Source organism: Pseudomonas sp. Z2-11 (genome assembly GCF_054161305.1).
Window position 1 is genome coordinate 1,930,343 of record NZ_CP096395.1, and the last position, 55,819, is coordinate 1,986,161.

50 protein-coding genes, 8 tRNA genes and 2 pseudogenes (1 of these 60 only partly in view) are annotated in these 55,819 nt (G+C 60.3%); 49 read left to right on the forward strand and 11 right to left on the reverse strand.

The genetic code is table 11. From position 1 onward, the window contains the following. Positions 1–52: 52 nt before the first annotated feature. From uvrB to M1E16_RS08720, 11 genes are all read left to right on the forward strand, one after another. Positions 53–2,068 carry an excinuclease ABC subunit UvrB gene (uvrB, locus tag M1E16_RS08670; RefSeq protein WP_434569222.1) on the forward strand — a complete coding sequence of 672 codons (2,016 nt, stop codon included), beginning with the start codon at positions 53–55 and terminating at the stop codon, positions 2,066–2,068. A 230-nt stretch (positions 2,069–2,298) separates the two neighbouring features. After that, a complete protein-coding gene (gene gltX / locus M1E16_RS08675; RefSeq protein WP_458129653.1) occupies positions 2,299–3,780 on the forward strand; it encodes a glutamate--tRNA ligase in 1,482 nt (493 codons plus the stop codon). A 146-nt stretch (positions 3,781–3,926) separates the two neighbouring features. After that, positions 3,927–4,002, forward strand: a tRNA-Ala gene (locus tag M1E16_RS08680). A 78-nt stretch (positions 4,003–4,080) separates the two neighbouring features. Then, positions 4,081–4,156 (forward strand) — tRNA-Glu (locus M1E16_RS08685). 56 nt (positions 4,157–4,212) lie between these two features. Further along, positions 4,213–4,288: transfer RNA gene (locus M1E16_RS08690), tRNA-Ala, on the forward strand. A gap of 76 nt (positions 4,289–4,364) precedes the next feature. Then, a tRNA-Glu gene (locus M1E16_RS08695) sits at positions 4,365–4,440 on the forward strand. A gap of 179 nt (positions 4,441–4,619) precedes the next feature. Beyond that, positions 4,620–5,159, forward strand: a complete 540-nt coding sequence (locus tag M1E16_RS08700) for a TetR/AcrR family transcriptional regulator (protein WP_305495839.1) — start codon at positions 4,620–4,622, stop codon at positions 5,157–5,159. A gap of 27 nt (positions 5,160–5,186) precedes the next feature. Continuing rightward, on the forward strand, positions 5,187–6,020 hold the full coding sequence (locus tag M1E16_RS08705; protein ID WP_458129654.1) for an alpha/beta fold hydrolase: 834 nt from the start codon (positions 5,187–5,189) through the stop codon (positions 6,018–6,020). Positions 6,021–6,065: 45 nt separating this feature from the next. After that, positions 6,066–6,551: an acyl-CoA thioesterase gene (locus M1E16_RS08710; RefSeq protein WP_434624934.1), complete on the forward strand. Its 486-nt coding sequence runs from the start codon at positions 6,066–6,068 to the stop codon at positions 6,549–6,551. 147 nt (positions 6,552–6,698) lie between these two features. Continuing rightward, a complete protein-coding gene (locus tag M1E16_RS08715) occupies positions 6,699–7,658 on the forward strand; it encodes a tRNA dihydrouridine synthase (protein ID WP_458129655.1) in 960 nt (319 codons plus the stop codon). A 118-nt stretch (positions 7,659–7,776) separates the two neighbouring features. Next, a complete protein-coding gene (locus M1E16_RS08720) occupies positions 7,777–8,229 on the forward strand; it encodes an Hsp20 family protein (RefSeq protein WP_434569217.1) in 453 nt (150 codons plus the stop codon). A 212-nt stretch (positions 8,230–8,441) separates the two neighbouring features. On the opposite strand, the gene M1E16_RS08725 is transcribed toward M1E16_RS08720, so the two are convergent. Both M1E16_RS08725 and M1E16_RS08730 read right to left on the reverse strand, forming a co-directional pair. Further along, complete coding sequence (locus M1E16_RS08725; RefSeq protein ID WP_434695296.1) at positions 8,442–11,720, reverse strand: EAL domain-containing protein; 3,279 nt, start codon at positions 11,718–11,720, stop codon at positions 8,442–8,444. A gap of 67 nt (positions 11,721–11,787) precedes the next feature. After that, positions 11,788–12,678 carry a LysR family transcriptional regulator gene (locus M1E16_RS08730; RefSeq protein ID WP_458129656.1) on the reverse strand — a complete coding sequence of 297 codons (891 nt, stop codon included), beginning with the start codon at positions 12,676–12,678 and terminating at the stop codon, positions 11,788–11,790. A 157-nt stretch (positions 12,679–12,835) separates the two neighbouring features. On the opposite strand from M1E16_RS08730, the pseudogene leuC reads away from it, so the two are divergent. The 19 genes and pseudogenes from leuC to M1E16_RS08825 all read left to right on the forward strand — a co-directional run bounded on the left by leuC (position 12,836) and on the right by M1E16_RS08825 (position 31,921). Continuing rightward, positions 12,836–14,255 (forward strand): annotated as a pseudogene (leuC, locus tag M1E16_RS08735) (3-isopropylmalate dehydratase large subunit). 11 nt (positions 14,256–14,266) lie between these two features. Beyond that, a complete protein-coding gene (leuD, locus tag M1E16_RS08740) occupies positions 14,267–14,911 on the forward strand; it encodes a 3-isopropylmalate dehydratase small subunit (protein WP_434624928.1) in 645 nt (214 codons plus the stop codon). Between the two features lie 157 nt (positions 14,912–15,068). Continuing rightward, entirely contained in the window at positions 15,069–15,833 is a 765-nt protein-coding gene (locus M1E16_RS08745; RefSeq protein ID WP_458129657.1) for a class I SAM-dependent methyltransferase, read from the forward strand. Between the two features lie 47 nt (positions 15,834–15,880). After that, positions 15,881–16,963, forward strand: coding sequence for a 3-isopropylmalate dehydrogenase (gene leuB / locus M1E16_RS08750; protein ID WP_458129658.1), 1,083 nt, complete (start codon positions 15,881–15,883; stop codon positions 16,961–16,963). Positions 16,964–17,017: 54 nt separating this feature from the next. Continuing rightward, complete coding sequence (gene asd, locus M1E16_RS08755; RefSeq protein WP_434569212.1) at positions 17,018–18,130, forward strand: aspartate-semialdehyde dehydrogenase; 1,113 nt, start codon at positions 17,018–17,020, stop codon at positions 18,128–18,130. Positions 18,131–18,376: 246 nt separating this feature from the next. Next, positions 18,377–19,387: an aspartate-semialdehyde dehydrogenase gene (locus M1E16_RS08760; protein ID WP_458129659.1), complete on the forward strand. Its 1,011-nt coding sequence runs from the start codon at positions 18,377–18,379 to the stop codon at positions 19,385–19,387. Between the two features lie 208 nt (positions 19,388–19,595). Further along, on the forward strand, positions 19,596–22,178 hold the full coding sequence (locus M1E16_RS08765; RefSeq protein ID WP_458129660.1) for a FimV/HubP family polar landmark protein: 2,583 nt from the start codon (positions 19,596–19,598) through the stop codon (positions 22,176–22,178). Between the two features lie 311 nt (positions 22,179–22,489). Then, positions 22,490–23,314: a tRNA pseudouridine(38-40) synthase TruA gene (gene truA / locus M1E16_RS08770; protein WP_458130297.1), complete on the forward strand. Its 825-nt coding sequence runs from the start codon at positions 22,490–22,492 to the stop codon at positions 23,312–23,314. Positions 23,315–23,377: 63 nt separating this feature from the next. Next, on the forward strand, positions 23,378–24,001 hold the full coding sequence (locus tag M1E16_RS08775; RefSeq protein ID WP_458129661.1) for a phosphoribosylanthranilate isomerase: 624 nt from the start codon (positions 23,378–23,380) through the stop codon (positions 23,999–24,001). 265 nt (positions 24,002–24,266) lie between these two features. Beyond that, positions 24,267–25,187 carry an acetyl-CoA carboxylase, carboxyltransferase subunit beta gene (accD, locus tag M1E16_RS08780; RefSeq protein WP_305495819.1) on the forward strand — a complete coding sequence of 307 codons (921 nt, stop codon included), beginning with the start codon at positions 24,267–24,269 and terminating at the stop codon, positions 25,185–25,187. Continuing rightward, positions 25,184–26,491: a bifunctional tetrahydrofolate synthase/dihydrofolate synthase gene (gene folC, locus M1E16_RS08785; protein ID WP_458129662.1), complete on the forward strand. Its 1,308-nt coding sequence runs from the start codon at positions 25,184–25,186 to the stop codon at positions 26,489–26,491. The genes accD and folC overlap by 4 nt, the downstream gene beginning before the upstream one ends. Further along, positions 26,475–27,143 (forward strand): SPOR domain-containing protein, encoded by a 669-nt coding sequence (locus M1E16_RS08790; protein ID WP_458129663.1) that lies wholly within the window; start codon positions 26,475–26,477, stop codon positions 27,141–27,143. Before folC ends, M1E16_RS08790 begins: the two co-directional genes overlap by 17 nt. A gap of 89 nt (positions 27,144–27,232) precedes the next feature. Next, positions 27,233–27,793 carry a CvpA family protein gene (locus M1E16_RS08795; RefSeq protein WP_039593931.1) on the forward strand — a complete coding sequence of 187 codons (561 nt, stop codon included), beginning with the start codon at positions 27,233–27,235 and terminating at the stop codon, positions 27,791–27,793. Positions 27,794–27,834: 41 nt separating this feature from the next. Continuing rightward, positions 27,835–29,340, forward strand: a complete 1,506-nt coding sequence (purF, locus tag M1E16_RS08800) for an amidophosphoribosyltransferase (RefSeq protein WP_434569205.1) — start codon at positions 27,835–27,837, stop codon at positions 29,338–29,340. Between the two features lie 56 nt (positions 29,341–29,396). Next, the gene (locus tag M1E16_RS08805; RefSeq protein ID WP_458129664.1) at positions 29,397–30,608 is read left to right on the forward strand and encodes an O-succinylhomoserine sulfhydrylase; all 1,212 of its coding nucleotides are present in this window, start codon (positions 29,397–29,399) and stop codon (positions 30,606–30,608) included. Then, the gene (locus tag M1E16_RS08810; protein WP_305495812.1) at positions 30,605–31,378 is read left to right on the forward strand and encodes an SDR family oxidoreductase; all 774 of its coding nucleotides are present in this window, start codon (positions 30,605–30,607) and stop codon (positions 31,376–31,378) included. Before M1E16_RS08805 ends, M1E16_RS08810 begins: the two co-directional genes overlap by 4 nt. Before the next feature lie 166 nt (positions 31,379–31,544). Further along, positions 31,545–31,620, forward strand: a tRNA-Val gene (locus tag M1E16_RS08815). Positions 31,621–31,678: 58 nt separating this feature from the next. Further along, positions 31,679–31,755: transfer RNA gene (locus tag M1E16_RS08820), tRNA-Asp, on the forward strand. Between the two features lie 89 nt (positions 31,756–31,844). Next, positions 31,845–31,921 (forward strand) — tRNA-Asp (locus M1E16_RS08825). Between the two features lie 196 nt (positions 31,922–32,117). Here M1E16_RS08825 and M1E16_RS08830 read toward each other — a convergent pair. Beyond that, entirely contained in the window at positions 32,118–33,401 is a 1,284-nt protein-coding gene (locus tag M1E16_RS08830) for an NAD(P)/FAD-dependent oxidoreductase (RefSeq protein WP_458129665.1), read from the reverse strand. A 183-nt stretch (positions 33,402–33,584) separates the two neighbouring features. Here M1E16_RS08830 and M1E16_RS08835 point away from each other — a divergent pair. The 5 genes and pseudogenes from M1E16_RS08835 to M1E16_RS08855 all read left to right on the forward strand — a co-directional run bounded on the left by M1E16_RS08835 (position 33,585) and on the right by M1E16_RS08855 (position 36,356). Next, positions 33,585–33,661, forward strand: a tRNA-Val gene (locus M1E16_RS08835). 253 nt (positions 33,662–33,914) lie between these two features. Continuing rightward, positions 33,915–34,217: a hypothetical protein gene (locus tag M1E16_RS08840; RefSeq protein ID WP_434624908.1), complete on the forward strand. Its 303-nt coding sequence runs from the start codon at positions 33,915–33,917 to the stop codon at positions 34,215–34,217. Between the two features lie 600 nt (positions 34,218–34,817). Beyond that, a pseudogene (locus M1E16_RS08845) lies at positions 34,818–34,918 on the forward strand (chemotaxis protein); the annotation flags it as partial. Positions 34,919–35,084: 166 nt separating this feature from the next. Continuing rightward, positions 35,085–35,606: a hypothetical protein gene (locus M1E16_RS08850; RefSeq protein WP_434695286.1), complete on the forward strand. Its 522-nt coding sequence runs from the start codon at positions 35,085–35,087 to the stop codon at positions 35,604–35,606. Positions 35,607–35,840: 234 nt separating this feature from the next. Then, positions 35,841–36,356 (forward strand): hypothetical protein, encoded by a 516-nt coding sequence (locus tag M1E16_RS08855; RefSeq protein ID WP_434695285.1) that lies wholly within the window; start codon positions 35,841–35,843, stop codon positions 36,354–36,356. A gap of 98 nt (positions 36,357–36,454) precedes the next feature. Here the strand turns inward: M1E16_RS08855 and M1E16_RS08860 are convergent, their stop codons facing one another. Then, a complete protein-coding gene (locus M1E16_RS08860) occupies positions 36,455–37,033 on the reverse strand; it encodes a hypothetical protein (RefSeq protein WP_458129666.1) in 579 nt (192 codons plus the stop codon). Positions 37,034–37,100: 67 nt separating this feature from the next. After that, entirely contained in the window at positions 37,101–37,352 is a 252-nt protein-coding gene (locus M1E16_RS08865) for a hypothetical protein (RefSeq protein ID WP_434695283.1), read from the reverse strand. A 393-nt stretch (positions 37,353–37,745) separates the two neighbouring features. Here M1E16_RS08865 and M1E16_RS08870 point away from each other — a divergent pair, with 393 nt between their 5' ends. From M1E16_RS08870 to M1E16_RS08890, 5 genes are all read left to right on the forward strand, one after another. Further along, positions 37,746–37,958 (forward strand): hypothetical protein, encoded by a 213-nt coding sequence (locus M1E16_RS08870; RefSeq protein ID WP_305495793.1) that lies wholly within the window; start codon positions 37,746–37,748, stop codon positions 37,956–37,958. Between the two features lie 216 nt (positions 37,959–38,174). Then, positions 38,175–38,723, forward strand: coding sequence for a DUF2867 domain-containing protein (locus M1E16_RS08875; RefSeq protein WP_458129667.1), 549 nt, complete (start codon positions 38,175–38,177; stop codon positions 38,721–38,723). Between the two features lie 135 nt (positions 38,724–38,858). Further along, entirely contained in the window at positions 38,859–39,605 is a 747-nt protein-coding gene (locus M1E16_RS08880; RefSeq protein WP_458129668.1) for a hypothetical protein, read from the forward strand. 428 nt (positions 39,606–40,033) lie between these two features. Continuing rightward, complete coding sequence (locus tag M1E16_RS08885) at positions 40,034–40,264, forward strand: hypothetical protein (protein WP_458129669.1); 231 nt, start codon at positions 40,034–40,036, stop codon at positions 40,262–40,264. A gap of 61 nt (positions 40,265–40,325) precedes the next feature. Further along, the gene (locus M1E16_RS08890; RefSeq protein WP_434569141.1) at positions 40,326–40,529 is read left to right on the forward strand and encodes a hypothetical protein; all 204 of its coding nucleotides are present in this window, start codon (positions 40,326–40,328) and stop codon (positions 40,527–40,529) included. Between the two features lie 45 nt (positions 40,530–40,574). Here M1E16_RS08890 and pip read toward each other — a convergent pair whose 3' ends face one another. Beyond that, positions 40,575–41,555: a prolyl aminopeptidase gene (pip, locus tag M1E16_RS08895; protein WP_458129670.1), complete on the reverse strand. Its 981-nt coding sequence runs from the start codon at positions 41,553–41,555 to the stop codon at positions 40,575–40,577. Positions 41,556–41,773: 218 nt separating this feature from the next. Here pip and M1E16_RS08900 point away from each other — a divergent pair, with 218 nt between their 5' ends. After that, a complete protein-coding gene (locus M1E16_RS08900) occupies positions 41,774–42,778 on the forward strand; it encodes an NAD(P)/FAD-dependent oxidoreductase (RefSeq protein ID WP_458129671.1) in 1,005 nt (334 codons plus the stop codon). 898 nt (positions 42,779–43,676) lie between these two features. Here the strand turns inward: M1E16_RS08900 and M1E16_RS08905 are convergent. From M1E16_RS08905 to M1E16_RS08915, 3 genes are all read right to left on the reverse strand, one after another. Next, positions 43,677–43,853 carry a DUF3606 domain-containing protein gene (locus M1E16_RS08905; RefSeq protein WP_458129672.1) on the reverse strand — a complete coding sequence of 59 codons (177 nt, stop codon included), beginning with the start codon at positions 43,851–43,853 and terminating at the stop codon, positions 43,677–43,679. 105 nt (positions 43,854–43,958) lie between these two features. Continuing rightward, the gene (locus tag M1E16_RS08910) at positions 43,959–44,387 is read right to left on the reverse strand and encodes a DUF2628 domain-containing protein (RefSeq protein WP_434624884.1); all 429 of its coding nucleotides are present in this window, start codon (positions 44,385–44,387) and stop codon (positions 43,959–43,961) included. Positions 44,388–44,677: 290 nt separating this feature from the next. Beyond that, entirely contained in the window at positions 44,678–44,875 is a 198-nt protein-coding gene (locus tag M1E16_RS08915) for a hypothetical protein (RefSeq protein WP_434603512.1), read from the reverse strand. A gap of 331 nt (positions 44,876–45,206) precedes the next feature. Here M1E16_RS08915 and M1E16_RS08920 point away from each other — a divergent pair, with 331 nt between their 5' ends. Next, positions 45,207–45,740: an anti-virulence regulator CigR family protein gene (locus tag M1E16_RS08920; RefSeq protein WP_458129673.1), complete on the forward strand. Its 534-nt coding sequence runs from the start codon at positions 45,207–45,209 to the stop codon at positions 45,738–45,740. Between the two features lie 485 nt (positions 45,741–46,225). Here M1E16_RS08920 and M1E16_RS08925 read toward each other — a convergent pair whose 3' ends face one another. Then, on the reverse strand, positions 46,226–48,076 hold the full coding sequence (locus M1E16_RS08925) for a sigma-54-dependent Fis family transcriptional regulator (protein WP_434624880.1): 1,851 nt from the start codon (positions 48,074–48,076) through the stop codon (positions 46,226–46,228). A 361-nt stretch (positions 48,077–48,437) separates the two neighbouring features. On the opposite strand from M1E16_RS08925, the gene M1E16_RS08930 reads away from it, so the two are divergent. Genes M1E16_RS08930 through M1E16_RS08955 form a run of 6 tightly spaced genes read left to right on the forward strand, consistent with a single transcriptional unit; the run spans position 48,438 to position 54,407 of the window. After that, complete coding sequence (locus tag M1E16_RS08930; RefSeq protein ID WP_305495775.1) at positions 48,438–49,532, forward strand: ABC transporter ATP-binding protein; 1,095 nt, start codon at positions 48,438–48,440, stop codon at positions 49,530–49,532. Then, positions 49,532–50,641 (forward strand): ABC transporter ATP-binding protein, encoded by a 1,110-nt coding sequence (locus M1E16_RS08935; RefSeq protein WP_434569134.1) that lies wholly within the window; start codon positions 49,532–49,534, stop codon positions 50,639–50,641. Before M1E16_RS08930 ends, M1E16_RS08935 begins: the two co-directional genes overlap by 1 nt. Then, the gene (locus tag M1E16_RS08940; protein WP_305495771.1) at positions 50,638–51,504 is read left to right on the forward strand and encodes a carbohydrate ABC transporter permease; all 867 of its coding nucleotides are present in this window, start codon (positions 50,638–50,640) and stop codon (positions 51,502–51,504) included. The genes M1E16_RS08935 and M1E16_RS08940 overlap by 4 nt, the downstream gene beginning before the upstream one ends. 31 nt (positions 51,505–51,535) lie before the next feature. Continuing rightward, positions 51,536–52,330, forward strand: a complete 795-nt coding sequence (locus M1E16_RS08945; RefSeq protein ID WP_458130298.1) for a carbohydrate ABC transporter permease — start codon at positions 51,536–51,538, stop codon at positions 52,328–52,330. A gap of 10 nt (positions 52,331–52,340) precedes the next feature. Beyond that, a complete protein-coding gene (locus M1E16_RS08950) occupies positions 52,341–52,613 on the forward strand; it encodes a DUF2160 domain-containing protein (RefSeq protein WP_305495766.1) in 273 nt (90 codons plus the stop codon). 51 nt (positions 52,614–52,664) lie between these two features. After that, positions 52,665–54,407, forward strand: coding sequence for an ABC transporter substrate-binding protein (locus tag M1E16_RS08955; protein WP_305495764.1), 1,743 nt, complete (start codon positions 52,665–52,667; stop codon positions 54,405–54,407). Between the two features lie 177 nt (positions 54,408–54,584). Here the strand turns inward: M1E16_RS08955 and M1E16_RS08960 are convergent, their stop codons facing one another. Next, a complete protein-coding gene (locus tag M1E16_RS08960; protein WP_458129674.1) occupies positions 54,585–55,526 on the reverse strand; it encodes an alpha/beta hydrolase in 942 nt (313 codons plus the stop codon). A gap of 270 nt (positions 55,527–55,796) precedes the next feature. Between M1E16_RS08960 and M1E16_RS08965 the strand changes: the two genes are divergently transcribed. After that, positions 55,797–55,819 carry the 5' portion of a hypothetical protein gene (locus M1E16_RS08965; RefSeq protein ID WP_434603518.1) on the forward strand. It continues 205 nt past the right edge of the window, so 23 of the gene's 228 nt are visible here — the first part of the coding sequence; it begins with the start codon at positions 55,797–55,799; the stop codon falls past the right edge of the window.

Consider the following 55,819-nt stretch of genomic DNA (forward strand, 5'->3'; position numbering starts at 1 on the left):
TCTTTCTCGTTCCTGTCGCCTGGCCGACGGGAGTGAACCCAGGGGTTATGTCATGTCTGAATTCCAGCTAGTCACTCGCTTCCAGCCCGCCGGCGACCAGCCGGAAGCCATCCGCCTGATGGTGGAAGGCATCGAGGCCGGGCTGGCGCACCAGACCTTGCTCGGTGTGACCGGCTCGGGCAAGACGTTCAGTATCGCCAACGTGATCGCCCAGGTGCAGCGGCCGACCCTGGTGCTGGCGCCGAACAAGACCCTGGCGGCGCAGTTGTATGGCGAGTTCAAGGCGTTTTTCCCGAACAACGCGGTCGAGTATTTCGTCTCCTACTACGACTACTACCAGCCCGAGGCTTATGTGCCTTCGTCGGACACCTTCATCGAGAAGGACGCCTCGATCAACGACCACATCGAACAGATGCGGCTGTCGGCGACCAAAGCGTTGCTTGAGCGCAAGGACGCCATCATCGTCACCACGGTGTCGTGCATCTACGGTCTGGGCAGCCCGGAAACCTATCTGAAAATGGTCCTGCACGTGGATCGTGGCGACAAACTCGACCAGCGCGCCTTGCTCCGGCGCCTGGCGGACTTGCAATACACCCGCAACGACATGGACTTCGCCCGGGCCACGTTTCGGGTGCGCGGCGATGTGATCGACATCTATCCGGCCGAATCGGACCTGGAAGCGATTCGTATCGAGCTGTTCGATGACGAGGTGGAGAGCATCTCGGCGTTCGATCCGCTGACCGGCGAGGTGATCCGCAAACTGCCACGCTTCACGTTCTACCCCAAGAGCCACTACGTGACGCCGCGGGAAACCCTGTTGGGCGCCATCGAGGGCATCAAGGCCGAGTTGCAGGAACGCCTGGAATACCTGCGTTCGAACAACAAACTGGTGGAAGCCCAGCGTCTGGAGCAGCGGACCCGGTTCGACCTGGAAATGATCCTGGAGCTGGGCTACTGCAACGGCATCGAGAACTACTCGCGCTACCTGTCGGGTCGTCCGGCGGGTGCGCCGCCGCCCACGTTGTATGACTATTTGCCGGCCGATGCCCTGCTGGTGATCGACGAATCCCACGTCAGCGTGCCTCAGGTCGGGGCCATGTACAAAGGCGACCGTTCGCGCAAGGAAACCCTGGTGGAATATGGCTTCCGCCTGCCCTCGGCGCTGGATAACCGGCCGATGCGCTTCGACGAATGGGAAGGCGTGAGCCCGCAGACGATTTTCGTCTCGGCCACGCCCGGCAACTACGAAGCCGAGCACGCCGGACGGGTGGTCGAGCAAGTGGTGCGGCCGACCGGGCTGGTGGACCCGCAGGTCGAGGTGCGCCCGGCGCTGACTCAGGTCGATGACCTGCTCTCGGAGATCACCAAGCGCGTGGCGGTGGAGGAGCGGGTGCTGGTGACCACGCTGACCAAGCGCATGGCCGAAGACCTCACCGACTACCTCGCCGACCACGGCGTGCGGGTGCGTTACCTGCACTCGGATATCGATACGGTGGAGCGGGTCGAGATCATCCGCGACCTGCGCCTGGGCACCTTCGATGTGCTGGTGGGGATCAACCTGCTGCGCGAAGGCCTGGACATGCCCGAGGTGTCGCTGGTGGCGATTCTCGACGCGGACAAGGAAGGTTTCCTGCGCTCCGAGCGCTCGTTGATCCAGACCATCGGTCGCGCGGCGCGTAACCTCAACGGCCGGGCGATCCTGTATGCCGATCGCATCACCGGCTCGATGGAGCGCGCCATCGGCGAGACCGAACGCCGTCGCGACAAGCAGATCGCTTTCAACCTGGCCAATGGCATCACGCCCAAGGGCGTGTTCAAGGATGTCGCCGACATCATGGAAGGCGCCACCGTGCCCGGTTCGCGCAGCAAGAAGCGCAAGGGCATGGCCAAGGCCGCCGAAGAGAGCGCCCGCTACGAAGCCGAACTGCGCTCGCCGAGCGAAATCACCAAGCGTATCCGGCAGTTGGAAGAGAAGATGTACCAGCTCGCCCGGGACCTGGAGTTCGAAGCAGCGGCGCAGTTGCGTGACGAGATCGGCAAGTTGCGTGAGCGGTTGCTGACTGTCTGAGGTTTTGTGGCGATGCCTAGGACCTCATCGCGAGCAAGCTCGCTCCCACATTGGACCGTGTCCAGCCCGGACAACCTGGTTCCCTGTGGGAGCGAGCTTGCTCGCGATGGCCGCGACTCGGTCTGACGACTGCCACACAAATCCTGCGCTCACTGGAGCCCCCCCACCATCGCCTGTTACCATTCGCCCCCTGTTTCATCTTCGCTTTTATATTCTTTCCGAGACATGCCATGACCACCGTCCGTACCCGCATCGCGCCTTCGCCTACTGGCGATCCCCATGTCGGCACCGCTTACATCGCCTTGTTCAACTATTGCTTTGCCAAGCAGCACGGCGGTGAGTTCATCCTGCGGATCGAGGACACCGATCAGTTGCGTTCGACCCGCGAGTCGGAACAGCAGATATTCGACGCCCTGCGCTGGCTCGGCATCGACTGGAGCGAAGGTCCGGACGTCGGCGGGCCGCACGGTCCGTACCGCCAGAGCGAGCGTGGCGAGATCTACAAGCAGTACTGCCAGCAGCTGGTGGACATGGGCCACGCGTTTCCTTGCTTCTGCACCGCCGAAGAATTGGACCAGATGCGCGCCGAGCAAATCGCCCGGGGCGAGACCCCGCGCTACGACGGCCGTGCGCTGCTGCTGTCGAAAGAAGAAGTCGACCGTCGCCTGGCCGCGGGCGAGCCTCATGTGATCCGCATGAAGGTGCCGAGCGAGGGCGTCTGCGTGGTGCCGGACATGTTGCGTGGCGATGTCGAGATCCCATGGGACCGCATGGACATGCAAGTGCTGATGAAGACCGACGGCCTGCCGACGTACTTCCTGGCCAACGTGGTCGACGACCATCTGATGGGCATCACCCATGTGCTGCGCGGCGAAGAATGGCTGCCCTCGGCACCGAAACTGATCCTGCTCTATGAGTACTTCGGCTGGGAGCAACCGCAGTTGTGCTACATGCCGCTGCTGCGTAACCCGGACAAGAGCAAGCTGTCCAAGCGCAAGAATCCGACCTCGGTGACCTTCTACGAGCGCATGGGCTTCATGCCCGAGGCGATGCTCAACTACCTGGGCCGCATGGGCTGGTCGATGCCGGACGAGCGGGAAAAGTTCTCGCTGGAGGAGATGGTCGAGCACTTCGACCTGTCCCGCGTCTCCCTGGGCGGGCCGATCTTCGACGTCGAGAAGCTGTCCTGGCTCAACGGCCAGTGGCTGCGCGACCTGCCGGTGGAAGAGTTTGCCGCGCGGGTGCAGAAGTGGGCGTTCAACCCCGAGTACATGATGAAGATCGCCCCGCACGTGCAGGGCAGGGTAGAGACCTTCAGCCAGATCGCGCCATTGGCCGGGTTCTTTTTTGCCGGCGGCGTGACCCCGGATGTGAAGCTGTTCGAATCGAAGAAGCTCTCCGGCGATCAGGTGCGGCAGTTGATGCAGTTGATCCTGTGGAAGCTGGAAAGCCTGCGCCAGTGGGAAAAGGACAGCATCACCGCGACCATCCAGGCGGTGGTTGAACACCTGGAGCTGAAATTGCGCGATGCGATGCCGCTGATGTTTGCCGCGATCACCGGCCAGGCGAGCTCGGTGTCGGTGCTCGATGCGATGGAAATCCTCGGGCCGGACCTGACCCGTTTCCGTCTGCGCCAGGCCATTGATCTGCTCGGTGGCGTGTCGAAGAAGGAGAACAAGGAGTGGGAAAAACTGCTGGGCGCGATTGCCTGAGCGGTCGATGGAACAAGGCATACCCCGGTTTTCCGGGGTTTGTCGGTAAGTGATTGTTATCCCGGCAAAAAATTTTCAATTTTGTTGAAAATAAATTTGACAGCCCTCGGATACGCCCTTAAGATTCGCCCCGTCCTCAGCGATGAGGGGCTATAGCTCAGCTGGGAGAGCGCTTGCATGGCATGCAAGAGGTCGACGGTTCGATCCCGTCTAGCTCCACCAATTTACACTTCAAGGCCTGGCCACACTGGTCTTGAAGCGATCAACACTCAGCGTTGATCAGATGTTAGAAGGGTTTGCGTCCCCTTCGTCTAGTGGCCTAGGACACCGCCCTTTCACGGCGGTAACAGGGGTTCGAGTCCCCTAGGGGACGCCAGTTTTACAGAAGCGATGTTGCAGCAGGATGTCGCTCCGCCGCGAGGCGAAAAATCCGGGGCTATAGCTCAGCTGGGAGAGCGCTTGCATGGCATGCAAGAGGTCGACGGTTCGATCCCGTCTAGCTCCACCAATTTACACTTCGAGGTCTGGCCACACCGGCCTTGAAGCGATCAGTTCTCAGCGCTGATCATGTTCAGAAGGTTTGTGTCCCCTTCGTCTAGTGGCCTAGGACACCGCCCTTTCACGGCGGTAACAGGGGTTCGAGTCCCCTAGGGGACGCCACGATTACCCGCTCTGCGGGATTTTATAAGGGTCATTCAATTCTTGAATGGCCCTTTTGTTTGTCTGGCGTTCAGCCAATTCCCTTATCCTCGATGAATCCTTCCGACCAGCGGTGAAAATTTCGCTTGCGGAAAATTATTATGAGAATAATATTTCAATCGTAATATTCGGAGGCAACGATGAGCGATAAAAAAGCACAAACCCGTGAACGCATTCTCAAGGCCGCCAGCGATGCGCTGATCCAGCGCGGGCCGGCCGAGCCGAGCGTGGGCGAGGTGATGGGCGCGGCAGGGCTGACGGTGGGCGGTTTTTATGCCCACTTCGAAAGCAAGGACGCCTTGATGCTGGAGGCGTTCAAGCAACTGCTCAATCGCCGCCGTGGCCTGATCGCCGACATGGATGCCGAGCTGACAGGCGAAGAGCGGCGCGCGTTGGTCGCGGCGTTCTACCTGTCGCGCAAACATCGTGATTCCACCGAGCAGGCGTGCCCGATCCCGGCCTCGGTCGGCGAGCTCGGGCGACTGCCGGACGCGTTTCGTGAGGTTCTCAGTGAGCATATCGAGCTGATGGTCGCGCAGTTGGCCGCCAGCCCCGAGGATGCGGATAAAGCCCTGGCCGACATTGCCTTGATGGTCGGCGGCCTGGCCCTGGCCCGGGCGTTGGGCCCGGGCGAGTTATCGGATCGTTTGCTGCGCGCCGCCAAGTCGGCGGTGCGCTGAGCTAAGGCGCAAGCCCTGGAGATGAGCATGGACAGGTTGAGCTGGACTCGTGGTGTCAATGGCACGCTTGGCCGGATAGCCCCGCGCCTGGTAGCGAAACAAATGCGCAGGGTGTTCATGAGTCCTCGGGCCCTGCCGCCGCGGGACTGGGAGCTGCCATTGCTGGCCTCGTCCGAGCGCATCACCTTGCGCTTCGGCCTGTCTGCGTTGCGCTGGGGCAAAGGCCCGGCGGTGCTGCTGATGCACGGCTGGGAAGGGCGCCCGACGCAGTTCGCGGCACTGATCAACGCGCTGGTGGAGGCCGGTTATACGGTGGTGGCGCTGGATGGGCCGGCCCATGGTCGCTCGCCGGGTCGCGAGGCCAATGTGCTGCTGTTCGCCAGGGCGATGCTTGAAGCCGCAGCCGAGTTGCCGCCGTTGCAAGCGGTGATCGGCCACTCCATGGGCGGCGCCAGTGCCATGCTGGCGGTTCAGCTTGGGTTGCGGACCGAGACACTGGTCAGCATCGCCGCGCCGGCGCGTATCCTCGGCGTCCTGCGTGGCTTCGCCCGGATGATGGGGCTGCCGCCCAGGGCGCGTTCGGCCTTTATTCGCCAGGTGGAGCAGGACGTCGGCATGCAGGCTTCGAAGATGGATGTCGCGCAATATCAGCTGGATATTCCGGGCTTGATTGTCCACGCCGAGGACGATACGTCGGTATCGGTCAAGGAATCACAACTGATCCACGAAGCCTGGTTCGACAGCCGCTTGCTGCGCCTGGGCCAGGGCGGGCATCAACGGGTACTGGCCGATCCCCGGGTCATTGATGGTGTGTTATCACTGCTGGCCGGACGCAGCCTGCAGGCGCGGCAGTCGGCCTGAGCTTCCGGTACACTGCGCCGATCCAAATTCGACCGGGAGACGGGCATGGGCTGGGATCGGGCAACGCCGTTCATCATTGATCTTCAAGTGAATGCCGAAGACATCGACGGGCTGGGTCACGCCAATAATGCGGTGTACGTTACCTGGCTGGAGCGCTGCGCGTGGCGCCATTCCCAGCGCCTGGGCCTGGACCTGGTGGAGTACCGCCGGCTTGACCGGGCCATGGCGGTGGTGCGGCATGAGATCGATTACCTGGCGGCGGCTTATGAAGGCGACGAGTTGCAGTTGGCGACCTGGATCGTCGACTGGGATCAGCGGCTGAAAATGACCCGACACTTTCAATTGGTTCGCCCCAGTGATAACGCCACATTGCTGCGCGCCCAGACCACATTTGTCTGCATCGAACTGTCCACCGGCAGGCCCAAGCGCATGCCGCCGGAGTTTATCGAGGGCTACGCAGTGGCGCTGAACCCCTGTGGGAGCGAGCCTGCTCGCGAAGGCGGCGAAACATCCAACAGCTTTGCAAGCTGACCCACCGCTTTCGCGAGCAGGCTCGCTCCCACAGTGAAAAGTGGTGAGCTCAAGTTTTTGGGCACCTCACAGGTTTTGTGGTGAATGCCGGATAGGCGAGCAAAATCCGCTAAACTGCCGCACGTTTTTTCGTTGAGTGTGTTTTCCATGCAAATTGCCCTGGCGCCCATGGAGGGGTTGGTCGACAACATCCTGCGGGACGTCCTGACCCGTGTTGGCGGTATCGACTGGTGTGTCACCGAGTTCATCCGCGTCAACGACCGTCTGCTCACGCCGGCCTATTTCCATAAGCTCGGCCCTGAACTGCTGACCGGTGCCAGGACGGCTGCCGGCGTGCCGTTGCGGGTGCAATTGCTGGGTTCCGATCCGGTGTGCCTGGCGGAAAACGCCGCGTTGGCCTGTGAGCTGGGCTCGGAAGTCATCGACCTGAATTTCGGTTGCCCGGCCAAGACGGTGAACAAATCCCGGGGCGGGGCGGTGTTGCTCAAGGAACCGGAGCTGCTCAACCAGATCGTCGAGCATGTCCGCCGCGCGGTGCCGAAACACATCCCCGTCACCGCCAAGATGCGCCTGGGCTTCGACAGCCCGGACGGTGCGCTGGTCTGCGCCACGGCCCTGGCCGAGGGCGGCGCGGCGCACATCGTCGTGCATGCGCGGACCAAGGTTGATGGCTACAAGCCGCCGGCCCACTGGGAATGGATTCCGCGGGTCCAGGACGTGGTCAAGGTGCCGGTGTTTGCCAATGGCGATATCTGGAGCGTAGAGGACTGGCGTCGTTGCCGGGAAATCAGCGGCGTCGAAGACATCATGCTCGGCCGCGGCCTGGTTTCCCGCCCTGACCTGGCCCGGCAGATCGCCGCCGCCCGGGCCGGCGAGGAGGTGGTCGAGATGTCCTGGGCTGAACTGCAGCCGATGCTCCAGGACTTCTGGATGCAAGTGGTCGAGCAACTGACGCCACGCCAGGCACCCGGTCGGTTGAAGCAATGGCTGGCGATGCTGACCCGTAATTACCCCGAGGCGGTCGAGCTGTTCAGTGCCCTGCGCCGGGAAACCGACCTGGACGCAGTGGGTCGTTTGCTGGGTGTGCAGCGCACGGAAGCGGCCTGAAAAAATTTCCGAAAAAGCTCTTGAAAAGTATTTGGTGGTCCCTAGATAGGGAGTACGCGATGCCGAATTCGGGTCGCGGAGACAAAAAACCTTGCTGAACTTTCAGGAGATTTGAATCATGAGTACTGCATTTTCGCTGGCCCCTCTGTTCCGTTCCTCGGTGGGCTTCGACCGTTTCAACGACCTGTTCGAAACCGCGCTGCGTAACGAACCGGGCAGCAGCTATCCACCCTATAACGTGGAAAAACATGGCGATGACGAATACCGCATCGTAGTCGCCGCCGCCGGTTTCCGCGAAGAGGACCTGGACCTGCAAGTGGAAAAAGGTGTGCTGACCATCAGCGGCGGCAAGCGCGAGGCCAGCAACGACAGCGTCACCTTCCTGCACCAGGGCATCGCCCAGCGTGCGTTCAAGCTGTCCTTCCGGTTGGCGGATCATATCGAGATCAAATCCGCCGGCCTGAGCAACGGTCTGTTGAGCATTGACCTGTTGCGTGTGGTGCCGGAAGAGGCGAAAGCCAAGCGCATCCCGATCAACGGTGCGCAACAGCAAGCCGCGCTGGAAAATTGATGCATCGCAGTTGAAGAAGGGCGCCGAATGGCGCCCTTTTTTGTCTTGGCAAGCAGTGAAGGATAAATTGTGGCGAGGGAGCTTGCTCCCGCTGGGCCGCGAAGCGGCCCCAAATGGTACGACTCAAACCGACCTGATACACCGAGGTGGCAGGTTTCAGGGCTGCTGCGCACCCCAGCGGGAGCAAGCTCCCTCGCCACAAAAGCTCCTAGCTAAGGCAACAACCGCTCGAACGCCTCCAGCGGCAATGGCCGGCTGTGCAGGTAACCCTGGTACAAATGACAATCGAGCCCCTGCAGGAACTTCAATTGCTCCAGCGTCTCGACGCCTTCGGCAATCATTTCCAGGTTCAGGCTGCGGGCCATGGCGACGATGGCGCGGATGATCTCGGCGTCGTTGGGGTCACTGGTGGCGTCACGTACGAACGACTGGTCGATTTTCAGCGTGTCCACCGGCAGGCGCTTGAGGTAAGTCAGCGATGAATAACCGGTGCCGAAGTCGTCCATGGCAAAGCTCACCCCCAATTTCTTCAGGCGGCGCATCTTGCCGATGGTGTCGTCCAGGTTGTGGATCACGATGCCTTCGGTGATTTCCAGCTTCAGCAGGGAATAGGGCAGGCCATGGCTGGCGAGGCTGGTTTCGATGCGCTCGACGAAGTCGCTCTGGCGGAACTGCCGGGGGCTGATATTCACGCACAGTTTGAACCGTCGGGGGTCGACCTTGCCCTTGGCGATCAGTTGTTTGAAGCCGTCGCAGGCTTCGTCGAGGATCCAGGTGCCGACTTCCAGGATCAGGCCGCTGTCCTCCAGCACCTTGATGAACTCATTGGGTGATTGCGCGCCCAGGTCCGGATGATGCCAGCGCACCAGCGCTTCGGCGCCGACGATGCGGTTGTCCCGGGCATCGACCTGTGGCTGGAAATGCACGCTGAACTCGTTGCGAGCCAGGGCCTGGCGCAGGTCGGTTTCCATGCGCAGCCGTTCGCTGGCGGCTTTTTGCATGGTGGCGTGGAACATCTGCGAGGTATTGCGTCCCGAATCCTTGGCGCGGTACAGGGCGATATCGGCGCGCTTGAGCAGGTCAGTGGGCGTGGAGCCGTGGTCCGGTATCAGCGCCATGCCGATGCTGGGGGTGACTTGCAGTCGTTGCCCATCGAGAAACATCGGCTCGGAGAGCAGTTCGCGAAGGGTGTCGGCCAGGGTCTGCACCTGCTGGCTGACCGCGCTACGCGTGCCTTCCAGGCCGCTGAGGAGCACGACGAATTCATCGCCGCCCAGGCGCGCCACGGTGTCTTCGAGGCGCACGCTGGCTTCGAGGCGCGCGGTGATGATCTTCAGCACCGTGTCGCCAACCGGATGGCCGAGCGAATCATTGATGTGCTTGAAATGGTCGAGGTCGAGGAACAGCAACGCCCCGCGCAGGTTATGGCGCTTGAGCAGGGCGATCTGCTGGCTGAGCCGGTCCAGCAGCAGCGCGCGGTTGGGCAGGTTGGTCAGCGGGTCGTGATAGGCGAGGTGACGAATCTGCGCCTCGGCGTTGCGCAGCAGGCTCACGTCACGGGCGGTCAGCAGCAGGCATGCGGTTTCGTTGAGCGTGATGGGCTCGACCGATACTTCCACCGTGAGGATTTCCCCGCGCTTGTTGCGCCCGAGCATTTCCTGGTGGAGAACGCGGCCCTTGAGCTGCAATTCGGCGAGCAGCGCCGTCCGTTGCTTTTCTTCGGCCCAGATGCCGACCTCGTAGACGGTATGGCCGATGACTTCGTCGGCGCGGTAACCGGTCAGGCGACAGAAGCCATCGTTGACCTCAAGGTAGCGGCCGCTTTCGCATTCGGTAATGGTGATCGCGTCGGGGCTGGAGTGGAATGCCTTGGCGAATTTTTCCTCGCTGGCTTTCAGTGCCGCTTCGGAGCGTTGTTGCTGGGTGATGTCCCGCAGGGTGGTGACGATGCAGGGCTGGTTGCCGACACTGATCTGCCGGCTGGAGATCACGCAGGTCAGCGGCTGGCCGTTCTTGTGGTGGACGACGATGGCGACATTGCTCAGCGACTGCTCGCGGATGACCCGTTCGATGCGCTGCAGGCTGCTGCCCGAAGCTTCCCACAGGCCGATCTCGTCGGCGCTGCGGCCCAGCACATCATTGGCCGCCCAGCCGAATGTCTGGGTAAAACTGGAGTTTATTTCCAGGAACGTGCCGTCGTCCTGGTGGGTAAGGCAAATCGGATCGGGGCTGACCTGGAACAACGTGGCGAATTTTTCTTCCGAAGCCGCCAGGCTCTGTTCGCGCTCCACCTGGTCGGTGATGTCGAGCAAGGTGCCGGCCATGCGCAGCGGGCTGCCGTCGTCGTTGCGGTAGAGACGGGCGCGACTTTCCAGGTAACGCGAGCTGCCGTCCGGCAGTTGTACGCGGTAGGTCAGCTGGTAATTGCCCGCCGGGCCTTCACGCAGGCTGCGGTAGGCGTTGCGCATGTTGTTGCGTTCTTCGGTAGGCACGCCCTCGAAAAACGCATCGAACGATTCGTGGAACGCCTGGGGCTCCAGGCCATGGAGCTGCGCGGCCCGGGCCGAGCCGTAGAGCATGCCGCTGGGGATGTGCCAGTCCCAGGTACCCAGTTGCGCCGAGTCGAGGGCCAGGTCCAGGCGCTCCTGGCTGTCCTTGAGGGCCTGTTCGGCAAGTTTGCGTTCGGTGGTGTCGAGGAAGGTGCTCAGTAAATAAGGCTGGCCTTCGAGTTCGACTTTCTGGGCGCTGAGGATACCGTTGTGGACCTGGCCGTTACTGGCGCGGAATTGCACTTCCATGCTCACCAGCTCGCCCTTGGCCTTGGTGGCCTCTACCAGTTTGGCGCGCTGCGTGGGGTCGACCCACAGGCCCAGTTCCAGGGTGGTGCGGCCGATCACATTGTGGACCGGCCAGCCGAAGAGGCTTTCGAAATACTGGTTGGCTTCGCTGATCAGCCCATCTTCCTGGCGGGTCAGCAGGACCATGTTCGGGCACAGGTGGAACAGTGTCGCGAAGCGTTTCTCCGAGCTGCGCAGCGCCTGTTCCCGTTCGCGCTGGTGGGTGATTTCGCGGATTACCCCGATCATGCGCGGGCGACCATGCTTGTCGGGCAGTACGCTGCCACTGATTTCCAGCCAGTGCAGGCTGCCATCGGGCCAGACGATGCGGTGGTGCATCGCCTGTTCCAGCGGCACGCCGGACACGGCTGCATGGAAGGCCCGCACGGCCCTGGCCCGATCCTCGGGCAGCAGCAGGTCGAGGTAGTCGACGTCCGCCGGCAATGGCTGGCGCGGGTCGAAGCCGAACAACGCCTGGGTGCCTCGGGACCAGCTGATCTGGCCGGTATCGATGTCCCACGACCAGGCCCCCAGCCGCGCTCCGTTCAGGGCGGCGAGCAACTGTGGCGCGCTTTCCCAGCTTTGCTCCGACCGTTTCGGGTCGAGCGCCTGGATACGCGGCAGGGGCGGAGTATGGTCGGCGGGTTTGGGCATTCTCTAGCGGGCCTTGGGCGGTTGAGTGTTAGGCGCAGGCGTAATGGCCCTGTAGGAGTAGCACAACTTATGCCCTTGTCCCTGGCAGATCGATTTGTGCGTCCAATAGAGCCATGAAAGCCCGTGCAGCGTTCGACAGCGTCCTTTCGGTGTGCAGGATATAGCCTAGCTGGCGACTGAGCTGTATGCCCGGCAAAGGCACACGCGCTACTTGATCATCAAGCATCGTGCGCGGCAAAACGCTCCAGGCCAGGCCGATGGAGACCATCATCTTTATGGTTTCCAGATAATTCGTGCTCATTGCGATGTTCGGCGTCAGGCCCTGGGCTTCGAACAGCCGCTGCACGATGTGGTGGGTAAACGTGTTGCCTCCCGGGAAAACCGCCGGATGAAGGGCAATGTCCGCCAGGCTGACGGCGCTGTTTTCCAGCAGGGCGTGTTCCGGCGCCACCACAAAATCCAGCGGGTCGTCCCACACGGGCGTGGCCCGTACCAGCGTGTGGGGTTCGGGGGCCAGGGTGATGACCGCCAGTTCCGCCCGGCCGTGGAGAATTTCCTCGTAGGCCACTTCCGAATCCAGGAACTGAATATCCAGTGCCACCTGGGGGTAGCGTCGGGTGAACTCCCGCAATAGCGGTGGCAGGCGGTGCAAGCCGATGTGGTGGCTGGTGGCGAGGGTCAGGCGCCCGGTCACTTCGCCGGTCAGGTTGGTCAGGGCGCGGCGGGTGTCGTCCAGCACGTTGAGGATCTGATAGGCCCGTGGCAGCAGGGCCCGACCGGCTTCGGTCAGGCTCACTTCCCGGCCCAGACGGTCGAACAGGCGCACGTTGAGCTGCTGCTCGAGGCCGGCGATACGCTTGCTGATGGCCGGTTGCGTCAGGTGCAGGCGTTCACCGGCACCGGAAAAACTGCCGGTTTCAGCAATGGCAATAAAGGCATTGAGTTTGGCGAGGTCCATGGCGTTTCTGGTCGGATTCCAGTTGGTTATGCAAAGCATGAAAAATATGAATTTGAGTTATTTAATGTAGCCTCTTACCATCAGCCTCACAAGCCAAGGGGTTATTGATCCGCTCAGGACCCAGGGCATAGAAACAAGCTGATGAGGAAACCGTCTGATGGCCGGCAAAACGCTCTACGACAAGCTCTGGGATTCGCATTTGGTCAAGCAGCGCGACGATGGCTCGGCGCTGATCTACATCGACCGTCACATCATTCACGAAGTGACCTCGCCGCAAGCCTTCGAAGGTCTGCGTCTGGCCGGGCGCAAGCCTTGGCGCATCGATGCCAACATCGCGACCCCGGACCACAACGTGCCGACCACGCCGGAGCGCAAGGGTGGCATCGAAGCCATCGCCGACCAGGTTTCGCGCCTGCAAGTCCAGACCCTTGACGACAACTGTGATGAATACGGCATCGTCGAATTCAAGATGAATGACGTCCGCCAGGGCATCGTCCACGTGATCGGCCCGGAGCAGGGCGCGACCTTGCCGGGCATGACCGTGGTCTGTGGTGACTCGCATACTTCGACCCACGGCGCCTTCGGTGCGCTGGCTCACGGTATCGGCACCTCCGAGGTCGAGCACGTGCTCGCTACCCAGTGCCTGGTCGCCAAGAAAATGAAAAACATGCTGGTGCGCGTCGAGGGCAAGCTGCCTTTCGGCGTGACCGCCAAGGACATCGTCCTGGCCGTGATCGGCAAGATCGGCACCGCCGGCGGTAACGGCCACGCCATCGAATTCGCCGGTAGCGCGATCCGCGATTTGTCCGTCGAAGGCCGCATGACCATCTGCAACATGTCCATCGAAGCCGGCGCGCGCGTCGGGTTGGTGGCTGCCGATGAAAAAAACCGTGGAATACGTCAAGGGCCGGCCGTTCTCCCCGAAAGGCGCCGAATGGGACATGGCGGTCGAAGCCTGGAAAGACCTGGTCTCCGACCCGGACGCCAGGTTCGACACCGTGGTCGAGCTCGACGCGACGCAGATCAAGCCGCAAGTCAGCTGGGGCACGTCGCCGGAAATGGTCCTGGCCGTGGACCAGAACGTGCCGGATCCGGCCAAGGAAATGGACCTGGTCAAGCGTGACTCCATCGTCCGCGCCTTGAAATACATGGGCCTGAGCGCCAACCAGGCGATCACCGACATTCAGCTCGACCGTGTGTTCATCGGTTCCTGCACCAACTCGCGGATCGAAGACTTGCGCGCCGCAGCCGTGATCGCCAAGGGCCGCAAGGTTGCCTCGACGATCAAGCAGGCGATCGTGGTGCCGGGCTCGGGGCTGGTGAAAGCCCAGGCCGAAGCGGAAGGGCTGGACAAGATTTTCCTCGAGGCCGGTTTCGAATGGCGCGAGCCAGGCTGCTCGATGTGCCTGGCGATGAACCCGGATCGCCTGGAGTCGGGCGAGCACTGCGCCTCGACGTCCAACCGAAACTTCGAAGGCCGCCAGGGCGCCGGTGGGCGTACGCACCTGGTGAGCCCGGCGATGGCCGCCGCCGCTGCCGTCAACGGCCGTTTTGTCGATGTCCGCGAATTGATCTGAAGGAGCGCAGCATGAAAGCTTTCACCCAGCACACCGGTCTTGTCGCGCCTTTGGATCGTGCCAACGTCGACACCGACCAGATCATCCCCAAGCAATTCCTGAAGTCCATCAAACGCACCGGCTTCGGCCCGAACCTGTTTGACGAATGGCGTTACCTGGATGTGGGCCAGCCGTACCAGGACAACTCCAAGCGGCCGTTGAACAAGGACTTCGTGCTCAATGCCGCGCGTTACCAAGGCGCCAGCGTATTGCTGGCCCGCGAGAACTTCGGTTGCGGCTCGAGCCGCGAGCACGCGCCATGGGCCCTGGAAGAGTACGGTTTTCGCAGCATCATCGCGCCGAGCTACGCCGACATCTTCTTCAACAACAGCTTCAAGAACGGCCTGCTGCCGATCATTCTCAGCGATGCCGAAGTGGACGAGCTGTTCCAGCAGGTCGAGGCCAACCCTGGCTATCAACTGCAGATCGACCTGGCGGCCCAGACCGTGACCCGTCCCGACGGCAAGGTGCTGGGTTTTGAAATCGACGCGTTCCGCAAGCACTGCCTGCTCAACGGCCTGGACGACATCGGCCTGACCCTGCAGGACGGCGAGGCGATTGCCGCGTTCGAAGCCAAGCACCGGGCGAGCCAGCCTTGGTTGTTTCGTGATGCTTGATTGATGTGAGATTGATGTAGTCAGTGCTGGCCTCTTCGCGAGCAGGCTCGCTCCCACATTGGATTTGCGGCGTTCACAAAACCTCTGTGGGAGCGAGCCTGCTCGCGAAGACGGCAAGACTGACACCACAAGGCTCCAATCCCAAAAGGAAGTACCCATGACCAGCACCGCCCACAGCCAAGTCGTACAAAAGCAATTCGGCGAACAGGCCTCGGCCTACCTGAGCAGCGCCGTGCACGCCCAGGGCGCCGAATTCGCGCTGCTACTGGCCGAGCTGGCCGGTCACGCCAATGCCCGTGTGCTGGACCTGGGCTGTGGCGCCGGGCATGTGAGCTTCCATGTGGCGCCGCTGGCCGGCGAGGTGGTGGCCTACGACCTGTCCCAGCAGATGCTCGACGTGGTTGCCGCGGCGGCGGCCGAGCGTGGCCTGGGCAATATCGGCACGGTACGTGGCGCCGCCGAGCGGCTGCCGTTCGCCGACGGCGAGTTCGACTTCGTGTTCAGCCGCTATTCGGCGCATCATTGGAGTGACCTGGGCCTGGCTTTGCGGGAGGTGCGCCGGGTGCTCAAGCCGGGCGGCGTAGCGGCGTTCATTGATATCCTGTCGCCGGGCATGCCGCTGCTCGATACCTACCTGCAAAGCGTCGAAGTGCTGCGGGACACCAGCCATGTGCGCGACTATTCGGCTGCCGAGTGGTTGCAGCAGGTCAGCGACGCGGGACTGCACACCCGTAGCACCTCGCGCCAGCGTCTGCGCCTGGAATACCGTTCGTGGGTCGAGCGCATGCGTACTCCGGAGGTAATGCGGGCGGCGATTCTCGAGCTGCAGCGCTCGATGGGCGATGAAGTGCGTGAATATTTTCAGATTGAGGCCGATGGATCGTTCAGTACGGATGTACTGGTGCTGTGGGCCGAGCGATAGCATTTTTCCCGGCTAGCCCAAGGGCGCCGACAGTTAATGAGGAAAGCATGAGCAAGCAGATTCTGATTCTCCCAGGTGATGGCATCGGCCCGGAAATCATGGCCGAGGCGGTCAAGGTCCTGGAGCTGGCGAACGCCAAGTACGGCCTGGGCTTCGAACTCAGCCACGACGTGATCGGTGGCGCCGCCATCGACAAGCACGGCGTGCCGCTGGCAGATGAAACCCTGGACCGTGCCCGTGCCGCCGGTGCCGTGCTGCTGGGCGCCGTGGGCGGGCCGAAATGGGACAAGATCGAACGCGACATCCGCCCCGAGCGCGGGCTGCTGAAGATCCGCGCGCAACTGGGCCTGTTCGGCAACCTGCGTCCGGCGATCCTTTATCCGCAACTGGCCGATGCATCGAGCCTGAAGCCGGAAATCGTCTCCGGCCTGGACATCCTCATCGTGCGTGAGCTGACCGGCGGTATCTACTTCGGTGCCCCGCGCGGTACCCGTGAGCTGGAAAACGGCGAGCGCCAGGCCTACGACACCCTGCCGTACAGCGAAAGCGAAATCCGCCGTATCGCCCGGGTCGGCTTCGACATGGCCCGCGTGCGTGGCAAGAAGCTGTGCTCGGTGGACAAGGCCAACGTGCTGGCGTCCAGCCAACTGTGGCGCGAAGTGGTCGAGCAGGTGGCCAAGGATTATCCGGACATCGAGCTGAGCCACATGTACGTCGACAACGCCGCGATGCAACTGGTGCGCGCGCCGAAGCAGTTCGATGTGATCGTCACCGACAACATGTTCGGCGACATCCTGTCCGACGAAGCGTCGATGCTCACCGGTTCCATCGGCATGCTGCCGTCGGCCTCCCTGGATGCCAACAACAAAGGCATGTACGAGCCGTGCCACGGTTCGGCGCCGGACATTGCCGGGCAGGGCATTGCCAACCCGTTGGCGACCATCCTGTCGGTGTCGATGATGCTGCGCTACAGCTTCAACTTGAACGATGCCGCCGACGCGATTGAAAAAGCCGTCAGCGTGGTCCTGGACCAGGGCTTGCGCACCGGCGACATCTGGTCACAAGGTTGCACCAAGGTCGGTACGCAGCAAATGGGCGATGCAGTAGTCGCGGCGCTGCGGAATCTGTAATCTTTCGGGCCCACCGCTTCGACGGTGGCCCACTTTTGTATAGGTGTAGTTGCGATGAAACGTGTAGGTCTGATCGGTTGGCGCGGCATGGTCGGTTCCGTGCTCATGCAGCGAATGCTGGAAGAGCAGGATTTCGATCTCATTGAGCCGGTGTTTTTCACCACCTCCAACGTCGGTGGCCAGGGCCCGTCCGTGGGCAAGGACACCGGTGTGCTTAAGGATGCCTACAGCATCGAAGAGCTCAAGACCCTCGACGTGATCCTGACCTGCCAGGGCGGCGACTACACCAGCGAAGTGTTTCCCAAGCTGCGTGAAGCCGGCTGGCAGGGTTACTGGATCGACGCCGCTTCCAGCCTGCGCATGCAGGATGACGCGGTGATCATCCTCGACCCGGTCAACCGCAAGGTCATCGACCAGCAACTGGACGCAGGCACCAAGAACTACATCGGCGGCAACTGCACCGTCAGCCTGATGCTGATGGGCCTGGGTGGCCTGTTCGAGGCTGGCCTGGTGGAATGGATGAGCGCCATGACCTATCAGGCGGCTTCCGGTGCCGGCGCGCAGAACATGCGCGAACTGATCAAGCAGATGGGCGCGACCCACGCCGCTGTCGCCGATGACCTGGCCAACCCGGCCAGCGCCATCCTCGACATCGACCGCAAGGTCGCCGAGGCGATGCGCAGCGATGCCTACCCGACCGAGAACTTCGGCGTGCCGCTGGCTGGCAGCCTGATCCCGTGGATCGACAAGGAACTGCCTAACGGCCAGAGCCGTGAAGAGTGGAAGGCCCAGGCCGAAACCAACAAGATTCTCGGTCGCTTCAAGAGCCCGATCCCGGTGGACGGCATCTGTGTGCGCATCGGCGCCATGCGCTGCCACAGCCAGGCGCTGACCATCAAGCTGAACAAGGACGTGCCGATCGCCGACATCGAAGGGTTGATCAGCCAGCACAACCCTTGGGTCAAGCTGGTGCCGAACAACCGCGAAACCAGCATTCAAGAGCTGAGCCCGACCAAGGTCACCGGCACCCTGAACGTGCCGGTGGGCCGCCTGCGCAAACTGAACATGGGCTCGCAGTTCGTCGGTGCGTTCACCGTCGGCGACCAGCTGCTGTGGGGCGCGGCCGAGCCGCTGCGGCGCATGCTGCGGATCCTGCTCGAGCGTTGATCGGTTGCTGCTGTTGAAGAACCCGTGCCTTGCGAGAGGCACGGGTTTTTTTATATTGGTTTGGTGAAATCCCCGTGGCGAGGGAGCTTGCTCCCGCTGGGCTGCGCAGCAGCCCCAAAATTCTGGCGGTTGCTACGCAACCGAGCGGGAGCAAGCTCCCTCGCCACGAGTTCTCTTGTGTCCAATTGCTTGCCCGCCAACCACCCGGTAAAGTGCCGCTCCCCACGTTTTACCTGAGGTAGACCCATGAGCCAGTCCTTTGATATTGCCGTGATCGGCGCCACCGGTACTGTCGGCGAAACCCTGGTGCAGATCCTCGAAGAGCGGGATTTTCCGATCGGCACCCTGCACCTGCTGGCGAGCAGCGAATCGGCGGGAAGCTCGGTGCTGTTTCGCGGCAAGAACGTGCGGGTGCGCGAGGTCGATGAATTCGATTTCGGCAAGGTCCAACTGGTGTTCTTCGCCGCCGGCCCGGCGGTCACCCTGAGTTTTGCCCCGCGCGCCACGGCCGCCGGTTGTGCGCTGATCGACCTCTCCGGCGCGCTGCCGCCGGAGCAGGCGCCGCAGATCGTGCCAGAGGCCAACGCCCGGTTGCTGGCCGGCCTGAGCAAACCGTTCCAGGTCAGCAGCCCCAGCGCCTCGGCCACTGCGCTCGCCGTGGTGCTGGCGCCGCTGCGCGATTGCCTGGACCTGCAACGCATCAGCCTGACCGCCAGTCTCGCCGTCTCCGCCCAGGGGCGCGCAGCGGTGAGCGAGTTGGCGCGCCAGACCGCCGAGTTGCTCAATGCCCGTCCGCTGGAGCCGAAATTCTTCGATCGGCAGATGGCGTTCAACCTGCTGGCCCAGGTCGGTGTCCCGGATGAGCAGGGTCATACGCTGCTGGAGAAGCGCCTGGTCCACGAGCTGCGCCAAGTGCTTGCGCAACCTTTGTTAAAGATTTCCGTCACTTGCATTCAAGCGCCGGTGTTTTTCGGCGATAGCTTTAGCGTGACCGTACAGTCCGCGAGCGCCGTTGACCTGGCGAAGGTCAACGCAGCCCTGGAGGCGGCGCCCGGAATTGAGCTGGTGGAGGCGGGTGACTACCCGACGCCGGTGGGCGATGCGGTCGGCCAAGATGTGGTTTATGTCGGGCGTGTGCGCGGTGGCGTGGACGATCCGGCGGAACTGAATCTGTGGCTGACGGCGGATAACGTGCGCAAGGGCGCGGCGCTCAATGCCGTGCAGGTGGCTGAGTTGTTGATAAAAGACTTGCTGTAAAAGATACTTGGCAACAATTTGTCGAATGAGTCTAGCTGGGCGCTATGCTTGGCCAGAGTGCTGAAGGCGAACCTCCTCCCCGGGGCGTCCTCGGGCATGAGTGAAACGATCGCGCGCGCCGTCGCTTCGGGGCTGCGCGCAATGCCTTACGGCAGCGGCATCAACACCTTCTCGCTGGCCGAGGAATGTTCAAACAAAGGAAGAGGCTATGGTTCAAGTTCGCAAACTGGTGTTAGCAATAGCGGCCGCCTCGGCGCTGTCCTCCGGTATGGCGCAAGCGCTCGGGCTCGGGGAGTTGACCCTGAAGTCGCCGCCGAACCAGCCTTTGGTCGCCGAGATCGAGCTGCTCGATGTCCAGCAACTGACCGCCGCCGAAGTCGTGCCGAGCCTGGCTCCTCCCGAAGAGTTCGCCAAGGCGGGCATTGACCGCCAAGCCTTCCTCAATGACCTGAGCTTCACCCCGGTGATCAACGCCAACGGCCGCAGTGTCCTGCGGGTGACGTCCAGCCGGCCGCTGTCCGAGCCGATGGTCAAGTTCCTGGTGCAGGTGATGTGGCCCAACGGCCGCTTGCTGCGCGACTACAGCGTGCTGCTCGATCCGTCCAAATTCTCGCCGCAGGCCGCCGATGCTGCGCGGGCGAAGCCGTCCCAAGCGGTTTCCACACCGGTCACCGGGGCCACCAAGCCGTCCCAATACACCACCACGCCGCGCGACACCCTGTGGGAAATCGCCGCCAAGGTGCGCAACGGCGGTTCGGTGCAACAGACCATGCTGGCGATTCAGGCGCTGAACCCGAATGCCTTCATCAATGGCAATATCAACCTGCTCAAGACCGGTCAGGTGTTGCGCCTGCCGGATCCGGTGCAGAGCACGGCGCTGCCGCAACCCCAGGCCATCGCCGAAGTGGCTGCACAGAACGCCGCCTGGCGCCAGGGGCGTCGGGGTGTGGCGGGTAACGGCCGGCAACAGTTGGACGCGACCAAGCGGGGCGCTGCCGAGGGCGCGCCAGCCCAGGCCGCCGCGCGCGACAACCTGAGCCTGGTCTCCGCCGAGTCGGCGAAGGCGGGCGCCAAGGGCAAGGGCGCTGCCGGTGATGCCCAGGCACTGAGCAACCAGCTTGCAGTGACTCAGGAGAGCCTGGATGCGGCTCGTCGCGACAACGAAGAACTGAAAAGCCGTATGGCTGACCTGCAGAGCCAACTGGACAAGCTGCAGCGTCTGATCGAGCTGAAAAACAACCAACTGGCGAAAATGCAGGCTGATGGCGCTGCTGTACCGCCTGCGGGCGAGTCGACCCCGACGATGTCGGCCGAGCTGACCCCGGCGCCGTCGGCGCAGCCACCGGTGTCAACACCCGCACCCGAGGCCGCCCCGGAAGCGACGCCGCCCGCCGCACCGGTCGAGCCGACAGCTGCCGCTTCCGATGAAAAGAAATACAACGACCTGCTGACCAATCCGATCCTCCTGGGGCTGATTGGCGGCGGCGCGTTGATCCTGTTGCTGCTTCTGTTGCTGCTTGCCCGTCGCCGCAAGGCCCAGCAGGAAGCGGAGAAACATCTGCGCATGGCCCGAGCCCTCGAGGAGGAGGCCGACTTCTCCCCGGAGCTCGATCTGCCCCCGAGCAGCTTCGAGGGCATTGAGGTTCCACCACCTAGCGTAAAACTCGAACCCAAGCCAGCCCCGGCGCCAGCGCCCAAGCCGGCTCCGGTGATTGCGCCAGTGATTGTCACGCCGCCCATTGCCGCACCATTGGTGGCCCCGGCCGCCGATCGTTCCGACGACGTTCTGCCTCAGGCCCAGTCGCACATCGATCGCGGTCGTTTGAACCAGGCGGCCGATCTGCTGGAGCAAGGCATCAAGGCTGAGCCTCAGCGCAGCGATCTGCGTTTGAAGTTGATGGAGGTCTACGGTCAACAGGGCGACCGAGACGCCTTTGTGGCCCAGGAACGCCAACTGGTCGCCAATGGTGAAAACTACGCCCAGGTCGAACAGCTCAAGAGCCGTTTCCCAGCCATGGCGGTCGCCGCTGGCGCAGGCCTGGCAGCCGCAGCCGTGGCTGCCGAACTGGATGCGCAGTACGTCAAGGAACTGCTGGAAGACAAGCCGGCGACCGATGAAGAACTCGACAACGCTTTTGACCTGAGCCTGGACGACTTTGATACGACGCCCGCAGCGCCGGCACCCGAGCCGCTCAACGAACTGGACGCGTTTCCGGAAGACGATGACCTGAGTTTCGAGTCGGTGCTCAAGCAGCAGACCGAGGCCAACGAAAGCCTCGACGACCTGTCGGAGTTCGACCTGGACCTGGGCGCCGACGCTCCGGCACCCGCCCTGGAGGATGACGACTTCCTGCTGGGCCTGGAGGATGACCTCAAGGGTCTTGACGTCCCGGCTGCCGAAACGCCGGCCCTGAACGACACCCCGGCCGACGATCTTGAGCTGCCGGCGGATTTCGACCTGTCCCTGGCGGACGAAATGGATGCCCATGACCAGCCCAAGGATGCCTTCGAATCCGAGCTGGATGATGTCAACGCCGAGCTGGATCGTTTGTCCGACAGCCTCGGTCAGCCGACCTTCACGGCCGATGATGCCTTGGCGACTGCTGACGACGAGCCGGATTTCGACTTCCTCAGCGGCACCAACGAAGTGGCGACCAAGCTCGATCTGGCCCAGGCCTACATCGACATGGGCGACGACGATGGCGCCCGGGATATCCTCGGCGAAGTCCTCAACGAAGGCGATGCCACGCAGAAGAGTGAAGCGCAGGAAATGTTGTCGCGCCTGGCTTGAGGTGATGGGTTAAACAACAACGGCAGCCGGTGAGGCTGCCGTTTTTGTTTGCAGGGGATTGACGCTGCTCTTGTGGCGAGGGAGCTTGCTCCCGCTCGAGTGCGCAGCGCTCGCAAAAAATAGCCGACGCACCAAGGGAGGGGCTGCTGCGCAGCCCAGCGGGAGCAAGCTCCCTCGCCACAAGGGCCAGACCTTTGAGCACAGACCACCGGTTGCACTGGCATCGCGCCCCGCCCGCCTTATAATGCCCGCCTTTGCGTACCTCAGCAGGCTGTAATTCCTTGGCAAACATAGACAACCCGGCCGCAGAAATGGCGGCCGACGGCTTTTTCCGGATCGCCCTGGGCGTTGAATACAAAGGCTCGCGCTATCGCGGCTGGCAGCGTCAGGCCTCCGGTGTCCTGACGGTGCAGGAAACCCTTGAAAATGCCCTGTCCAAAGTCGCCGACTCGTCCGTGTCGCTGCATTGCGCCGGGCGTACCGATGCCGGCGTGCATGCGTGCGGGCAGGTGGTGCATTTTGATACCCAGGTCGAGCGCTCGATGAAGGCCTGGGTCATGGGCGCCAATATCAACTTGCCGCACGATGTCAGCGTCAGTTGGGCCAAGGCCATGCCGGCGCATTTCCATGCACGCTTCAAGGCCATCGCCCGGCGTTATCGCTATGTGATCTACAACGACCAGATCCGCCCGGCGCACCTGAACGAAGAAATCACCTGGAACCACCGCCCGCTGGACGTCGAACGCATGGCCGAGGCTGCGCAATATCTGGTCGGCGTCCACGACTTCAGCGCCTTCCGCGCCGGTCAATGCCAGGCCAAATCGCCGATCAAGGAGCTGCATCACTTGCGCGTGACCCGTCACGGCAAGATGATCGTGCTCGACATCCGTGCCAGCGCCTTCCTGCATCACATGGTGCGCAACATCGCCGGCGTGCTGATGACCATCGGCGCAGGCGAGCGACCGGTGGAGTGGATCAAGGAAGTACTGGAAAGCCGCATCCGTCGTTCCGGAGGCGTCACGGCGCATCCGTTTGGCCTGTACCTGGTGCAGGTGGAATATCACGATGAATTCGAACTGCCGGAGCGTTACATCGGGCCGCATTTCCTGACAGGCTTCTCGGAACTCGACGGCTGACGCCTTCCGTTGCATTTGTTACCATCCTGGACTTTCATGGAATTGCCTGAGGTTTTCCCCATCATGCCGGTCGTTCGCAGCAAGATATGCGGGATCACTCGCGTCGAGGACGCGCTGGCGGCGGCCGAGGCCGGGGCGGACGCCATCGGGCTGGTGTTTTACGCCAAGAGTCCGCGGGCGGTGACGGTGCAGCAGGCGAGGGCGATCATCCAGGCCTTGCCGCCATTCGTGACGCCGGTCGGTCTGTTCGTCAACGCCAGCCGTTGCGAGCTGGGCGAGATACTCGATGCGGTGCCGTTGGCGCTGTTGCAGTTCCATGGCGACGAGACGCCAGCCGATTGTGAAGGCTGGCATCGCCCTTATATCAAGGCCCTGCGGGTCAAGGCCGGCGACGACATTGCCGCGGCTTGCGAGGCCTTTGCCGGTGCCAGCGGGATCTTGCTGGACACCTACGTCGAGGGCGTTCCCGGCGGGACCGGCGAAGCGTTCGACTGGACGCTGGTCCCGCAAGATCTTGCCAAGCCGATCATCCTCGCCGGTGGCCTGACGCCCGACAACGTGGCGGCAGCCATTGCCCAGGTCCGCCCCTATGCGGTGGACGTCAGTGGTGGCGTGGAGCAGGCCAAGGGCCTCAAGGATCCGGCAAAGATTCGCGCGTTCATGGCCGCTGTGCGCAGCAGCCAGTAGTCAATGTGACGGCTGGCAGACTGCCGCCGTCCATACCTGCACTGTACAAAGCAGGCAGGCGCCGCCTCCGGGCGGGCCGATAGCGTAGTGGCAATCGCCGTGCAGCGATTGTCGGGATGGCAGGGTATGGTGGGGCTGGACGCAGGTCATGTTTCGCGCTGACCGCGACGGTCCGCAACCCTCGCCGCACAATGAATTTGAGCTCAAGGGCATACGCGGGGCCGCGAACCAGAGCGTTCGGGCCGCCGGTACTGGAGAAAGAAGCATGAGCAACTGGTTGGTAGACAAACTGATCCCTTCGATCATGCGTTCCGAGGTGAAAAAAAGCTCGGTGCCTGAAGGTCTGTGGCACAAATGTCCATCCTGCGAAGCGGTGCTTTACCGCCCCGAGCTGGAAAAGACCCTGGACGTTTGCCCCAAGTGCAACCACCACATGCGCATCGGCGCGCGGGCCCGTATCGATATTTTCCTCGACGCCGAAGGCCGTGTTGAACTGGGCGCCGAACTGGAGCCCGTGGACCGCCTGAAATTCCGCGACGGCAAGAAATACAAGGACCGCCTGACCGCCGCCCAGAAACAGACCGGCGAAAAAGATGCGCTGGTGTCCATGAGCGGTACCCTGCTGGGCATGCCGGTGGTGGTGTCGGCGTTCGAGTTCTCCTTCATGGGCGGTTCCATGGGCGCGATCGTCGGCGAGCGCTTCGTTCGCGCCGCCAACCATGCCCTGGAAAACCGTTGCCCGATGATCTGCTTCGCGGCATCCGGCGGTGCGCGGATGCAGGAAGCGCTGATCTCGCTGATGCAAATGGCCAAGACCTCCGCGGTGCTGGCGCGTCTGCGTGAAGAAGGCATTCCGTTCATTTCGGTACTGACCGACCCGGTCTACGGCGGCGTCTCCGCCAGCCTGGCGATGCTCGGTGACGTGATCGTCGGCGAGCCGAAAGCGCTGATCGGCTTTGCCGGCCCTCGCGTGATCGAACAGACCGTGCGGGAAAAACTGCCGGAAGGTTTCCAGCGCAGTGAATTCCTGCTTGAGCACGGCGCCATCGACATGATCATTCACCGTCAGGAGCTGCGTCCACGCCTGGGCAACCTGCTGGCGCAACTGATGGGCCTGCCGACGCCGAAGTTCGTCGCCACGCCGATCGAACCAATCGTGGTTCCGCCGGCGCCTGCTGGCCTATGACCCAACGTACCCTGGGCGACTGGCTTGCCTACCTTGAGCAGTTGCATCCATCCGCCATCGACATGGGGTTGGAGCGCTCGCAAGCGGTAGCGTCCCGCATGGGACTGGCCAGGCCGGCGCCCCGGGTCATCACGGTTACCGGCACCAATGGCAAGGGTTCGACCTGCGCCTTCCTGGCCTCGCTGTTGCGGGGCCAGGGCCTGAGTGTCGGTGTCTACAGTTCGCCGCACCTGCTGCGCTACAACGAGCGGGTGCAGGTCAATGGCATCGAAGCCTCTGATGCCGAGCTGTGCGAAGCCTTCGCGGCGGTGGAAGCCGGGCGGGGCGAGACCTCCCTGACGTATTTCGAAATGGGCACCCTGGCAGCGTTCTGGCTGTTCGCCCGCGCCGGCCTGGATGCGGTCGTGCTGGAAGTCGGCCTGGGCGGGCGGCTGGACGCGGTCAACCTGGTGGATGCGGACATCGCGCTGGTCACCAGTATCGGCGTGGACCATGCCGACTACCTGGGCGATACCCGCGAATCCGTGGCCTTCGAGAAGGCCGGCATCTTCCGCCCGGGCGCGCCTGCGCTGTGTGGCGACCTTGACCCACCGCAGCCCTTGCTCGACAAGGTTCGCGAGCTTGATTGCCGATTTTTTCTGCGTGGGCGGGATTTCGACCTGGCCATGACCGAGCAGCACTGGCAATGGCGCGGCAGTGACGCCAAGGGCAATCCGGTGGAACTGCACGACCTGCCGCTCCTGGACCTGCCGATGGAAAACGCTGCGCTGGCGCTTCAGGCCTATTTGCTCGCGGATCTGCCGTGGGACGCGGGACGGATTGTCCAGGCGTTGCAGGCGACTCGCGTCGTCGGTCGTCTTGATCGTCGTTCGTTCGATTGGCAGGGCAAGCGTCTCAACCTGCTGCTTGATGTCGGCCACAACCCTCATGCCGCCCAGTACCTGGCGGAGCGCCTGGCGCGGCGGCCGGTGGCGGGCAAGCGCCTGGCGGTGTTCGGGCTGCTGTCGGACAAGGACCTCGATGGCGTGGTCGATGCCTTGGGTGCTACTGTCCAGCACTGGGCCGTCGCTCCGCTGGATTCGCCGCGTTCCCGTCCGGCCAGCGAGTTGCAGGCAGCCTTGCAGGGTCGTGGCGCTTCGGTTGATGCTTACGCCAGTGTGGCCGACGCGTTGGAAGGGCAGTGCGCCCTGGCGACGGCCGACGACGAGATTCTGTTGTTCGGATCATTTTTTTGCGTAGCCGAGGCCCTTCAATGGTTGGCCCGGCGTTCCTCGGAGGAAGCTGCAGATGGCATTGCTGGATAAGGCGTACAAGCAGCGCATGGTCGGGGCCCTGGTGTTGGTGGCCCTGGCGGTGATCTTCCTGCCGATGCTGTTTTCCCGTCAGGACGAGCAGCGCCAGGTCACGGTCGATGCACCCGCCGCGCCCCAGGCGCCCGCCGTGCCGCCGGTGCAGGTCGAACCGGTGGCGGTGCCCGAGCCGCAAGCATTGCCTCAGGAGCCGGTTCCGAGTGACGAGGAGTTGGCCGGAGAGCCCGCCGCGCCTTCTGCGCCCATTGCGCCCGCGCCGACCGCACCGGCTCCGGCCACGCCGAGCAAACCGGCTGCCGCGCCAACGCCTGTTCCAGCGGCGCCGGCAGTCAAGCCGGCCCCAACCCAGCCGATCACGGCGGCACCGAAACCGGACACCACGCAAAGCCGCGTCGATGCCAATGGCCTTTCGGTCAGTTGGTCGGTGCAACTGGCCAGCCTGACCAGCCGTGAAAGCGCGGAAAAACTGCAGAAGAACCTGCGCAGCCAAGGTTATAACGCCTATATCCGTTCCGCCGATGGCAAGAATCGGGTGTTTGTCGGTCCGCTGATCGAGCGTGCCGAGGCTGACCGCCTGCGCGACTTGCTCAATCGCCAGCAAAACCTCAAGGGTTTCGTGGTGCGCTTCCAGCCGGAGCGTGGTTGAACGCCATTTGGCTGATTTGAATCACGCAGCTTACCGACAGCCCTGCGCTCTGCTAAAATGCGCCGCCTTATCCGTCTGTAGGCTGCACCGTGCCATTTACCTGGGTTGACTGGGCGATTGTTGCAATCGTCGCCATCTCTGCATTGATCAGTCTGAGTCGCGGCTTCGTCAAGGAAGCGCTCTCGCTGCTGACCTGGATCATTGCGGGAGTCGTGGCCTGGATGTTTGGTGGCTCGCTGTCCCAGTACCTCGCCGGATACATCGAAACACCGTCGGCTCGCGTCATCGCAGGCTGTGCCATCTTGTTTATCGCCACCTTGCTGGTTGGCGCAATGATCAATTATCTGATCGGCGAACTGATTCGCGTCACCGGGCTTTCCGGGACGGACCGGTTCCTGGGCATGGCCTTCGGCGCGGCGCGTGGCGCGTTGCTGGTGGTCGTGGCCGTCGGGCTGTTGAGCCTGGGGCCGGTACAGCAGGATACGTGGTGGCAGGAGTCCCGGCTCGTGCCACAATTTCTATTGGTCGCAGACTGGTCCAAGAACCTGATCCTGGGTTGGAGCAGTCAGTGGCTTGCCAGCGGTATCAGCGTACCCGCTGAAATACCGTTCAAGGAGCAGCTCTTGCCGATGGCCAAAACGCCGCAGTGAGTGTTGTTCAGTTCAGATCCATTAAGTAGGGGTTGCGTCGCATGTGTGGCATCGTCGGTATCGTCGGTAAGTCGAACGTCAATCAGGCGCTGTATGACGCGCTAACCGTGCTCCAGCACCGCGGCCAGGACGCTGCCGGTATCGTGACCAGCCATGACGGCCGGTTGTTCCTGCGCAAGGACAATGGACTGGTGCGTGACGTGTTTCATCAGCGTCACATGCAGCGCCTGGTCGGCCACATGGGTATCGGCCATGTGCGCTACCCGACAGCGGGCAGCTCGACCTCGGCCGAGGCCCAGCCGTTCTACGTCAACTCGCCGTACGGCATCACCCTGGCGCACAACGGCAACCTGACCAACGTCGAGCAGTTGGCCAAGGAAATCTACGAATCCGATCTGCGCCACGTCAACACCAGTTCCGACTCGGAAGTGATGCTCAACGTGTTCGCCCACGAGCTGGCCCAGCGCGGCAAGCTGCAGCCAACCGAAGAAGACGTGTTCGCCGCCGTAACCGACGTGCATAACCGTTGTGTCGGTGGCTACTCGGTAGTGGCGATGATCACCGGCTACGGCATCGTCGGTTTCCGCGACCCCCATGGCATCCGCCCGATCGTGTTCGGCCAGCGCCATACCGACGAAGGCGTCGAGTACATGATCGCCTCCGAGAGCGTATCCCTGGACGTGCTCGGCTTCACCCTGATTCGCGACCTGGCACCGGGCGAAGCGGTCTACATCACTGAAGACGGCAAGCTTTTCACCCGCCAGTGCGCGACCAACCCGAGCCTGACCCCGTGCATCTTCGAACACGTCTACCTGGCGCGTCCGGACTCGATCATCGACGGTATCTCGGTCTACAAGGCGCGCCTGCGCATGGGCGAGAAACTGGCCGACAAGATCCTGCGCGAGCGTCCGGACCACGACATCGACGTGGTCATCCCGATTCCGGACACCAGCCGCACCGCGGCCCTGGAACTGGCCAACCACCTGGGCGTGAAGTTCCGCGAAGGCTTCGTGAAGAACCGCTACATCGGCCGCACCTTCATCATGCCGGGCCAGGCCGCGCGGAAAAAGTCCGTACGCCAGAAGCTCAACGCCATCGAGCTGGAATTTCGCGGCAAGAACGTGATGCTGGTGGACGACTCCATCGTGCGCGGCACCACTTGCAAGCAGATCATCCAGATGGCCCGCGAAGCCGGCGCCAAGAACGTGTATTTCTGCTCCGCGGCCCCGGCCGTGCGTTACCCGAACGTCTACGGCATCGACATGCCGAGTGCCCACGAGCTGATCGCTCATAACCGCACGACCCAGGAAGTGGCCGACCTGATCGGCGCCGACTGGTTGATCTACCAGGACCTGCCGGACCTGATCGAAGCGGTCGGTGGCGGCAAGATCAAGATCGAGCAGTTCGATTGCGCGGTATTCGACGGCAAGTACGTTACCGGCGATATCGACGAGGTCTACCTGAACCGGATCGAGAACGCCCGTAACGATGCGTCCAAGGCCAAGACCCAGGCGGTCAGCGCGATCATCGATCTGTACAACAACTGAGTAACGAACCGGCCCCGAGGGGCCGGTTTGCGTTCAAGCGATAGAAGGAGTGGAGCATGAGTCAGGATTGGGATGCCGGTCGGCTGGACAGCGACCTTGAAGGTGTAGCGTTCGATACCCTGGCGGTTCGCGCGGGCCAGCACCGTACACCGGAAGCCGAGCATGGCGATCCGATGTTCTTCACCTCCAGCTACGTCTTCCGCACCGCTGCCGATGCCGCGGCGCGATTTGCCGGTGAAGTGCCAGGCAACGTCTATTCGCGTTACACCAATCCCACCGTGCGGGCTTTCGAGGAGCGCATCGCCGCCCTGGAAGGCGCCGAGCAAGCGGTTGCCACCGCCACCGGCATGGCTGCGATCATGGCCGTGGTCATGAGCCTGTGCAGCGCTGGTGATCATGTACTGGTGTCGCGCAGCGTCTTCGGCTCGACCATCAGCCTGTTCGAAAAGTACTTCAAGCGCTTCGGTGTCGAAGTCGACTACGTGCCGCTGGCGGATCTGTCGGGTTGGGATGCGGCGATCAAGGCCAACACCAAGCTGTTGTTCGTCGAATCGCCGTCCAACCCGCTCGCGGAGTTGGTGGATATCGCCGCGTTGGCGGAAATAGCCCACGCCAAAGGCGCCATGTTGGTGGTCGACAATTGCTTCTGCACGCCAGCGCTGCAACAGCCGCTCAAGCTGGGCGCGGACGTGGTGGTGCATTCGGCCACCAAATTCATCGACGGTCAGGGTCGTTGCATGGGCGGCGTTGTCGCCGGTCGTGGCGAACAGATGAAAGAAGTGGTGGGTTTCCTGCGCACTGCCGGGCCGACCCTCAGCCCGTTCAACGCCTGGATCTTCCTCAAGGGCCTGGAAACCCTCGGCCTGCGGATGAAAGCGCATTGTGCCAACGCTCAGGTCCTGGCCGAGTGGCTGGAACAGCAGGACGGCATCGAGAAAGTCCATTACGCCGGCCTCAAGAGTCATCCGCAACATGACCTGGCGGCGCGTCAGCAGCGTGGTTTTGGCGCGGTGGTGAGTTTCGAAGTCAAGGGCGGCAAGGAGGGCGCCTGGCGCTTCATCGATGCCACGCGGTTGATTTCCATCACCGCGAACCTGGGTGACAGCAAGACCACCATCACGCACCCAAGCACCACCTCTCACGGGCGTCTCTCGCCGCAAGAGCGTGAAGCAGCGGGCATCCGTGACAGCCTGATCCGCGTCGCGGTCGGCCTGGAAGACGTAGCGGACCTGCAAGCCGACCTGGCCCGCGGGTTGGCGGCCTTGTGATCGAGCTGGCAACGCCGCCGAGCGGTACTCATGGCCGGGTTGCCCTGGTAACGGGTGCGGCACGGGGGATCGGCCTGGGCATTGCCGCCTGGCTGATCTGCGAAGGCTGGCAGGTCGTCTTGACCGACCTGGACCGCCAGCGCGGCTCCAGAGTGGCGAAGGCCCTGGGCGACAATGCCTGGTTCATCGGCATGGACGTGGCGGATGAAGGGCAGGTCGCCACCGGCATCGCCGAGGTGCTCGGACAGTTCGGCCGGCTCGACGCGCTGGTGTGCAACGCGGCCATTGCCGACCCGCACAACATCACCCTGGAAAGCCTCGACCTGGCTCACTGGAACCGGGTCCTGGCGGTGAACCTGGGCGGGCCGATGCTGCTGGCCAAGCACTGCGCGCCTTACCTGCGTGCCCATAACGGCGCCATCGTCAACCTGGCCTCGACCCGCGCCGCGCAATCGGAGCCCGACACCGAGGCGTATGCGGCGAGCAAGGGTGGCCTGCTGGCGCTGACCCATGCCCTGGCGATCAGCCTTGGGCCGGAGATCCGCGTCAATGCCGTCAGCCCCGGCTGGATCGATGCGCGAGACCCCTCGCAACGTCGTGCGCAGCCATTGACCGACGCCGATCATGCCCAGCATCCGGCGGGCAGGGTAGGCACGGTGGAGGACGTGGCGGCGATGGTGGCGTGGCTGTTGTCGCGCAACGCCGGTTTTGTTACCGGGCAGGAGTTTGTCGTGGACGGTGGCATGACCAAGAAAATGATCTACGAATAAACGGCAGCTGCAAGTGGCGAGCGACAAGCTGCAAGCGATTGGGTTGCTGGTGCTTCTGACTTGCAGCTTGAGGCTTGCCGCTCGAAGCTGTTTTTGAAAAAAACTCAATCCTGCTATTGACTTAGCATCGGTACCTGCGTAAATTTCGCGGCCTCAACGCAGCAAAGGGTGATTAGCTCAGCCGGGAGAGCGTCTGCCTTACAAGCAGAATGTCGGCGGTTCGATCCCGTCATCACCCACCATGTTTCTTGAGAGTCTTGCGAAAGCAAGATGGAAGCTGTCAAAAGCCTCCACCGACGCGCAGCGGTAGTTCAGTCGGTTAGAATACCGGCCTGTCACGCCGGGGGTCGCGGGTTCGAGTCCCGTCCGCTGCGCCATATTTTCCGAAGCAGGTTCGCCTGGTTCGAGATCCAAGCCTTAGGGTTTTGATCAGACGAGTTAACTGGACGCAAGTCCACAGCGATACGCAGCGGTAGTTCAGTCGGTTAGAATACCGGCCTGTCACGCCGGGGGTCGCGGGTTCGAGTCCCGTCCGCTGCGCCATATCTGCTTCGAGGCCCACTGAACGCCTTGAAGCTAAGAAGAAAGCTGAAGAGCTTCTTCCAATCGATAGCAAAGACCCTGGTCGAAAGACCGGGGTTTTTTGTTTCTGGTCCAAAGCAATCAGTGTATTCCGTGGCGAGGGAGCTTGCTCCCGCTGGGCTGCAAAGCAGCCCTTCGGTGAAACATCGAACTCGCCTCAGAACCCCAACCGATCCCGCAACCCGTAATACCAAGCCCCCATCGCCGCAAAAGGCGTACGCAACAACTGCCCGCCCGGGAACGGGTAGTGAGGCAGGTCCGCAAACGCATCAAAACGCTCCGCCTGACCTCGCAGTGCCTCGGCCAGGACCTTGCCCGCAAGATGCGTATACGTCACGCCATGGCCACTGCAGCCCTGGGAATAATAAATGTTATCCCCCAGCCGTCCGACCTGCGGAAGACGCGACAGTGTCAGCAGGAAATTTCCGGTCCAGGCGTAATCGATCTTCACATCCTTGAGCTGCGGAAACGCCTTGAGCATCTTCGGCCGGATGATCGCTTCGATATTCGCCGGATCCCGCGCGCCGTACACCACGCCGCCACCGAAGATCAGACGCTTGTCGCCTGTCAGCCGGTAGTAATCGAGCAAGTAGTTGCAGTCTTCGACGCAATAATCCTGGGGCAGCAGACGTTGAGCCAGCTCATCGCCCAACGGCTCGGTGGCAACCACCTGCGTACCGCAAGGCATGGACTTGGCCGCCAGCTCAGGCACCAGATTGCCCAGGTAAGCATTACCCGCCACGATAATGAACTTGGCCCTGACCTTGCCCTGCGGGGTATGCACAACCGGACTGGCACCGCGCTCGATGCGCACCGCCGGCGACTGTTCATAAATCACCCCGCCCAGCGACTCGACCGCCGCCGCTTCGCCCAAAGCCAGGTTGAGCGGATGAATATGCCCGCCGCTCATGTCCAGCATCCCGCCGACATACTCGTCGCAAGCCACCACCTCGCGAATACGCCGCTGATCCAGCAGTTCCAGCCGGGTGTGCCCGAAACGCTCCCATAAACGCTTCTGCGACTCCAGATGGCCCATTTGCTTGGCGGTGAGAGCGGCGAACACACCGCCGTCCTTCAGATCACACTGAATCTGATACTTCGCTACCCGCTCACGAATGATCCGGCCACCCTCGAACGCCATGTTGCCCAGTAACTGCGCCTGCTGAGGGCCGACACTGCGTTCGATCACATCAATGTCGCGGCTATAGCTGTTGACGATCTGCCCGCCGTTACGACCCGAGGCGCCAAAGCCGACCCTGGCCGCCTCGACAACCGTGACCTTGAAGCCATGCTCCAGCAGAAACAATGCAGAAGACAACCCCGTATAACCCGCACCGATGACGCAGACATCGGTTTCGACGTCATCCTGCAGGGCAGGGCGCGACGGCGCCGGATTCGCCGATGCGGCGTAATAGGACGCTGGGTAGGATGTGTTCGCCATTCTGGAACCTCTGTTTTATATTTTTTACGAATGCGCCGATCCTACCCGAGATAAAAATCCGCCGCCAGCCGGCGCAAAATCTTCGTCGCGTCGGCGCAATTAAATATTTTGCATATTCATAGGGTTAGGTGAAAAAAAGGTGTTGACACCCTTTTGGAATTCCGTAGAATGCCGCCTCACAGCAGGCACGTAGCTCAGTTGGTTAGAGCACCACCTTGACATGGTGGGGGTCGTTGGTTCGAGTCCAATCGCGCCTACCAAACAAAATCCGCTCTGCTGGGCGGTCTAGAAGGGCTCACCGAAAGGTGGGCCCTTTTTTGTTGCTTCGGATTCAGGCAGAACGTTCACAAAATATCGGGTTCGTTCACATCGGCAATGTGAACGCTGGATTAGCGAGCTTTCGTAAGGCGATTTCTCCGTTCATTCCCGCCGAACCACCGTTCATCCTCCTTGTCTTGAGTGTCTTTCGTTGTACCGATACTGTTCATTTGTACAGTATTTGGTGTGATGGCAATGCATGACGATCTGATCGATGACACTGGTTTTGAGCTTGGGCTACCTAGCCGTGAGGAGATGCTTAAGCATCAAGTGGACATACTCTGTTCAGACCTGGAGCTGACACGCCGTAACCTCAGAGCAGCCCACAGGGAGCTTGCAGGGCTGATCGTCGTGTACCGGAGTGCACTAAAGGAGATTGGGACGTTGAAGGCTGAGAACGGGAGGCTGAGGTGGACGCTGAGTGACATCTACCACAGGCAGAGCCAGGAGATGACCAAGAAGATGGGGTATGCCTACGGGGATCACGACAAGAGATGAGATCCGCCCTTTCTTAAGAAACCACTTCTTCTATAGAAAAAGAAAAGGGACGGATTTATTTTTTTGCTCCGGTGTTCTGAGTTCTCATCGAATGGATTCACTTGGAGCTGGCAGCCGCTAGAAAATAAATCTGTTCCCTTTTCCTTCCTTTCCCTCTTATCAGACTTTTAGTTTCTGATTGGGCCGCCGATACACTCACCACTCATTTTCAAATGGATGTAATCGGATGGTCATGTACTTGCTCCTGTCGGGGCTCGGCTTAATGGTTGCTATGCAGCTGGTCATTTTCTGCGTTGCCATCAAAAATTCGTTACCCCAGGCCATGCTCTGCTTAGTCATACCCTTTTACGTGTATGTCTATGCGAAGAAAGATTCACAAGCGAAGGTGTTCCTCTGGGGTTGGTATTTGGGAGTTGTTTTGCTCACTGCGGGGGTCGTGGCCTCAGCTTGAAGACATCTCAACATATTCATGAGCCTCGGCATTTTCCGGTTTTTTTCGTTTTCGGTTCCACCACACCTTTTGCCCCGAGCTGGGAGCGCTGCTGGAGCTGACTTGTTTGACCAGGCCTGCAGCGGCCAACTTTTCCTGATGGAGTTGCGATGGATCCTTCTGACCTCGGCCCAGGCTCAGCTACCTGGCCGGGCGGTACTGGAACCATTTGCTGGGCGGCTTTCTGTGGCTGCGTAAATTTCTTTCAAAGGTAAGTCCGTCCCCTTCTCCACTGCCCCTTTTCCCTATGGTGCGAGTGAATGAGGTGAGGGTGAAGAGATCACAGATGAACTTAAATATGGTCTATCCGCTATACACTCGCTCTTCAGGCCGGTGAGTAGATGGCCGCGTGCCCAGGTATCGACAGAGGATTACGGATGACATCACTTGGCTCCAACGAGGTTTTCATCATCCGGCCGAAGATCGGCATCGGTCGTTTATTCTTTGTTCCACTGCTTCGCCAGACACCTTGGGCGATCACGGCGATCTTTTGTATCAGCTTAGCGACCGGACTGTCGTTACCGGGGAGGGAATGGCCGGGCATCATCCTCGCAAGCCTGGTTGTGATGTGGTGGGTATATCAACTGGGCAGAGATATCAGCGAGCGCGCTCCACTGGCCGTGCAGGCGTCTGGTGTGGCTTTTCTCGGACGGTATCAACTAACGAAACGCACACCGCTTCGAATAGTGCTCAAACCCGACGGCCACCTGGCTTTTAGCAAGTCCTACAGTATTCATGTCGAGTATGAAAACGGGCGTTTGTTAATTGCTCGCCGTGTCGTCGGAAAAAAAGTCAACCAACAGAAACAGCTCGCCAGCGAGCTCGCCGAGTTTCTGGGCTTATTTGCATACGTGGATGATGGCTCTGGAAGACTGAAGAAATTAGCCGGCCAACGGTGAGGTTCCCGTCGCAACCAAGCAAACGAAGCCCTGTTGAGGCACGCACCCACGCATTGCGGGCCAAGCCCTATGAGCTGGCGCTCTGTGAGTGATAACCTGCGAGTTCTTCTTTAAGTGATATTGGATACAGTCATGGAAAGCTGCTTGAGGACGCTCGGAGTTAGCCTCGCTAACAAGATAGTGATCCCCGCCGCTTGGTTATCGGGGCTGGTAACGATAGGACTTGTGTGGGGCATGATACGGTTTTCGCCCGATAAGCTTACAGTCGAAGGGCGTCAGCTCTTCGTGGCTTCTTTTTCTATCTTTTGTCTCGCCATAGGGTACTTGATATGGCGTAAGCGACGAGCAAAAGCACTTGTGACATCCATCAACCTGAAAGAAGGTCTGAGCCTGGACGGTGCTCGGATGCTTGGCTATCCGAACTCCCTGTTTTTTGTCTTTGACCTGTCCAACAGGAAACTCGCTCAATGCCAAAGTGTAACCGGCGACTATCAGATTCGAGACTTCACGTGGGTAACAGGCTGGCAGTTCGAGTGGCAACAGATTGACAGCAGGGTATCGGGCGGCGTTCTTCAAATAGTCGATGGGGCAGGCATGAGCGTCCCAACCGACGAAATCCGGCGTAGGTTCATAAAATTCTCCCTGGTTTTGACGGTTGCCGATACAAATCATCCTCTCTTCCGTTTCCCGATGAGCCGGAGCGCAGCTGAAGGCTGGTGCAGCCGGTGCAATGTTCTTTTCATGTGCTAAACACGAAGCGTCACACCACAAGATAATTCTTTAGAACTCGTGACAGCGCTGATCGGAAGAAAAGCCCTAGCGGATTGCGCTGGGGCTTTCTTTGCAGATTACCTGGCCTCGAAATCCGGATGAGACTCTTCGAGCTTTTCGTCAACTGCCCCAAATGCCTTCTCGATATTCCCTCGGCAGTAGGCGTCGATGGCATTGCAAATCGGGAAGAGGGGATGCGTGCCTAAGGCGCCAGGGTCATTTTTCTCGTAGATATAACGCCACTCTACGAAAACCTTGTCATATTGCCGGAGTCCGTAGGCGATATCGCCACTGTATCCTTCATTAATGGCGAATGCCTTGATTGACTTTTTAGCTTCGTCTGGCAGATTTTCATATAGTTTGCTGAGATGATGTCCTTGTCCGCCAGGCGCGATTTTGAGAGATTCATCACGTCCTCGGGATATCGCAATTCCGCCAGGCAGTTCGTCCTCTTCATCGAGAAGGTAAGTCATCGTTGCGTTGATTGACTTTAAAAATATTTCCGTGGCGAGACAGATGTTGATCATTCCTGGCACGAACAGATTACTCTGCTTCGAGTCAATTAGCTTTCGCCCGGCTTCACCAAATGCCAAGCCTTGATGGTAAATAGTTCCAAGGCAGCGATAAGTCACCACGCGCTTATAAACTGAAGTCACTAACGAATCCTTTTGTTGGTTTTGGGGCGGTCAATATGGCAGGCCAAACGTCTGCGGGAGGTTTTATTCAGGCGTAGCTGTTAACTCGCGCCCAAACGCACGCGTCCCAGCCTTTCGTGCAAAGGTTGTCAACGAGCTCCTTGCATAACCACCAGTGGCTTGATAGATCATCTGGATTGACGTCGTATTCTTTAACCTCAATCTTTTTGTAGATGTCCTGAATATTGCCAGGGAGGCTCTCGAGTGGTGTTTCGGCCGTGCGAACCAAGTGAGTTCTATTCCCTTCGTCGTTGAAAGAAGCGTAGAAAAATACTTTCATGGCTGATCCTTGCTTTTGGTTGGCTGTTTTTTTTTTTGCAACTCATGATCTGGGAAGTTGTTACAGAACTTCAATACATATCATGATTTGAAGCGTTAGCAAATGTTACGCGGTGTTCCGCTTCTGGCGTCGAATACGTCTGTATTGGTTTTCGTTGTTTCTGATATGTAGGAACTATCCTTCAGAAGAGTGCACCGTAAGGTGTTCTTAGCGAGGTAGTAACCATCGTTTTTCCTGGTCTTCTTCGCAAGCCAAGTCCGCGGGTTTTGAACATCGCTTCGAAATGAATTTACCGGCGGTCCGGCCGTTCGGAATTACTGCCGCTGGCGGGACTCCATTCATCGAGGAATATCTATTTCTCAATGGCGGTGAACACCGCCCGAGGCAGATGCAATGACGTCGTTCGAAGAATTCAGGGCTACATCCCATGAGCTTCTCAAAGAGCTGGACGCCGCGACGATAAAGATGATGATGCTGGTCTCTGCGAAAGAGGTATCCGGTCCTTTTTGGGAGGACGCTGCCCAGCGGCATCACGACGCTGTAGATGCTTGGCATTCCTTTCTCAATATTCCGACGGGTTTTGTGTCGGATCCGCCTCTGCCCTAAGAGTCAGGTTTTCCCCGGTTATTTCGCTCGACATTTCGCGCCATACAGACTGCGTATGGTGCGCAGCTGACTGATATGCTGCGAACACCAGCGAACGTTAACAAGCTAAGTGCGACGTTGCTCTATGGTCTGCCAGTGGGCAGCCAGAGCTCTATCTCGCCTTTATCGACACGGCAGGTCGTCCAATTCGTGCTGGAAACTAAGGAAGGATCCCCGATGCGAGAATTTGAGCTCATTAAGTCCGTTCCAGTCCCCTCAAGGTCCGGCATTACCCATCTTTACAACCCGATGAACCTGGCGGACGCTTTTGCGGTTCGGCTCCCTGCGGGCACATCCAGCGATCCGGATTTGCTAGCTCGATTCATTCTTTTACACCAGCCCTCCTGGATCGGATGGCTCCTGACAGTCCGGGACACTATCGTTGCCTGTTTTGGCCTGAAGACAGCCAGACATCTGGCATCGCTTGCCAATCGGGTTGGCGTCTTCAAGGTCTACAGTACAAACCAGACTGAAATCGTGTTGGGAGAGGACGACAAGCACCTCGACTTTCGGATATCGATCCTGTGTTCTGAAGAGGCGGAGCCAGAAGGCAATCGCCAACTGGTGTTTTCAACTGTGGTTCAGTGCCACAACCGTCTTGGCCGGGCCTATATCTTCGTTATCGCCCCGTTTCATCGCTTGGTTGTCAGGGCCAGCTTGCTCCGTGCAGCGCGCGTCGGTTGGCCTCTGGCTACCTGCGCCTCAGAGCGCAGTGTCCCCGTGTAGATCAGTTTCCAACGGGCACTTCGCCAGTTAGGCACGCAGCCGTCAGAAGATAATGAGCATCGGTGCTCCTGACCTGATAGCGTTGCGGGAAAGGAGCATGGGTGTGTGCAGAGAATGGGCAAACTGGAACCGTTAATGCCGTACAACTACATGAACGGCCGCTACCTGGTCTTCAAAGGCAACGGCAACGATGGGGCGCCTTTGGGCAGGATTCACCAGGACGGAACCGTTCGAAACCTGCACGATGAGCCGCTCTACTACATAAACATGGACGAACATGCGTTCTGTTCGATGGACTTCACCTTTCAGGGCAATATACAAAAAATCCGCGGCACGTTTTACGTGCTCGGTGACAGAACGCTGTTCACATTTTCCGAGATGAAGGTTAAGCCACTTGGAAACGAGACCGAGGAGCAGGCGCTTCACCGGGAGTTCAAAAACACCGCGATAAACCTGGCAAGGCAAATCGCCCAGGCGAAGAACGAGATGGCGCAGGAACGGATAGAGATGGCCATGTCCGATTCAAACCCTTTCCGGCGTTTCCGTGCCTTCTTTACGAGCCGAGCCCGCAGGGAGCGAGCATCACCAGGTTGGCGTCGCAGTGAGTTAGAAAACGATCATGTCTTCAAATCGAGGTCTGTCGCTGTCTCCTCATCATCACTCGCGCCAATGATCTTATGGGCAACAGATGCAAGGACCAGGAAAACGCGGCCATACAACAATTACGCGACGGTCCGGTTACAGGTGAACTCCTATTACGGTCTGTCCCTGGCTTTCCGCTTTCCGCCGATCAAGGTGGGTTGTACTGCGTCACTCGCAGAAGTTCCTCGTTGTAGCTCACGTTGGGAAAACATCCCATCCGTCTATACCTCGCGTTTCTAGCCGCGGTAAATCTCAAGAGCGCGGTGTGCTACACCTTCCAATTCACTGGGATTCATATGAAAACGCTAGTCTTGGCACTCTCGCTGGTCGCACTGGCAGCCTGCATGCCTTATAGGACGGTCACCTCGCCAGATCCAGACTGGATGCGTCTGGGTGGATATGAGCCTGAGGGTTATCCAAGGACGTTTGTTGAGACCTGGGAAGGCAAGTGCTATGCGGTTACCGAGGCATGGTTCAAGAGCGCAATCAACGGTCGTACCTTGTGGACCAAGCGGCAGTCTCACGAGGCTGTTACCTGTCCATAGGCGCCCCCGCAAGCAGATTGGAGGGGCCGGGTTCCTGCAATCATGAGGTGCAGGCGATCAAGCCATTGAAACTTCACCCTTTACCAGACGATCTTCTAAGCATCGGCTAACAGGAGATCAGGTATGAAATGTTATCTATGCGGGCTGGAAGCACAACAGTCCGAAGAGAACCAAGGTGGTGAACTCGTCAACTGCGCTGATTGCGGAACCTACAAGATTTCAGGCCTTGTTCTGAAAGAGCTGGGGGCCAGGAAATTCAATTACCCGAAAATGCGCGATGATCTGCACCGCCAGCGGCAGTTCAACGCTACATCTGTCGCCGAGATCAATACCGAGACGGCCATTTGGACTTGAGCGTGGCGCTGCCTGGCGATTCATCGCAAGACCCCGATCAACTTTAAAAAGCGCCAAGGCAATGCCAAAGAAACAGCCGGATGACAAAACGACAGCGAGTGCTGCCGAAATCGAGCGATCAATTCTGGCGCTCAACAAAATGGCTGAGCGCCTGTGGGGTGATGGCCGGGAAGCGGAAGCCGAGGCGCTGTTAAAGGCGCTGGATGCGTTAAACCGTGCGCTTGATCGCATAAGGATCGGGGAGAGTCGCAGAGTGCTTCACTGAAGCCCGGCGTTGGTGCTGGGCCTTCTGGTTTGTTGTGCATTGCTCCTAACCGAATTTCCCACCCACCTTGAACTGCTCCGTCGCCTCGATCAAAGCACTGACAATCCCGGTTTCCGAAGGTGAATGCCCGGCATCATTGATCACGGTCAGCACCGAGCCTGGCCACGCTTTATGCAGGCGAAAGGCCGAGTTTGGCGTAGCAATCATGTCGTGCCCGCCCTGGATGATCCTGCACGGCAGATGGGCAATCGACGCGATGTCTCGGATGAGCTGATCTTCCTCCAAGAATAGCTGGTTCTTGAAATACCAGGCATCCAGGCATCCCATGCCAGTGCTGGTCTGATCGTCTGACGCTTGTTCTTCGACGCCGTCAGGGTCGTGCCGCAACAGCGAACAACTGGCGGAGTAGCGCACCCAGCAGCGGATGGCTTCCACGCGTAGGTGCTCGTCGGCACCCGTCATGCGGTCCAGATAGGCTTTCAAGAGGTCGTGGCGTTCGGCTTCGGGAATGAAATTCACGAAGTCTTCATGAGCGCGGGGAAAGAAGCGCCGCATGCCGTGGATGAACCAGTCGATCTCGTCGGCTGTGCCCAGGAATACCCCTCGCAGGATGAAGCCAAGGCAGCGTTGCGGATGCGTCTCGCCGTAGGCCAACGCCAGGGTGGTGCCCCACGAGCCACCGGTGATCAGCCAACGATCGATTCCGAGATGCTCCCTTAACGCCTCGATGTCGTTGACCAGCGCTTGGGTAGTGTTGTCGCGCAGTTCCGCCAAGGGTGTCGAGCGAAGGGCGCCGCGCTGATCGAACAGTACGATGCGGTAATGATCGGGATCCCAGAACTGTCGTTTGGTCGGCGGAGCGCCTTCGCCGGGTCCGCCGTGGAGGTAAATCACCGGTACGCCGTCGGGGTTGCCGCTTTCTTCCCAATAAAGCGTATGTAGATCGTCGACGGGCAGCATGCCACTGCGCCGAGGCTGCTCGATAGGGGGAAATTGGCTGTAGGTAATCTGGCGGGGGGCATCCATTGGGCGGCTCCTGATGTATGTGTTGTCCAGCAAGGTCTCTTTCAGTTTCGGAAAGAGCCGCCTGCCGCAAGTTCACACGCGGCGTCGGCGCACAGGACAAACGGAAGGCGCATAAGCTGTTGATTACGCCGGATAAATGGCCGTTTGTCGGGCCAGGCAATCTTTGTCGCTCAGTTGGCAGTCATTGCTAAGAACACCGCAAGCACGAGGAACCGGCGATGCCACTGGAGCCTGATGAATATGAAGAGCTGTTCGCTCGGCCAGAATCAGCTTCCACTGAGGGTGGGGACGTTGATCTTGATTGCTTGGTCATCGGCGCCGGCCCCGCTGGATTGACCGCAGCCGTTTACCTGAGTCGATTCCACCGGCAGGTCCTGGTCGCCGACGGTGGGCGCAGCCGTGCGAGTCTCATTCCACGTTCCCATAACTATCCGGGTTTTCCACCGGGCATTTCCGGCACGGACTTGCTCGCCCGGCTGCGAGAGCAGGCGTTGCGTTACGGCGCGATCATCGAATCAGGGAGGGTCAAGCGCCTGCTCAAGCACCGTGCAGGTTTTGTTGCGCAACTCAACGGCCGTGAACTGGTTGCGCGTCGCGTGGTGCTGGCGACCGGAATCGTCGACACGCTGCCACACATGGAGCGGCCTTACGATGCGGTTGCGCAATCGGTGATCCGACTTTGCGCGATCTGTGATGGTTACGAAGTCAACGGCGACAACGTCGCGGTTTATGGCGAGGCGAGCTGTGCGATCAATCATGGATTGTTTTTGCGAAACTTCACTGACCGGGTAACGGTATTGATTCATGGAGATAGCCAGGCTTGCGAAGAAGCCGTTGCGGTAGCGAGGCATGCCGGTATTCGCGTGGTCGCCGATCGTGTCGAGCATATAGAGGCTGGCAGCGATCAAGTCCAGGTTGAAACGTGCAAGGGCGAAAGCCTCTGCTTCGACATTGTGTATCCGTCTCTGGGCTCGCAAATGTGCTCCGAACTCGCGGTGCAACTCGGTGCCGAGACCGATGAGCAAGGTGCGCTGGTCGTCGACGCGCACCAGCGCACCTGCGTAGAAGGTTTGTATGCGGTTGGAGACGTGGTCAATTCGCTCAAGCAGATCAGTGTCGCTACCGGCCAGGCGGCAACATGTGCGACGGCGGTGCATAACAGCCTGGAAGTGCGTTTATGGGATCGAGCGCGTGACAAGAAGATGCCTTTCGATTCGGCTTGAGCTTGCACCAGGCGGCGCTACTTGGTCGCTGGGAATCTCGTCGGTTCCACTCGACACCCAACCGGAACACTGACGCACCTTGGCGTATCTACCGACAACACAATCGGAGCGCCTGGCAGTGGATGTGTACAGGATCGAATTCGAAAACGACCGTTGGACACTTTATAAATCCCATGGCTACAAACCGATCCTGCAGGCTGACAGTCAAGGTGAGTTGATCGACCATGTGCTTGCCTTGACGCGGGGGGAGGGTGTGGTGATTCGATTCATGGGGAACAGCGGCCTGCGAGAATTGAGGCTGGGGAACGTGCGGGACGACGTACCGTAGAACCGCCTATTGATTGAACTGCCAGCGCCCTGATGTGCCCAACCTGTTATCAACGAGAGGGCAAACCCATGACCGACGAGAAGAAAAACGAACAACCCAAGGACGACACGCCCGCCCACTCCACCGAGCAGGAGCGTGAGCGTTTGAAGGACTTCAACAAAGATGGTATTCCACCGGGCTCTTCGTGATCGGCCTCGGGAATTGCGCGCTGCCTCGGTGCGGATTTACACCCCGTTAGACGGAGGCTGGCGGCGCAAACGTTATCAGCGCCGCCAGCACAACTTGCCGATTATTCCACCATGCAAATCCAATGATGATCCTCCCTGTAAGGCGCTCGGATAAACGCCACGTCGGATACCAGCACCATCCCACGCTTCTGAAGTGCTTCGGTCAGTTGTACGAGTGTCTCTGCTTCGATAGTCATCGCTGTTACCTCGTCAGATTACTGCGTTCATAATTGTTGACCGAACGCCTCGACGGGTAATTCATTTTTTCTAACGAGCTGATCGAGCGACGCCAGGACGAGGTACGTCGTTACAAAAAAGCCCTACAGTGATGTAGGGCTTTTTTTTATTTCTTCAGTTGCTTGCGAACATCATCGGCCATCGGCCCAACAGCCTTGACCGCTGCCTTGAGCTGCTCTTCGGTCACGCCGAATTCTTTCGCCCAGTATCTCAATTCCCAGTCTTCGGAAGTGTTGATGCGGTTCCGGTCCTGGGGTCCGCGATTGCTCAAGTCGTCAGCCATTGTCGAGTTCCTATGAAAGGCCTGGTAACGCCAGGCGACACTCAATGGACCATCAGACAGGGCTGTTTGCGCCATTTTTATAGGGCGCTGCGGCTGAGCCGGTAATCAGAGACGCATGCCTTTGAGCGGATTCCAGCCTTGCTCGCCTTTGATTTCCTTCAGGTAGTACGCGTAGTTGGTCATGAGCGCATACATCATCGACATGGCGATGTTCAGACCCATGCTCAACGGCCGCGGAAATTCCATGCCGATGATGGCGAAAATCACGCTCAATACGATGTTGATCGCCAGGAAGATTCCGAGCAGCGCCAGGTTCTTCTTCCACAGGCCCAAGACAAACAGATAGATAGGACCGAAAAAAAACGCGATCACGTTGGCGTTGATCAGGATTTTCTTTTTGAAGTCCGGCAGGGTCTTGACGGCCTCCTTGTAGCGCGGGTCGTTTGGCGCGCCATAGGTATCAAAGAAGTCGAAACGTTCCTGCCATTTGGCGCTGTATTTTCCGCTGCTTTGTATTTGTTCAGTCGTGCTCATTTTTCGCTGCTCCTGGTGTTCCATCAAAGAGATCGTTCTTCCGAGAATCCTGCGCTGTTTTTCCTGGTCTTTTGGCTAATGCGCTTTTGCTGCCCGCTTTATAAGCGTTCGCGCGCAAAAATACCGCAACAGTTGCTCAAATGGCTTTCTGATCTGTGATGGGCATCACGCTGGTCTTGCGAGGGCAGGCGGGAAGTTCACGACGGCGTTGGAAACTGCAAAGGCAGGTCATCCCGAATCGCCCGCTCAATCAAACGGGCGACGGGTTTCATCCAACATTCAGGACGCACTCAGAGCATGGCATCTGCAAAAGCGTGGTCTGGGACGATTGTCAGAAAGTGCAGCGGCATCTGCTGTTCCGTGTGCGTCACTGGCAACTCAAGACTGCCAACTATCTGGCTTTGAAGCGCGCTCAACCGCATCGACTCTTCTTCCTTTAACTTTGCCATTCTCGCGTGGTTCGCTGCGATTTCATTGAGAGTTGACACGGTACATCTCCGGTGGCTGACCAAGCGTTGAGAATTTGCTGCCGCGCCAGAAAGACGTCGTCCTGCGCTGCGTACAAGGTCCGCTGCAAACCTTGAGCCAGACGTGCCCGTGCCATGTGCACGACTTGTCACAGGCGACCAGTGGCAAGTTTCGGCGCCTGTCGGGGCGGGAGCGTTCCAACCATGCCTCAGGAATAAGTCACTGATACGACAAAATTGAGTCAATTCCAGCCTGCCTACCGTGTTCAGCGCACGCAGCGTGATATGGAACTAATATCACCGTTAGTCTCTATATCTTTACAGGGACTATTCCCTTTCTGAGAGTACTGCCATGTTCAAATCGCGCTCGTTGATTGCTGCAGTGACCTGTTTTGCCTTGGCGGCGGGCCCTGGCCTTGCTGTCGCGGACCCGGGCAATGGCAAGGGAAACGCTCAAGTCGATCAAGGTCAGGGACAAGGAGGCAAGGGCGGGCAGGGCAACAAGGGCGGCCAGGGTAATGCTGGCAATAAGGGTAACCAGAGCAATGCTGGCAATAAAGGCAACCAGGGAAGCAAAGGCAACCAGGGCGGTGGCGGCAGCGATTGGCATAACGGGCCGAGCATCGACCGTGGCGGTGTTCTGGGGGTGATTGGCGGTTATCGCGATTATTGGAGCCCTGGCCCGGCACTGCCGCCGGGTATCCAGAAGAACCTCGCCCGGGGCAAGCCGCTGCCCCCCGGTATCGCCAAGAAGCTCGACGGACGTTTGCTGGGACATCTGCCGCGCTATGACGGTTACGAATGGCAGCAGGTCGGTACCGACCTGATTCTGGTGGCGATCGCCAGCGGCATCATTTACGAAGTGCTCAACGGTGCCTTCGACTGATCTGCTGCTTGAGTGCAATGGCAATCGCTTCGGAGTGCCAGGCAGATAAGCAAAACTTCTGTGGGAGCGAGCCTGCTCGCGAAAGCGGAGTGTCAGTCACCGTTGATGTTGGCTGTCCCGACGCCTTCGCGAGCAGGCTCGCTCCCACATTTTCCGAGTTGTTCTCAGATTTCGCATCCACCGCAAATCCCCGGTGGGAGCGAGCCTGCTCGCGAAAGCGGTGCATCAGTCACCGTTGGTGTTGGCTGTCCCGACGCCTTCGCGAGCAGGCTCGCTCCCACATTTTCCGAGTTGTTCTCAGATTCGCATCCACCACAAATCTCCGGTGGGAGCGAGCCTGCTCGCGAAAGCGGAGTGTCAGTCACCGTTGATGTTGACTGATCCGACGCCTTCGCGAGCAGGCTCGCTCCCACATTTTTCCGAGATGTCCTAAGGTTTCGCATTCACCAAAATCTCCTGTGGGGTTGGCTCCCACAGGTTTCGTATCAGCTTTCCAACTGCCGCAGGCGTTTGTACAAGGTATTGCGGCTGACGCCGAGGCGTCGTGCCAGGTGGGAAATATTGCCGCCGACGGCCTGCAACTGGCGGTTCAGGTCTTCGGCGTCGTTCAGGTCTACTGCCAGCGGTTCCGGTGTTTCCACCGGCTCCATTTCCAGGTCGACAAAAAAATCATCGGGCAGATGTTCCGGGCGGATCGGTTGTTCTTCGGCCATTGCCAGGGCCACTTGCAGCACGCTGCTGACTTGCCGCAGGTTGCCCGGCCAGGGGTGGCGTTCGAACAGCTCCAGGACTTCGCGGCTCAGGCCGGCCCATTGGGTCGGCTCGCGGTGGTGTTCCCAGAGGCGCTTGAACAGCGCCTGCTTGTCGCTGCGTTCGCGCAGGGGCGGCAATTCCAGGGTCAGACCGCCGATGCGGTAGTAGAGGTCTTCACGGAATCGCCCCAGTTGCACCTGTTCGCGCAGCGAGCGATTGGTGGCTGAGATGATACGGATGTCCACCGGGAACAGCTCGGCGCTGCCCACCGGTTGCACGCAGCGTTCCTGCAAGACCCGCAGCAAGCGGGCCTGGGTCGGTAGCGGCATGTCGCCGATCTCATCAAGGAACAACGTGCCGCGATCGGCCTTGCGGATCAGGCCGATGCTGCCCTTCTGGTTGGCGCCGGTGAAGGCACCTTTTTCATAACCGAACAATTCCGACTCGACCAACTCGGCGGGAATCGCCGCGCAGTTGACTGCGATAAACGCCTGCTTGCAACGCGAACTGGCCTGGTGCAAAGCCTTGACGAAGACTTCCTTGCCGACGCCGGTCTCGCCGTGGATCAGCAGCGGAATGTCTTTCTCCAACAGGCGCTCGGCCTGGCGCACAGCTTTTTCCACCCTGCTGTCACCGAAGTGCAGGGTGTTGAGGCTGATGGTGGTATTGGCAGGGGCGGGCGCTGGCGAGGGCGTCGTTTCGGCAAAGATGCGCGGCTTGACCGACACCTGCTTCGGCCGCTTGAGCAGGCACTGGAACCGATTGCGCCCGGACGCCTGTAAGGCGAACGGCAGGCCGTCGGGCTGGTTGAGCAATTCCATCAGCGAGACCTTGAACAGGCTTTCGATGCTCACCCGCGACAGGCTGAGGCCCAACAGGTTATCGGCGCGGCGGTTGGCCGAGAGCACCTGGCCGCTCTCATCGAAAATCAACAGCCCGGCCCATTGGCTGTCGAGGTTGTTCAGTCCGGTGTTGAAGGTGAGCTGGAAGTGTTCACCGCGAAACAGGTTGAGGATCAGCCGGTTCTCCACCGTCTGGCTCATCATCTTGACCATGCCCAGCGTATGGGACGGCGGCAGGTAGCTGTCGCTGGAGACGTCCAGCACCGCGATGACCTTGCGCTCGGCATCGAAGATCGGCGCGGCGGAGCCGGTCATGAAACGGTTGGCCTTGAGGAAATGTTCATCGTGTTCGATGTGCACCGCCTGTTCACAGGCCAGCGCGGTGCCGATGGCGTTGGTGCCGGTGCAGCGCTCCATCCAGGTCGCTCCGGCGCTGAAACCGTGGGCCAGTTTCGGTTCGATGAACCGCTGGGTGCCCCAGGAGGTCAGCACCTGGCCCTGGTTGTCGGCCAGCATGATCAGGCAATTGGAATTGCTCAGGATATTCTCGTAGTACGGCAGGACTTCCTGGTGAGTGGTCTGCACCAGTGAATGCTGGCTTTCCAGTAACTGGGCGATGCCCTCGGCCGGCAATGGGTCGAACGCCGGTACGCTCTGGTGATTGAGGCCAAATGCGCGGCAACGGGACCAGGAGGCCTGGATGATGGCCTCGTGGGACAAGGCAGGAGCAGGTGCGGCCATGGGGCACTCTCGCAGGTGCTGTTTTTATTGTTGTGGCAAGTCTCGCACAGAGTCCTTGTGCTGGGGCAGGCCCAAACACTACATATGTGTTCGGCCCTTGTGGGAGCGAGCAGGCTCGCTCCCACAAGGGATATCGTCAGGCCAGCTGGTAGCGTTCATTCAGTGTTGTTCAAAATTGTTCATTGTCAACCGGATCGTTGTTCAATTGTTCATTCCTGATTGTTCACTTCTGTTCAGCAATGAACGCCAGTTTTACCGTCGACAAAAGAAAAACAAATAGAATCAATAGCTTGTGATTTCTGGCACGGCTTTCGCTTTTGCACTCAGGTCGCTTGACTCCAAATAATAAAAAGGCCGAGCCATGTCATTACAGCTTGAGCACATCTGTCGCACCGTCGAAGGCCAGACCTGGATCGACGATGCCAATCTGAGTTTCGAACCCGGATCCTTCAACGTTCTGCTGGGCCGCACGCTGTCCGGCAAGACCAGCCTGATGCGCCTGATGGCCGGTCTGGACAAGCCCGACAGCGGCCGCATCCTGATGAACGGCGTGGATGTCACGAAGCGGCCGGTGCGGCTGCGCAATGTGTCGATGGTCTACCAGCAGTTCATCAACTACCCGACCATGACCGTATTCGAGAATATCGCCTCGCCGCTGCGCCAGGCCGGTATTTCCGAAGAAATTATCCAGGGCAAGGTCCTGGAAACCGCGAAGATGCTGCGGATCGAAAAATTCCTCAAGCGTCATCCGCTGGAGCTGTCCGGTGGTCAGCAGCAACGGACCGCCATGGCCCGTGCGCTGGTCAAGGACGCCGAACTGATCCTGTTCGACGAGCCGCTGGTGAACCTCGACTACAAGCTGCGTGAAGAACTGCGCCAGGAAATGCGCGAGCTGTTCCAGGCTCGTCACACCATCGCCGTCTACGCCACCACCGAGCCGAACGAAGCGTTGGCCCTGGGTGGCACCACGACCATCCTGCATGAGGGCCGGGTGATCCAGAGCGGCAAGTCGTCGTCCGTTTATCACCAACCGCAAACCGTGCTGGCCGCCGAGCTGTTTTCCGAACCACCGATCAATCTCATGCCGGGACGCATTGCCGGCAATGAAGTCAGCTTCGCCAACTTCGTGCACTTCCCGCTGAACGTCGACCTGCGTCCGGTGGGCGAGGGCGAGTTCCGTTTCGGCGTGCGTCCCAGCCATATCTCCCTGGTGCCGAGCAACGATGACGACCTGGAACTGGCGGTGACCGTCGAGGTGGCCGAGATCAGCGGTTCCGAGACCTTCCTGCACGTGCGCAACGAACACTTCCTGCTGGTCCTGCATTTGCCCGGTGTGCACGAATACGACGTCGACGCGCCGATCCGCATCTACATCCCGACCCATAAACTGTTTGTCTTCGATGCCCAGGGCAAGCTGGTCCAAGCCCCAGGGCAACGTATCGCGAGGGTTGCCTGATGGCCGAAATTCGTTTGCAGAACCTCGCCCACAGCTACACCAGCACCCCGGCGGGCCCCGAGGACTACGCGATCCGCGAGATGAACCACATCTGGGAGCAGGGCGGCGCCTATGCGCTGCTCGGGCCTTCGGGTTGCGGCAAGTCGACCTTGCTCAACATCATTTCCGGCTTGCTCAGCCCTTCCGAAGGGCAGGTGATGTTCGACAGCAAAGTCGTCAACGAACTGTCCCCGGAGCGGCGCAACATCGCCCAGGTGTTCCAGTTTCCGGTGGTCTACGACACCATGACGGTGTTCGACAACCTGGCGTTCCCGCTGCGCAACCAGGGCATGGCCGAGGCGCGGATCCACACCAAGGTGCAGGAAATCGCCGAGGTTCTCGATCTGCAGAGCCTTCTGGACAAGAAGGCCCGCAACCTCACTGCCGATGAAAAACAGAAAGTCTCCATGGGCCGCGGGCTGGTGCGCGATGATGTCTCGGCGATCCTGTTCGACGAGCCGCTGACGGTGATCGATCCGCACCTGAAATGGAAACTGCGGCGCAAGCTCAAGCAGATCCACGAGCAGTTCAACATCACCATGGTCTACGTCACCCACGACCAGTTGGAGGCCTCCACCTTCGCCGACAAGATCGCGGTGATGTACGGCGGCCAGATCGTGCAGTTCGGCACACCGCGCGAACTGTTCGAGCGCCCGAGCCACACCTTCGTCGGCTACTTCATCGGCAGCCCCGGCATGAACCTGATCGAGGTCCAGGCGCAGCCCGGTGGCGTCGGTTTCGCCTCGACCCACTTGCCGCTGTCCGAAACCCTGCAGCGGCGTGTCGCCGACGCGCAAGGCAAGAGCCTGAAGGTCGGCATCCGTCCGGAATTCGTGCATGTCTGGGACGGCCCTTACGACGACGCGATGCGGGCTGACGTGGTGCACGTCGAAGACCTCGGCACCTACAAGATCCTGACCCTCAACCTTGATGGCGCACCGCTGAAGGTCCGCCTCGCCGAAGACAAGCCTGTGCCGGAAGGCACCGCGTACATCAGTTTTCCGGGCCAATGGCTGATGGTCTATGCCGATGAATATCTGCTTGAATCCGCAGGCGAGGTGCAGCCATGAACAAGGTGCAGAACAACAAGGCCTGGTGGCTGGTGTTGCCGGTGTTCCTGCTGGTGGCCTTCAGCGCCGTGATCCCGATGATGACCGTGGTCAACTATTCGGTGCAGGACATCTTCGACCAGTCCAGCCGCTACTTCGTCGGCGCCGACTGGTACAGGCAGGTGCTGCTCGACCCACGGCTGCACGATTCGCTGTTGCGCCAGTTCATCTACTCGGCGTGTGTCCTGCTGATTGAAATCCCCCTGGGCATCGCCATCGCCCTGACCATGCCGACCAAGGGCAAGTGGTCGTCCCTGGTGCTGATCATATTGGCGATTCCGTTGCTGATTCCGTGGAACGTGGTGGGCACCATCTGGCAGATTTTCGGGCGCGCCGACATCGGCCTGCTGGGCTCGACGCTCAACGCCATGGGCATCAACTACAACTACGCGGCCAACACCATGGACGCGTGGGTGACGGTGCTGGTGATGGACGTCTGGCACTGGACTTCGCTGGTGGCGCTGCTGTGCTATTCGGGGCTGCGGGCCATTCCGGACGTCTATTATCAAGCGGCGCGAATCGACCGGGCGTCGAACTGGGCGGTGTTCCGGCACATCCAGTTGCCGAAGATGAAGAGCGTGCTGCTGATCGCGGTGATGCTGCGCTTCATGGACAGCTTCATGATCTACACCGAGCCGTTCGTCCTCACCGGCGGCGGGCCGGGCAACGCCACCACGTTCCTCAGCCAGACCCTGACGCAGATGGCTATCGGTCAATTCGACCTGGGCCCGGCGGCGGCGTTTTCCCTGGTGTACTTCCTGATCATTCTGTTGGTGTCCTGGCTGTTCTATACCGCCATGACGCACTCCGACGCCAACCGTTGAGGCCCGCACAATGAGCAAGAACCTTACCCCTATGAAAAAAGTGATTCCACTTTTGATCTACATCCTGTTCCTGCTGGTGCCCATCTACTGGCTGCTGAACATGTCGTTCAAGAGCAACACCGAAATCCTCGGTGGCCTGACGCTGTGGCCACAGGATTTCACCTTCCAGAACTACAAAGTGATCTTCACCGATCCGAGCTGGTACACCGGTTACCTCAACTCGCTGTATTACGTGAGCCTGAACACGGTGATTTCCCTGGCGGTCGCGCTGCCGGCGGCCTATGCGTTCTCGCGCTACCGCTTTCTTGGCGACAAGCATCTGTTCTTCTGGTTGCTGACCAACCGCATGGCGCCACCGGCGGTGTTCCTGTTGCCGTTCTTCCAGCTGTACTCGTCCATCGGCCTGTTCGACACCCATATCGCCGTGGCTTTGGCCCACTGTCTGTTCAACGTGCCGTTGGCGGTGTGGATTCTTGAAGGCTTCATGTCCGGCGTGCCGAAAGAAATTGACGAGACCGCCTACATTGACGGCTACAGTTTCCCCAAGTTCTTCGCCAAGATCTTTATCCCGTTGATCGGTTCCGGCATCGGCGTCACGGCGTTTTTCTGCTTTATGTTCTCCTGGGTCGAGCTGTTGCTGGCCCGGACACTGACCTCGGTGAATGCCAAGCCGATCGCGGCGGTCATGACCCGCACGGTGTCGGCGTCCGGTATTGACTGGGGCGTGCTGGCAGCGGCAGGGGTGTTGACCATTCTGCCGGGCATGCTGGTGATCTGGTTCGTTCGCAACCACGTGGCCAAGGGCTTTGCCCTGGGCCGGGTCTGAGGAGTCGATGATGGAATGGATGAACTGGACCGCCCCGACGGCGACGTTTTTTGGGGTCATTGCCTTGCTGCTGGCGGGCATGACGACATGGGAATTGCGTTCGCCGAGTATCCCTCGGCGTGGTTTCCTGCCGATTGCCACGACCCGTGGCGATCGGTTGTTTATCGGTCTTCTCGGTAGCGCCTACCTGCACCTGCTGGTGATCGGCGTTACCGACTGGAGCATCTGGATAGCGTTCGCGTTGTCTCTGGTGTGGCTGTTGGCAGTGATGCGGTGGGGCTAGTCGCGAAAGTTCGACGACGATCAGGCTCTTAAACCCAAACAGGAGGTCTCTATGTTCGATAAAAACAATAAGCTGCGACATAGCGTTTCATTGGCAGCCATGCTGGCACTCAGCGGGCTGAGCGCTACGGCCTGGGCCGACGCCTATGAAGACGCCGCGAAAAAATGGATCGGCAGCGAATTCAAGCCGTCGACCCTGACAGCCGAGCAGCAGCTCGAAGAACTGAAGTGGTTCATCAAGGCCGCCGAGCCATTTCGCGGGATGAAAATCAACGTGGTCTCGGAGACCATCGCTACCCACGAATATGAATCCAAGGTACTGGCCAAGGCTTTTAACGAAATCACCGGGATCCAGCTGACCCACGACCTGCTGCAGGAAGGCGACGTGGTGGAGAAGCTGCAGACCCAGATGCAGTCCGACAAGAACATCTACGACGGCTGGGTCAATGACTCGGACCTGATCGGCACGCACTTTCGCTACGGCAAGACCGAGTCGATCACCGACCTGATGGCCAACGAAGGCAAGAATTTCACCTCGCCGACCCTCGACCTCAAGGACTTCATCGGTATCTCCTTCACCACCGCGCCGGACGGCAAGGTCTATCAACTGCCCGACCAGCAGTTCGCCAACCTGTACTGGTTCCGCGCCGACTGGTTCGAGCGTGCGGACCTGAAGGCCAAGTTCAAGGAAAAATACGGCTATGAGCTGGGTGTGCCGGTGAACTGGTCGGCCTATGAAGACATCGCCAAGTTCTTCTCCGAAGACGTCAAGGAGATCGACGGCAAGCGCGTCTACGGCCACATGGACTACGGCAAGAAAGATCCGTCCCTGGGCTGGCGCTTCACCGATGCCTGGTTCTCCATGGCCGGCGGCGGTGACAAGGGCCTGCCTAACGGCTTGCCAGTGGACGAGTGGGGTATTCGCGTCGAAGACTGCCATCCGGTCGGCTCCAGCGTCACCCGTGGCGGCGACACCAACGGCCCGGCCGCCGTGTTCGCCACCACCAAGTACGTCGACTGGATGAAAAAATACGCGCCACCGGAAGCGGCGGGCATGACCTTCTCCGAGTCCGGTCCGGTGCCGTCCCAAGGCAACATTGCCCAGCAGATTTTCTGGTACACGGCTTTCACCGCCGACATGACCAAGCCGGGCCTGCCAGTGATGAACGCCGACGGCACGCCGAAATGGCGCATGGCGCCGTCGCCACGCGGTCCGTATTGGGAAGAGGGCATGAAGCTGGGCTATCAGGACGTGGGTTCCTGGACCTTCATGAAGTCGACGCCTGAGAAACAGCGCCTCGCGGCCTGGCTCTACGCGCAGTTCGTGACATCCAAGACCGTGTCGCTGAAGAAGACCATCGTTGGCCTGACGCCGATTCGCGAATCGGACATCAACTCCCAGGCGATGACCGACCTGGCGCCGAAACTCGGTGGCCTGGTGGAGTTCTATCGCAGCCCGGCCCGTGTGCAATGGTCGCCAACCGGGACCAACGTGCCGGACTATCCACGCCTGGCGCAACTGTGGTGGAGCCACATCGCCGAAGCGGCCAGTGGCGAGAAAACCCCGCAACAGGCTCTCGACGGGCTGGCCAAGGATCAGGACGCAATCATGACGCGTCTGGAACGCTCCAAGGCCCAGGCCACCTGCGCACCTAAGATGAACCCTGAGCGCGACGCGCAATACTGGTTCGATCAACCGGGCGCACCGAAGCCGAAACTGGCGAACGAGAAGCCTAAAGGCGAGACGGTGAATTATGCCGAACTGCTGAAATCGTGGGAGGCGGCGCGTAAGTAACGCTTCAACCAAAAAACAACGGCACCGAAAGGTGCCGTTTTTTTTTCTCCCGGTTCTGAAGTAAACCCAATCCCCTGTGGGAGCGAGCCTGCTCGCGAAAGCGGTGTGTCAGTTCGCCCCGATGTTGAATGTACTGGCCCCTTCGCGAGCAGGCTCGCTCCCACAGGGATTGTTGATCTAGCCCGCCTTGACCGGGCTTGCCTGGGCGTTTCCGGCCACCGGGGTCGGGCGGGCGCTCATCAACGCATCCAACGCCTGCCGATACGTGCGGCCCGCCAGGCTCATGCTGTTGTTATGCGTGGCGCCCGGCACCAACAACAAACGCTTCGGTTCCCGGGCGGCATTGAACAGCTGCTCGCTGAAGCGTGGTGGTACGTAGCGGTCGGCGGCGCCGTGGACGATCAGCAGCGGCATGTTGATCTCGCCGATCTTGTCGATGGAATCGAACTTCTGCGACAGCAGCCAGCGTACCGGCAGGGAAGTGTCGGCCATGGCGGTGGCGACATCGCCCAAGGACGTGAAGGTCGATTCGATGACCAGGCCTCGGGCGGGCACGGTGGTGCCATTTTTTGCCGCCTCCTGACCCAGCTCCGCCGCAAGATCCACCGCGACGGCACCGCCCAGGGAATGGCCGTAGATCAGGCGCAGGGCCGGGTCTGGTTGCAGCACCGCAAGACGTTCCCAGGCGATTCTTGCATCCTCGTACACGCTGGCTTCAGAGGGCAACCCCCCTTGGCTTTTGCCAAAGCCACGGTAATCGATCGCCATGACCGAATAGCCCAGCGCCCGCAATTGCTGGATGCGAAACAGCTGGCCGGTCAGGTTCCAGCGCACGCCGTGCAGGTACAGGATGGCGGGCGCGTTCTTGCGTTCGGCCGGCCACCACCAGCCGTGGATATTTTCACCGGCCTTGAAGCTCTTGGGCTTGAGGTCGAACTCCTGCACACCGCTGGGAAGGCCACTGAACCAGCTCGCCGTCCCCGGCTCGATGCGAAACACCAGCTCGCGTTCCTTGTGCTGCAACACCGCGCAGCCCACCGGCAGGCCGACCACCATCGCGGCCATGAACAACCAGGCCAGCCAGCGTTGCCTGAGGCGAGAAAGTAAGGATGAAGGCATCGACGCGATTCGCTACTCGAGGACAGAAGCTGCGTTTTAGCAGATTCCTCGGAGGGCGCGCAGGGATTTCGGACGGTTTGCCTGTGATGCGGGAGCGGCCCCAGGGCTGCGGGCAGGCATCGATCTTTTGCGACTGCTGCGCAGTCGAGCGGGAGCAAGCTCCCTCGCCACGAGGGTTTCATTGCCTTCAGATTGTGGTGCAACCCGATCGAACTCTCGCCGTTTCGCCCCACTCGAAATTCAATACTCAACCCTGTCGAGGACGATGTCATGACGAGCGAACATTCGAAAAC

What these genes read in the sequence shown, in the direction of transcription:
- M1E16_RS08935 (WP_434569134.1), top strand. Translation starts at nt 49,532, where the DNA reads ATGGCCGAAATTCGTTTGCAGAACCTCGCCCACAGCTACACCAGCACC.
- accD (WP_305495819.1), top strand. Translation starts at nt 24,267, where the DNA reads ATGAGCAACTGGTTGGTAGACAAACTGATCCCTTCGATCATGCGTTCC.
- M1E16_RS08890 (WP_434569141.1), top strand. Translation starts at nt 40,326, where the DNA reads ATGCCAAAGAAACAGCCGGATGACAAAACGACAGCGAGTGCTGCCGAA.
- truA (WP_458130297.1), top strand. Translation starts at nt 22,490, where the DNA reads ATGGCGGCCGACGGCTTTTTCCGGATCGCCCTGGGCGTTGAATACAAA.
- M1E16_RS08920 (WP_458129673.1), top strand. Translation starts at nt 45,207, where the DNA reads ATGTTCAAATCGCGCTCGTTGATTGCTGCAGTGACCTGTTTTGCCTTG.
- M1E16_RS08765 (WP_458129660.1), top strand. Translation starts at nt 19,596, where the DNA reads ATGGTTCAAGTTCGCAAACTGGTGTTAGCAATAGCGGCCGCCTCGGCG.
- asd (WP_434569212.1), top strand. Translation starts at nt 17,018, where the DNA reads ATGAAACGTGTAGGTCTGATCGGTTGGCGCGGCATGGTCGGTTCCGTG.
- purF (WP_434569205.1), top strand. Translation starts at nt 27,835, where the DNA reads ATGTGTGGCATCGTCGGTATCGTCGGTAAGTCGAACGTCAATCAGGCG.
- M1E16_RS08875 (WP_458129667.1), top strand. Translation starts at nt 38,175, where the DNA reads ATGCGAGAATTTGAGCTCATTAAGTCCGTTCCAGTCCCCTCAAGGTCC.
- M1E16_RS08720 (WP_434569217.1), top strand. Translation starts at nt 7,777, where the DNA reads ATGAGTACTGCATTTTCGCTGGCCCCTCTGTTCCGTTCCTCGGTGGGC.
- leuD (WP_434624928.1), top strand. Translation starts at nt 14,267, where the DNA reads ATGAAAGCTTTCACCCAGCACACCGGTCTTGTCGCGCCTTTGGATCGT.
- M1E16_RS08910 (WP_434624884.1), bottom strand. Translation starts at nt 44,387, where the DNA reads ATGAGCACGACTGAACAAATACAAAGCAGCGGAAAATACAGCGCCAAA.
- M1E16_RS08865 (WP_434695283.1), bottom strand. Translation starts at nt 37,352, where the DNA reads ATGAAAGTATTTTTCTACGCTTCTTTCAACGACGAAGGGAATAGAACT.
- M1E16_RS08700 (WP_305495839.1), top strand. Translation starts at nt 4,620, where the DNA reads ATGAGCGATAAAAAAGCACAAACCCGTGAACGCATTCTCAAGGCCGCC.
- M1E16_RS08905 (WP_458129672.1), bottom strand. Translation starts at nt 43,853, where the DNA reads ATGGCTGACGACTTGAGCAATCGCGGACCCCAGGACCGGAACCGCATC.
- M1E16_RS08940 (WP_305495771.1), top strand. Translation starts at nt 50,638, where the DNA reads ATGAACAAGGTGCAGAACAACAAGGCCTGGTGGCTGGTGTTGCCGGTG.
- M1E16_RS08725 (WP_434695296.1), bottom strand. Translation starts at nt 11,720, where the DNA reads ATGCCCAAACCCGCCGACCATACTCCGCCCCTGCCGCGTATCCAGGCG.
- M1E16_RS08805 (WP_458129664.1), top strand. Translation starts at nt 29,397, where the DNA reads ATGAGTCAGGATTGGGATGCCGGTCGGCTGGACAGCGACCTTGAAGGT.
- M1E16_RS08715 (WP_458129655.1), top strand. Translation starts at nt 6,699, where the DNA reads ATGCAAATTGCCCTGGCGCCCATGGAGGGGTTGGTCGACAACATCCTG.
- M1E16_RS08730 (WP_458129656.1), bottom strand. Translation starts at nt 12,678, where the DNA reads ATGGACCTCGCCAAACTCAATGCCTTTATTGCCATTGCTGAAACCGGC.
- M1E16_RS08855 (WP_434695285.1), top strand. Translation starts at nt 35,841, where the DNA reads ATGATACGGTTTTCGCCCGATAAGCTTACAGTCGAAGGGCGTCAGCTC.
- leuB (WP_458129658.1), top strand. Translation starts at nt 15,881, where the DNA reads ATGAGCAAGCAGATTCTGATTCTCCCAGGTGATGGCATCGGCCCGGAA.
- M1E16_RS08950 (WP_305495766.1), top strand. Translation starts at nt 52,341, where the DNA reads ATGGAATGGATGAACTGGACCGCCCCGACGGCGACGTTTTTTGGGGTC.
- M1E16_RS08840 (WP_434624908.1), top strand. Translation starts at nt 33,915, where the DNA reads ATGCATGACGATCTGATCGATGACACTGGTTTTGAGCTTGGGCTACCT.
- M1E16_RS08870 (WP_305495793.1), top strand. Translation starts at nt 37,746, where the DNA reads ATGACGTCGTTCGAAGAATTCAGGGCTACATCCCATGAGCTTCTCAAA.
- M1E16_RS08880 (WP_458129668.1), top strand. Translation starts at nt 38,859, where the DNA reads ATGCCGTACAACTACATGAACGGCCGCTACCTGGTCTTCAAAGGCAAC.
- M1E16_RS08830 (WP_458129665.1), bottom strand. Translation starts at nt 33,401, where the DNA reads ATGGCGAACACATCCTACCCAGCGTCCTATTACGCCGCATCGGCGAAT.
- folC (WP_458129662.1), top strand. Translation starts at nt 25,184, where the DNA reads ATGACCCAACGTACCCTGGGCGACTGGCTTGCCTACCTTGAGCAGTTG.
- M1E16_RS08885 (WP_458129669.1), top strand. Translation starts at nt 40,034, where the DNA reads ATGAAATGTTATCTATGCGGGCTGGAAGCACAACAGTCCGAAGAGAAC.
- M1E16_RS08960 (WP_458129674.1), bottom strand. Translation starts at nt 55,526, where the DNA reads ATGCCTTCATCCTTACTTTCTCGCCTCAGGCAACGCTGGCTGGCCTGG.
- M1E16_RS08790 (WP_458129663.1), top strand. Translation starts at nt 26,475, where the DNA reads ATGGCATTGCTGGATAAGGCGTACAAGCAGCGCATGGTCGGGGCCCTG.
- M1E16_RS08705 (WP_458129654.1), top strand. Translation starts at nt 5,187, where the DNA reads ATGGACAGGTTGAGCTGGACTCGTGGTGTCAATGGCACGCTTGGCCGG.
- M1E16_RS08930 (WP_305495775.1), top strand. Translation starts at nt 48,438, where the DNA reads ATGTCATTACAGCTTGAGCACATCTGTCGCACCGTCGAAGGCCAGACC.
- M1E16_RS08850 (WP_434695286.1), top strand. Translation starts at nt 35,085, where the DNA reads ATGACATCACTTGGCTCCAACGAGGTTTTCATCATCCGGCCGAAGATC.
- pip (WP_458129670.1), bottom strand. Translation starts at nt 41,555, where the DNA reads ATGGATGCCCCCCGCCAGATTACCTACAGCCAATTTCCCCCTATCGAG.
- M1E16_RS08745 (WP_458129657.1), top strand. Translation starts at nt 15,069, where the DNA reads ATGACCAGCACCGCCCACAGCCAAGTCGTACAAAAGCAATTCGGCGAA.
- M1E16_RS08945 (WP_458130298.1), top strand. Translation starts at nt 51,536, where the DNA reads ATGAAAAAAGTGATTCCACTTTTGATCTACATCCTGTTCCTGCTGGTG.
- M1E16_RS08955 (WP_305495764.1), top strand. Translation starts at nt 52,665, where the DNA reads ATGTTCGATAAAAACAATAAGCTGCGACATAGCGTTTCATTGGCAGCC.
- gltX (WP_458129653.1), top strand. Translation starts at nt 2,299, where the DNA reads ATGACCACCGTCCGTACCCGCATCGCGCCTTCGCCTACTGGCGATCCC.
- M1E16_RS08925 (WP_434624880.1), bottom strand. Translation starts at nt 48,076, where the DNA reads ATGGCCGCACCTGCTCCTGCCTTGTCCCACGAGGCCATCATCCAGGCC.
- M1E16_RS08760 (WP_458129659.1), top strand. Translation starts at nt 18,377, where the DNA reads ATGAGCCAGTCCTTTGATATTGCCGTGATCGGCGCCACCGGTACTGTC.
- M1E16_RS08900 (WP_458129671.1), top strand. Translation starts at nt 41,774, where the DNA reads ATGCCACTGGAGCCTGATGAATATGAAGAGCTGTTCGCTCGGCCAGAA.
- M1E16_RS08710 (WP_434624934.1), top strand. Translation starts at nt 6,066, where the DNA reads ATGGGCTGGGATCGGGCAACGCCGTTCATCATTGATCTTCAAGTGAAT.
- uvrB (WP_434569222.1), top strand. Translation starts at nt 53, where the DNA reads ATGTCTGAATTCCAGCTAGTCACTCGCTTCCAGCCCGCCGGCGACCAG.
- M1E16_RS08775 (WP_458129661.1), top strand. Translation starts at nt 23,378, where the DNA reads ATGCCGGTCGTTCGCAGCAAGATATGCGGGATCACTCGCGTCGAGGAC.